Annotated in this window: 43 protein-coding genes and 2 pseudogenes (2 of these 45 only partly in view); 25 read left to right on the plus strand and 20 right to left on the minus strand. The window is 63.2% G+C overall.

All coding sequences use genetic code 11. The features are described from left to right. From guaD to uraH, 6 genes are all read right to left on the minus strand, one after another. Nucleotides 1-521, minus strand: the 5' portion of a protein-coding gene (gene guaD / locus GI374_RS03025) for a guanine deaminase (protein WP_154335509.1). Its footprint begins 754 nt before the window's first position; only the first 521 of its 1275 coding nucleotides appear in the window; the start codon lies at nucleotides 519-521; the stop codon falls past the left edge of the window. 116 nt (nucleotides 522-637) lie between these two features. Beyond that, nucleotides 638-1366 carry a xanthine dehydrogenase accessory protein XdhC gene (xdhC, locus tag GI374_RS03030; RefSeq protein ID WP_154335510.1) on the minus strand — a complete coding sequence of 243 codons (729 nt, stop codon included), beginning with the start codon at nucleotides 1364-1366 and terminating at the stop codon, nucleotides 638-640. Then, a complete protein-coding gene (gene xdhB, locus GI374_RS03035) occupies nucleotides 1363-3672 on the minus strand; it encodes a xanthine dehydrogenase molybdopterin binding subunit (protein ID WP_154335511.1) in 2310 nt (769 codons plus the stop codon). The genes xdhC and xdhB overlap by 4 nt, the downstream gene beginning before the upstream one ends. Then, nucleotides 3669-5123, minus strand: a complete 1455-nt coding sequence (gene xdhA / locus GI374_RS03040; protein ID WP_154335512.1) for a xanthine dehydrogenase small subunit — start codon at nucleotides 5121-5123, stop codon at nucleotides 3669-3671. The genes xdhB and xdhA overlap by 4 nt, the downstream gene beginning before the upstream one ends. After that, nucleotides 5120-6367 (minus strand): urate hydroxylase PuuD, encoded by a 1248-nt coding sequence (locus GI374_RS03045; RefSeq protein ID WP_154335513.1) that lies wholly within the window; start codon nucleotides 6365-6367, stop codon nucleotides 5120-5122. The genes xdhA and GI374_RS03045 overlap by 4 nt, the downstream gene beginning before the upstream one ends. Further along, a complete protein-coding gene (gene uraH, locus GI374_RS03050) occupies nucleotides 6364-6717 on the minus strand; it encodes a hydroxyisourate hydrolase (RefSeq protein ID WP_154335514.1) in 354 nt (117 codons plus the stop codon). The genes GI374_RS03045 and uraH overlap by 4 nt, the downstream gene beginning before the upstream one ends. A 189-nt stretch (nucleotides 6718-6906) precedes the next feature. Here uraH and GI374_RS03055 point away from each other — a divergent pair, with 189 nt between their 5' ends. The 13 genes from GI374_RS03055 (at nucleotide 6907) to GI374_RS03115 (ending at nucleotide 21914) form a co-directional block, all read left to right on the plus strand. After that, nucleotides 6907-7743, plus strand: a complete 837-nt coding sequence (locus GI374_RS03055; protein ID WP_154335515.1) for a hypothetical protein — start codon at nucleotides 6907-6909, stop codon at nucleotides 7741-7743. A 1099-nt stretch (nucleotides 7744-8842) separates the two neighbouring features. Further along, nucleotides 8843-10015, plus strand: a complete 1173-nt coding sequence (locus tag GI374_RS03060; RefSeq protein WP_154335516.1) for a site-specific integrase — start codon at nucleotides 8843-8845, stop codon at nucleotides 10013-10015. 3 nt (nucleotides 10016-10018) lie between these two features. Next, the gene (locus GI374_RS03065; protein ID WP_154335517.1) at nucleotides 10019-11056 is read left to right on the plus strand and encodes a hypothetical protein; all 1038 of its coding nucleotides are present in this window, start codon (nucleotides 10019-10021) and stop codon (nucleotides 11054-11056) included. A 389-nt stretch (nucleotides 11057-11445) separates the two neighbouring features. Further along, nucleotides 11446-11664: an AlpA family transcriptional regulator gene (locus tag GI374_RS03070; protein WP_154335518.1), complete on the plus strand. Its 219-nt coding sequence runs from the start codon at nucleotides 11446-11448 to the stop codon at nucleotides 11662-11664. Beyond that, entirely contained in the window at nucleotides 11657-12460 is an 804-nt protein-coding gene (locus tag GI374_RS03075) for a hypothetical protein (RefSeq protein ID WP_154335519.1), read from the plus strand. The genes GI374_RS03070 and GI374_RS03075 overlap by 8 nt, the downstream gene beginning before the upstream one ends. 217 nt (nucleotides 12461-12677) lie before the next feature. Continuing rightward, nucleotides 12678-14330: a DUF927 domain-containing protein gene (locus GI374_RS03080; RefSeq protein ID WP_154335520.1), complete on the plus strand. Its 1653-nt coding sequence runs from the start codon at nucleotides 12678-12680 to the stop codon at nucleotides 14328-14330. Between the two features lie 792 nt (nucleotides 14331-15122). Next, nucleotides 15123-17417: an AAA family ATPase gene (locus tag GI374_RS03085; RefSeq protein WP_154335608.1), complete on the plus strand. Its 2295-nt coding sequence runs from the start codon at nucleotides 15123-15125 to the stop codon at nucleotides 17415-17417. Nucleotides 17418-17563: 146 nt separating this feature from the next. After that, nucleotides 17564-18301, plus strand: coding sequence for a hypothetical protein (locus GI374_RS03090; RefSeq protein WP_154335521.1), 738 nt, complete (start codon nucleotides 17564-17566; stop codon nucleotides 18299-18301). 186 nt (nucleotides 18302-18487) lie between these two features. Further along, on the plus strand, nucleotides 18488-19441 hold the full coding sequence (locus GI374_RS03095; protein ID WP_154335522.1) for a hypothetical protein: 954 nt from the start codon (nucleotides 18488-18490) through the stop codon (nucleotides 19439-19441). Nucleotides 19442-19573: 132 nt separating this feature from the next. Continuing rightward, nucleotides 19574-20215 carry a site-specific integrase gene (locus GI374_RS03100; protein WP_229582472.1) on the plus strand — a complete coding sequence of 214 codons (642 nt, stop codon included), beginning with the start codon at nucleotides 19574-19576 and terminating at the stop codon, nucleotides 20213-20215. Nucleotides 20216-20251: 36 nt separating this feature from the next. Next, nucleotides 20252-20620 (plus strand): DUF3768 domain-containing protein, encoded by a 369-nt coding sequence (locus GI374_RS03105; protein ID WP_229582474.1) that lies wholly within the window; start codon nucleotides 20252-20254, stop codon nucleotides 20618-20620. A gap of 4 nt (nucleotides 20621-20624) precedes the next feature. After that, on the plus strand, nucleotides 20625-21374 hold the full coding sequence (locus tag GI374_RS03110) for a hypothetical protein (protein WP_154335524.1): 750 nt from the start codon (nucleotides 20625-20627) through the stop codon (nucleotides 21372-21374). Between the two features lie 3 nt (nucleotides 21375-21377). Further along, the gene (locus GI374_RS03115; protein WP_229582476.1) at nucleotides 21378-21914 is read left to right on the plus strand and encodes a metallophosphoesterase family protein; all 537 of its coding nucleotides are present in this window, start codon (nucleotides 21378-21380) and stop codon (nucleotides 21912-21914) included. A 535-nt stretch (nucleotides 21915-22449) separates the two neighbouring features. Here GI374_RS03115 and GI374_RS03120 read toward each other — a convergent pair. The 6 genes and pseudogenes from GI374_RS03120 to GI374_RS19000 form a co-directional block, all read right to left on the minus strand. After that, complete coding sequence (locus tag GI374_RS03120) at nucleotides 22450-24690, minus strand: DUF262 domain-containing protein (protein WP_154335525.1); 2241 nt, start codon at nucleotides 24688-24690, stop codon at nucleotides 22450-22452. A 587-nt stretch (nucleotides 24691-25277) separates the two neighbouring features. Beyond that, nucleotides 25278-28403: a type III restriction-modification system endonuclease gene (locus tag GI374_RS03125; protein ID WP_154335526.1), complete on the minus strand. Its 3126-nt coding sequence runs from the start codon at nucleotides 28401-28403 to the stop codon at nucleotides 25278-25280. Between the two features lie 9 nt (nucleotides 28404-28412). Beyond that, nucleotides 28413-30392 (minus strand): site-specific DNA-methyltransferase, encoded by a 1980-nt coding sequence (locus GI374_RS03130; RefSeq protein WP_154335527.1) that lies wholly within the window; start codon nucleotides 30390-30392, stop codon nucleotides 28413-28415. A 10-nt stretch (nucleotides 30393-30402) separates the two neighbouring features. Further along, nucleotides 30403-31152 carry a DUF4391 domain-containing protein gene (locus tag GI374_RS03135; protein ID WP_154335528.1) on the minus strand — a complete coding sequence of 250 codons (750 nt, stop codon included), beginning with the start codon at nucleotides 31150-31152 and terminating at the stop codon, nucleotides 30403-30405. Further along, the gene (locus tag GI374_RS03140) at nucleotides 31149-34451 is read right to left on the minus strand and encodes a helicase-related protein (RefSeq protein WP_229582478.1); all 3303 of its coding nucleotides are present in this window, start codon (nucleotides 34449-34451) and stop codon (nucleotides 31149-31151) included. Before GI374_RS03140 ends, GI374_RS03135 begins: the two co-directional genes overlap by 4 nt. 728 nt (nucleotides 34452-35179) lie before the next feature. Further along, nucleotides 35180-35404, minus strand: a pseudogene (locus GI374_RS19000) (recombinase family protein); the annotation flags it as partial. A gap of 347 nt (nucleotides 35405-35751) precedes the next feature. On the opposite strand from GI374_RS19000, the gene GI374_RS03145 reads away from it, so the two are divergent. Then, the gene (locus GI374_RS03145) at nucleotides 35752-37203 is read left to right on the plus strand and encodes a DUF6538 domain-containing protein (RefSeq protein WP_154335529.1); all 1452 of its coding nucleotides are present in this window, start codon (nucleotides 35752-35754) and stop codon (nucleotides 37201-37203) included. A gap of 636 nt (nucleotides 37204-37839) precedes the next feature. Here the strand turns inward: GI374_RS03145 and GI374_RS03150 are convergent. After that, nucleotides 37840-38767 (minus strand): annotated as a pseudogene (locus tag GI374_RS03150) (IS5 family transposase). Between the two features lie 151 nt (nucleotides 38768-38918). Beyond that, nucleotides 38919-39779 carry a DUF3320 domain-containing protein gene (locus GI374_RS03155; protein WP_195759814.1) on the minus strand — a complete coding sequence of 287 codons (861 nt, stop codon included), beginning with the start codon at nucleotides 39777-39779 and terminating at the stop codon, nucleotides 38919-38921. Between the two features lie 468 nt (nucleotides 39780-40247). On the opposite strand from GI374_RS03155, the gene GI374_RS03160 reads away from it, so the two are divergent. After that, nucleotides 40248-40547, plus strand: a complete 300-nt coding sequence (locus GI374_RS03160) for a hypothetical protein (RefSeq protein WP_154335531.1) — start codon at nucleotides 40248-40250, stop codon at nucleotides 40545-40547. Between the two features lie 221 nt (nucleotides 40548-40768). On the opposite strand, the gene GI374_RS03165 is transcribed toward GI374_RS03160, so the two are convergent. After that, entirely contained in the window at nucleotides 40769-41719 is a 951-nt protein-coding gene (locus GI374_RS03165) for a hypothetical protein (protein ID WP_154335532.1), read from the minus strand. Here GI374_RS03165 and GI374_RS03170 point away from each other — a divergent pair. From GI374_RS03170 to GI374_RS03190, 5 genes are all read left to right on the plus strand, one after another. Beyond that, nucleotides 41697-41879, plus strand: a complete 183-nt coding sequence (locus GI374_RS03170) for a hypothetical protein (protein ID WP_154335533.1) — start codon at nucleotides 41697-41699, stop codon at nucleotides 41877-41879. The two genes, GI374_RS03165 and GI374_RS03170, sit on opposite strands and share 23 nt — an antisense overlap. A 135-nt stretch (nucleotides 41880-42014) precedes the next feature. Beyond that, entirely contained in the window at nucleotides 42015-42347 is a 333-nt protein-coding gene (locus GI374_RS03175) for a hypothetical protein (protein WP_154335534.1), read from the plus strand. A 35-nt stretch (nucleotides 42348-42382) separates the two neighbouring features. Then, nucleotides 42383-42625 carry a hypothetical protein gene (locus GI374_RS03180; RefSeq protein WP_154335535.1) on the plus strand — a complete coding sequence of 81 codons (243 nt, stop codon included), beginning with the start codon at nucleotides 42383-42385 and terminating at the stop codon, nucleotides 42623-42625. A 114-nt stretch (nucleotides 42626-42739) separates the two neighbouring features. After that, entirely contained in the window at nucleotides 42740-44371 is a 1632-nt protein-coding gene (locus GI374_RS03185) for a site-specific DNA-methyltransferase (RefSeq protein WP_154335536.1), read from the plus strand. Further along, the gene (locus GI374_RS03190) at nucleotides 44371-47076 is read left to right on the plus strand and encodes a DEAD/DEAH box helicase (RefSeq protein ID WP_154335537.1); all 2706 of its coding nucleotides are present in this window, start codon (nucleotides 44371-44373) and stop codon (nucleotides 47074-47076) included. The genes GI374_RS03185 and GI374_RS03190 overlap by 1 nt, the downstream gene beginning before the upstream one ends. Before the next feature lie 522 nt (nucleotides 47077-47598). On the opposite strand, the gene GI374_RS03195 is transcribed toward GI374_RS03190, so the two are convergent. Next, nucleotides 47599-48885 carry a helicase-related protein gene (locus tag GI374_RS03195; RefSeq protein ID WP_154335538.1) on the minus strand — a complete coding sequence of 429 codons (1287 nt, stop codon included), beginning with the start codon at nucleotides 48883-48885 and terminating at the stop codon, nucleotides 47599-47601. 6 nt (nucleotides 48886-48891) lie between these two features. Here GI374_RS03195 and GI374_RS03200 point away from each other — a divergent pair, with 6 nt between their 5' ends. Next, entirely contained in the window at nucleotides 48892-49119 is a 228-nt protein-coding gene (locus tag GI374_RS03200; RefSeq protein WP_154335539.1) for a hypothetical protein, read from the plus strand. A 967-nt stretch (nucleotides 49120-50086) separates the two neighbouring features. After that, nucleotides 50087-50314, plus strand: coding sequence for an AbrB/MazE/SpoVT family DNA-binding domain-containing protein (locus GI374_RS03205; RefSeq protein ID WP_154335540.1), 228 nt, complete (start codon nucleotides 50087-50089; stop codon nucleotides 50312-50314). Between the two features lie 336 nt (nucleotides 50315-50650). On the opposite strand, the gene GI374_RS03210 is transcribed toward GI374_RS03205, so the two are convergent. From GI374_RS03210 to GI374_RS03225, 4 genes are all read right to left on the minus strand, one after another. Then, on the minus strand, nucleotides 50651-51562 hold the full coding sequence (locus tag GI374_RS03210; protein WP_154335541.1) for a helix-turn-helix transcriptional regulator: 912 nt from the start codon (nucleotides 51560-51562) through the stop codon (nucleotides 50651-50653). Between the two features lie 155 nt (nucleotides 51563-51717). Next, nucleotides 51718-53877, minus strand: a complete 2160-nt coding sequence (locus GI374_RS03215; protein WP_154335542.1) for an AAA family ATPase — start codon at nucleotides 53875-53877, stop codon at nucleotides 51718-51720. A gap of 166 nt (nucleotides 53878-54043) precedes the next feature. After that, nucleotides 54044-54985 (minus strand): GIY-YIG nuclease family protein, encoded by a 942-nt coding sequence (locus GI374_RS03220; protein ID WP_154335543.1) that lies wholly within the window; start codon nucleotides 54983-54985, stop codon nucleotides 54044-54046. A gap of 164 nt (nucleotides 54986-55149) precedes the next feature. Continuing rightward, complete coding sequence (locus tag GI374_RS03225; protein WP_154335544.1) at nucleotides 55150-55677, minus strand: hypothetical protein; 528 nt, start codon at nucleotides 55675-55677, stop codon at nucleotides 55150-55152. A 105-nt stretch (nucleotides 55678-55782) separates the two neighbouring features. Here GI374_RS03225 and GI374_RS03230 point away from each other — a divergent pair, with 105 nt between their 5' ends. The 3 genes from GI374_RS03230 to GI374_RS03240 all read left to right on the plus strand — a co-directional run. After that, the gene (locus GI374_RS03230) at nucleotides 55783-55983 is read left to right on the plus strand and encodes a hypothetical protein (RefSeq protein ID WP_154335545.1); all 201 of its coding nucleotides are present in this window, start codon (nucleotides 55783-55785) and stop codon (nucleotides 55981-55983) included. 386 nt (nucleotides 55984-56369) lie between these two features. Next, on the plus strand, nucleotides 56370-56546 hold the full coding sequence (locus tag GI374_RS03235) for a hypothetical protein (protein WP_154335546.1): 177 nt from the start codon (nucleotides 56370-56372) through the stop codon (nucleotides 56544-56546). Between the two features lie 77 nt (nucleotides 56547-56623). Further along, nucleotides 56624-57671: the 5' portion of a bifunctional enoyl-CoA hydratase/phosphate acetyltransferase gene (locus GI374_RS03240; RefSeq protein WP_154335547.1), read on the plus strand. The gene runs 380 nt beyond the window's last position; only the first 1048 of its 1428 coding nucleotides appear in the window; the start codon lies at nucleotides 56624-56626; its stop codon lies off the right edge, out of view.

Here is a 57671-nt window from a genome sequence, read left to right on the forward strand (position 1 = left end):
TCATGGGCCGACTGCGCCGTGTCCCGCACCGCCTCGGGCGCGTTGCGGTCCATCATCACCTTGCCCGCGATCAGGGCCATACCGCGGCGTTCCGCTTCACTCAGCAGCGCCTCGGCCGACACCCTGTGCGACGAGCAGTAGCAGCAGGCGGTGGTCGTCCCGGCCCGGATCAGCGCGTCGAGGAACCGCGGCGACATCGCCTTGGCATGGGCGCGATCGGCAAAGCGCGCCTCGGCCGGGAAGGTGTAGCGGTTGAGCCAGTCGAGCAGCTCGGTCCCCCAGCTCGCCACCACCTGAAGCTGCGGGAAGTGGATATGCGGGTCGATGAAGCCGGGCAGGATGATCCGGCCGCGATGGTCCGCCACCGGAACGCCGGGGCGCGCGAGGTCCGCCCATTCGCCCACGGCGGCGATACGCCCGTCCTCGACCAGCACCGCGCCGTCCTCGATGTCGAGCGGCGGGACGGTTCCGGCCAGGGGATCGGCGTCGAAACTGACGACACGGCCGCGGATGAGCTGCATGGTTGCCCCCGAAGAATGGATATTTGAGGACAGAAGAAGCCCCGGCCCGGCTTCTTCTGTCGAGAAATATCCCGGGGGAGTCCAGCCCCGGCTGGACGGGGGGAGAGCCCCCTTCTTCAAGCCGGCGTCGTGGCGCGGGTCAGCAGGGCGGCCATGATCTCGGCCGCGGCAAAGGCGGCGATCACTTCCGGGCGCTTGTCGCGGGGCGCGGCGGCGGCGATCGGGCAGACCAGCGGACCAGGGTCGAGGCCGCGCGATCGGGCGAAGCTGGCGAAGGTGGCGCGCTTGGTGCGTGAGCCGATCATTCCCGTCCAGGCGAGGTCAGGGCGGGCAAGCGCCTCGGCGGCGATGAGGAAGTCGAGCGCGTGATCGTGGGTCATGATGACCACGGCGCTGCCGGGCGCGGCCGCGCGGATTTCGGCCTCGGGCAGGGGCGTCAGCTTCTGCGGCAGGTCGGCGGCGAGGGCCAGTTCGGCGGGGCGCTGATCGACCAGCAGCGGCGCCACCGGCAGCGGCAGCAGCGCGCGGGCGAGGGCGCGGCCGACATGGCCGGCGCCGAAGATCAGCACGGCGGGCCTGGGCGGCACCGGGTCGGGGGCGGCCACGGTCTCCAGCTCGAGGCGCATTCGTCCGCCGCAGCACTGGCCGATGGCCGGGCCGAGGGGAATGGTCATGCTCCGCGCGGTCTCGCCCGAGGTCAGCATGGCGAGGGCGGCGTCGAGGGCCATGTATTCGACTGCGCCGCCGCCGATGCTGCCGGTGATGCCCTCGGCGCTGACATACATCGCGGCCCCCGCCTCGCGCGGGGTGGAGCCGAGGGCCTCGGCGATGCGGACCCGGATCATCGGCCCGCCTTCAGCCTCTCGGCTGCCATCAAGATCGCCTCGGGCGTCGCGGGCGGATCGAGCCGCGGGCAGATGCGGTAGTCCGCGACCGAGGCAACCGCCATCGACAGCGCCTCCAGCACCGAGGCTGCCAGCATCAGCGGCGGCTCGCCTACAGCCTTGCTGCGGCGGATGGTGCGCTTTGGGTTCTCGGACCATTCGGCCAGCGCAATCCGCATCTTCGGCCGATCGGAGGCGAGCGGGATCTTGTAGGTCGAGGGCGCATGCGTCCTGAGCCGTCCCTGATCGTCCCACCACAGCTCCTCGGTGGTCAGCCACCCCATGCCCTGGATGAACCCCCCCTCCACCTGCCCGAGGTCGATCGCCGGGTTCAGGCTGCGGCCCACGTCATGCAGGATGTCGGCGCGCAGGACGCGGTTCTCGCCGGTGAGCAGGTCCACCTCGACCTCCGACACCGCCGCGCCATAGGCGAAGTAGTAGAAGGGCTGGCCGCGGCCGGTCTCGCGGTTCCAGTGGATTTCGGGCGTGGCGTAGAAGCCGGTGGCCGACAGCTGCACGCGGGCGAGATAGGCGTTGTTGATGACCTCCTCGAAGGGGATCGGCTCGCCCGCGACCTCGACATGCTCGGGGATGAAGCGGACCTCGGACGGGTCGCAGCCCTTGGCGGCCGCGAGAAACGCGACCAGCCGCGCCTTGATCGTCTCGGCCGCGTCGAGCGCCGCCATGCCGTTCAGGTCGGACCCCGACGACGCCGCCGTGGCGGAGGTGTTCGGCACCTTCTCGGTCGTGGTCGCGGTCACGCGGATGCGCTCGATGCCGACCTGGAAGGCGTCGGCCACCACCTGCGCCACCTTGGTGTGCAGGCCCTGGCCCATCTCGGTGCCGCCGTGGTTCAGCTGGATCGACCCGTCGGTATAGACATGGATCAGCGCGCCGCCCTGGTTGTAATGCGTCGCGGTGAAGCTGATGCCGAACTTCACCGGCGTCAGCGCGATCCCGCGGCGGCGGTGGGTGCCGCCGGCGTTGAAGGCCAGCACTGCCTCGCGCCGGGCGCGGTAGTCCGAGGAGGCCTCAAGCTCGTCCAGCAGCCGCGGCAGGATCATGTCCTCGACCGGCTGGTGGTAGGGGGTCAGTTGGCCGTTGCGGTAGAGGTTCAGGCGGCGGATATCGGCCGGGTCGCGGCCCGTGGCATAGGCGATTTCCTCGATCACCCGTTCGGCCAGCAGGACGCCCTGCGGGCCCCCGAAGCCGCGGAAGGCGGTGTTCGAGACGGTGTGCGTCCGCATCGGATGCGAACTGACGCGCACCGCCGGGTAGTAGTAGGCGTTGTCGCTGTGGAACAGCGCCCGGTCCGTCACCGGCCCCGAGAGGTCGGCCGAGAAGCCGCAGCGCGCGGCGAAGTCGGCATCGACTGCATGGATGCGGCCGTCATCGTCGAAGCCGATGGCGTAGCGGATGTCGAAGTCGTGCCGCTTGCCGGTCGAGAGCATGTCGTCGTCGCGGTCGAGCCGCAGCTTCACGGGCCGCCCCGTCGCCCGCGCGCCGAGCGCGGCAACGGCGGCGGTCAGGTTCATCTGCGATTCCTTGCCGCCGAAGCCGCCGCCCATGCGCCGCACGGTCGCCACAACCGCGTGGGCGGGGACGCCGAGGACGTGCGCCACGATGTGCTGCACCTCGGTCGGGTGCTGGGTCGAGACGTGAAGCGCGATCTCGTCATCCTCGCCGGGGATGGCGAGGGCGATCTGGCCTTCGAGATAGAGATGCTCCTGCCCGCCGATCTTCATGCGCCCCTCGATCCGGCGCGGGGCGGCGGCGAGGGCAGCCTTGGCGTCGCCGCGGGCGAGGGTCAGGGGGGCGGTGACGTAGTCGAGGTCCTGCGCCTGCGCCTCGGCGGCGGTGGTCGCCTGCGGCAGCGGTTCGGTCTCGATCTTCGCGCGCAGCGCGGCACGGCGGGCCTGGTCGCGGGTCTCGGCGATGACCGCGAAGAGAGGCTGGCCGTGGAACATGATCTCGTGTTCCGCGAACACGGGATCGTCGTTCTTCTGCACCGGCGAGATATTGTTGGTGCCGGGGATGTCGGCGGCGGTCAGCACCGCGACCACGCCGGACGCCTCGCGCACGGGCGCGAGGTCCAGCGAGAGGATGCGCGCATGGGCCGTGCGCGAGAGGCCGAGGGCTGCGTGGAGCGTGCCTGCGGGTTCGCGGATGTCGTCCACATAGGCGGCGCGGCCGCGGACCTGGCGCTCGGCCGAGTCGTGGGCGATGGCCTGTCCGGCGGCGCCGCGCGGGGTGGCGGTGTCCCTCATTCGGCGGCCTCCCTCTGAGCTTCCGGCTGCGAGAGCCAGAAACGTCGGATCAGGTTCCCCGCGACGAGGCGGCGGTAATCGGCCGACGCGCGCCAGTCGGAGAGCGGGGTGAAGTCCTGCGCCACGGCCTGCGCGGCAGCCTCGAAGCTGGCCTCCGCGAGGGGGGCGCCCGTCAGCGCGGCCTCAACCGTAGGCGCGCGGCGCGGGATGCCGGCCATGCCACCATAGGCGATGCGGGCGGTGGCGATACGCCCGTCCTCGATCGTCAGCGCGAGGCCCATGGCGACGGCGGTGATGTCGCTGTCCGGGCGCTTGGAGATCTTCTCGGCCGCGATGCGGGTACCGGGGGCGGGCAGGGGGATGCGGATGCTCTCGACGAACTCGCCCGGCTGGCGGTCCTGCTTGCCGTAGGCGATGAAATAGCGTTCGAGGGGGACCGTGCGGCGCGCGTCGCCTTGGCGCAGCGTGACCTCCGCCCCAAGCGCGATCAGCAGCGGCGGCGAGTCACCGATGGGCGAGCCGTTGGCGATGTTGCCGCCCACCGTGCCGGCGGCGCGGACCTGCCAGCCGGCGACGCGGTGCCAGTAGGGAAGGGCTTCGGGCAGGTGCTGCGCCACCATCTGCTCGGCCTCGTCCCAGGTGACACCCGCGCCGATGATGAGCGTGTCGCCGTCCACGTCGGTCCGGCGCAACTCCGGCAGATGCGCAATGAAGAGCGCTGGCGCGATGTCGCGCAGGTGCTTCGTGACCCAGAGGCCCACGTCGGTCGCCCCCGCGACGATCGTGGCGTCGGGATGCTCCATCAGCGCCGCGGCGAGGTCGTCCACGGAGCCCGGCAGGATCGCTCGGTCATGCTCGCGCGCTACCTCGACCCGCCGGCCGTCCCGCATCGCCGCGAGCGCCCTCGCAACCTCGTCGCGCCGCCGCATCAGCGCGTCGGCCTCCTGCCCGCCCGCGGAGGCCGCGGCCTCGGCCGCATCGAGGATCGGCCCGTAGCCGGTGCAGCGGCAGAGGTTGCCCTGCAGCGCCCGCGCGACTTCCTCCCGCGAGGGGCGCGGGTTCGTCAGCCACAGCGCATAGAGCGCCATGACGATCCCCGGCGTGCAGAAGCCGCATTGCGTGCCATGCGCCTCGACCATCGCCCGTTGCACCGGATGCAGCGAGCCGGAGCCGTCCGCGCCATGAAGCGCCTCGACGGTGACGGTGTGGCAGCCGTCGCAGGCGGCGAGCGGGCGGATGCAGGCGTTCACCGGGTCGTAGCGCAGGACGCCCTCGTGGAGCCGTCCGACCAGCACGGTGCAGGCGCCGCAGTCGCCTTCGGCGCAGCCCTCCTTGGTGCCGGTGAGGCGGCGGTTCACGCGCAGGAAGTCGAGCAGCATGTCGCGCGCGCCGCATTCGGTCAGCGTGACCTCGTCGCCGTTCAGCAGGAAGCGGATGTGGTTGCGGGTCATGGGCGGGCCTCTGCCATGCGGGCGCCTGCGGCGGCGCGATACCAGGCGCGGATTGCGGCGCGTTCCTCCGGCTCCATGAAGCTCAGGTTGCCGGGGGGCATGGCGTCGGTCAGCCCGGCCTGCACGTAGATCTCACGCGCCGCCCGCGCGATCTGCGCGTCGGTATCGAAGGCCAGATGTTTCGGCGCCACGGCAATCCCCTCCCAGCCCGGCTCGGCCGTGTGGCACATGCTGCAGCGGGCGGACAGCACGTCACGGACCGCCTCGAACCCCTCGGCTTCGGCAAAGCGCGTCTCGGCCCGCGTCATGGCGCGGTCCTCCGCCGGCAGGCGCTCGGTCCCCGCCATGCTGAGCCAGACGCAGGCGACAAACAAGCCCGCCGTCACGGCCCAAGTCCACCACGGCCTGCCCCGCCGGGCGTGCATGGTGTTGAAGAAATGCCGGATCGTCACGCCCATGAGGAACACGAGCGCCGCGATCACCCAGTTCCAGCGGCTCGCGAAGGCCAGCGGGTAGTGGTTCGACAGCATCAGGAACACGACCGGCAGCGTCAGGTAGTTGTTGTGAGTCGAGCGCAGCTTGGCGATGCGGCCGTATTTCGGGTCGGGCGCGCGGCCGGCCATGAGGTCGGCCACGACGATCTTCTGGTTCGGGATGATGACCAGAAAGACGTTGGCGCTCATGATCGTGGCGGTGATCGCGCCCAGATGCAGCAGCGCCGCGCGGCCGGTGAAGACGCGGTCGTAGCCCCAGGCCAGCACCACCAGCAGCACGAACAGCAGCAGCATCAGCGCGGTCGGGTTCCCGCCCAGCCGCGAGCGGCAGAGCGCGTCGTAGACCAGCCACCCCACGGCGAGCGACCCCGCCGAGATCAGCACCGCCACCCAGACCGGCATGTCCCATTTCGCCGGGTCGATCAGGTAAAGCTCCGCCTGTGCCCAGTAGAGGACCGCGAGCATGGCAAAGCCGCTGAGCCAGGTGGAATAGCTCTCCCACTTGAACCAGGTCAGGTGCTCGGGCAGGCGCTCGGGCGCGACGAGATACTTGGTGATGTGGTAGAAGCCGCCGCCATGGACCTGCCACTCCTCGCCATGCGCGCCTTTCGGCAGCCCCGGCGCCTTCTGCAGCGCGAGGTCGAGGGCGATGAAGTAGAAGGACGAGCCGATCCAGGCGATGGCGGTGACGACATGCAGCCAGCGGATCGCGAAAGCGGCCCAGTCATGCAGGATCACGGCGTCCATCAGCTGCCCCGATAGGTCGAGTAGCCGAAGGGCGAGACCAGCAGCGGCACATGGTAGTGCGCCGCCTCGGCCATGCCGAAGCGGATCGGCACCTCGCCCAGAAAGCGCGGCTCGGTTCCGGCGATTCCCTCGGCCGCGAGCCAGTCGCCGACATGGAAGGTCAGTTCATAGGTGCCGGGGGTGAAACGCTCGGCTGGCAGGATCGGCGTATCGGTGCGCCCGTCGCCGTTCGTGACGACGCGGGCAATCGCCTCGCGCGTGCCGTCCCGCAGCCGATGAAGCGTGATCGCCATCCCCGCCGCGGGCCGTCCCCGCGCGGTGTCAAGAACATGCGTGGTCAGCCAGCCCGTCATCCAGTCCCTCCCCCTCTGCCGGCTCCGGCGCCGGTTCGTCCGCGGCGCATACTGGACCAGCAGGAGCGGGTTCGGATAGGGGGGGCGAGAGAAGATCGCGACGTCGGCGCCTGCGGATGTCAGCCTTGCCCGGCCCGGCGCGATCAGCCAAGACGCGGTCTCGATCCGGACCCGGAGGTTGGAGGCGGCATGCGTCAGGTCATCCTGCATATCGGTCTGCACAAGACCGGGACCAGTTCCCTCCAGCAGTTCCTCTGCGACAATCGCGACGCCCTGGCCGGGCAGGGCTGGTTCTACAAAGCGCCTTGGCAGGGCTGGCCCAACCAGAATCCGCTGGTCAAGGGGTTTCAGAGCCCGGATACGATCGAGGGCGGGCGCCGGGGGATAGCCATGCTGATGGAGGAGGCGGGCGACCGCAACATCCTCATCAGCTCGGAGCTGCTGGTGGAATGGCCGACCGACATCGACGCCTTCCTTGCATGCTTCGAGGGGTGCGAGTTCCACGCCTACGCCTATCTGCGCCATCCCTGCGACATCGTGATCTCGGCCTATAACGAGGTCATCAAGTCTGCCGGCTCGACCTATTCCCGACCGCTGAACGAGGCGCCCTATCCCTATGCCTCCGACCCGACGCAGCTTCTCAGGCCCTGGATCGGGCGGGTGCCGCTGACGCTCGCGCCGTTCGACCGGGCGCAATGGTCCGGCGGCGCGATGTCCAGCGACTTCCTGACCATGATCGGCATCGACCCTGCAAGCTGCCGGGAGCCCGAGCGCCGGAGCAACGAAAGCCTGCCGCAGCTGATGGTCGAGGTGCTGCGCGGCGCCAACGCACTGGGCCTCGCACCCGAGGCGCGCGAGGGGTTCGTTGCCCATCTGCAGGGCCTGGACTGGCCGCCCTCGGGCTATCCGCTGACGGCCGGGACCATGGAGGTCCTGTTCTCCAACATGCGGCGTGGCGTGGAGGTGCTGCGACCGTTTCTGCGCCAAGGCTTCGACGAGTCGTTCCTGTTCGTCCCGCGGCCATAAGGCGCCGGCCGCGCTTCCTTCGGGCCAGCCTTTAGCTCGCAGGACCGCGATATGCTGGTGCCCGCTGACCACGCAGGTGACGACGGGCGTCGAGCTGGAAACGACGCTCGACGGCCTGCCGCCACCATACATCGCTGCTGAAGACCTGCCGATAGCAGGACCGCGAGATGCGACAGCACTGAACAGGCGTAGATCGCGCCGAAGCTTTTGGCGGACCGCTGCGCGGGCAGGAGCGCGGTGGTCGTGAGCACCGGAGCCCATGGCCCTAAGGCAGCGCAGCGCATCCGGAGTGAGCTTGAGGCGCGGACCTCCGAAGATTTCGCAACGCTGCGAGTGGCGGCAGCGTGACAGGGTCTTCCGCTTGGACCCCGGCCGAGCGCGGCCGCATCCTGAGCGAGAAAAGAGCGAAGGCGGAGGGTAAGAAGCCCGACTACTGGCGGACGGCGCTTAACTTGCCCAGTGCACCGCGACGAATGACCTCACGCTCCCCGAGGTCAAAACAGCAAGGGCTGTTTTCGAAACATTCGAACGGCGTCCCGTGAGGCGTCCCGCATGACCAAGCCATTTAGGTCGGTCTGTTGTGCGGCCAGAGGAAGCGTGCGGGTTGGCGTCACGACAGAACCGAGCAAGTTGCACATTGCACGGGAACGAGGGCCGAGGGGTTCCGCTGACCACCGAGGGGATGCCACCGTGGTCAGATAGCCCCCGAGGGTTTCGCCGGGGACCGAGGGGCGCGACCGGGGACCCCCCTTGTCCGTGAGGTTCTGTCGAGTCTTTGACCTGGCCCGCGACCTGACCGGGCGAGTGGTGGCAAGGAACCGCACACCCGTTAGCACGGTGCAATTGATCTTTCTCACTGGTCTTTGGAAAACGCCCGTCCTGTCGAAGATCGTTCCCAAGGGTCCATCTTCAAGAATTAGCAGAAGGAAGGAAAGACTGGTGGAGCCAAGGTCCACGGATCGGAGGTTCGCGGTAGTCCGCGGTTGTCCTATAACCCCTTGGTATAGCTCTAAGCTAACCTCGTCGTCGTCCGCCGGCTTCCGCTTGCCTCCCCGTGCATCCACGTTACAGTGGGGGAAGGGATGGCGGATGGGAAGGTATGGTTTCCTCTAGCGCGCGCAGGCCGGAGAAGGCGCTGACGGCCGTCGCGGTCCGGACGGCCAGCAAGCCCGGCAAATATTTCGACGGCCATGGCCTCTACCTCCGCGTTGAGCCGAACGGCACCAAGTTCTGGGTGCAGCGGATCGTGATCCAAGGCAAGAGGCGGGAACTCGGGCTGGGCAGCGCCTCACTCGTGCCGCTGGCGGAGGCTAGGGAGAAGGCGCTGGGCAACCGCAAGCTGGCGCGGGAGGGCGGCGACCCTCTGGCCGCGCGTCGCGAGCGGCAGGAGGTGCTGAGCTTCGAAGCCGCGAGCCGGCGCGTGCACGAACTGCACCTGCCCACGTGGCGCAACGAGAAGCATGGACGCGACTTCATCTCGTCGCTTGAAAGCTACGCCTTCCCGCTGATCGGCAAGATGCCTGTATCGAACATCGCAGCGGCCGACGTGCTGCGCGTGCTAATGCCCATCTGGACGGCCAAACCGGAAACGGCACGGCGCGTGCGCCAGCGGATTGGCACGGTGCTGAAGTGGGCCGTGGCGCAGGGGTGGCGCCAAGACAATCCCGCCGACAGCATCACGCAGGCGCTCCCAAAGGTCGCCAAGTCACAGGTCCATCGCAAGTCTCTGCCCTATGCCGAAGTGGCCGACTGCCTGACGGCTGTGCGTCAGTCGCGCGCCATGACGTCGACGAAGCTGGCGGTTGAGTTCTTGGTGCTGACGGCGGCTCGCTCGGGGGAGGTGCGCGAGGCGGTTTGGGAGGAGGTGGACGATGAGAAGGCGCTGTGGGTGATTCCGGCCGCCCGCATGAAGGCCAAGCGGGCGCACCGCGTGCCACTGTCGCCAGAAGCCTTGACCATCCTGCGCGAGGCCCGCGCGTTTGGGGACGGGTCGTCGCTTATCTTTCCCGGCTCACGCTACGGCGTGCCCCTGTCGGACATGACCTTGTCGAAGCTGGTGAAGGAACTGGGATTCGACGCCGACGTGCACGGCTTTCGCACGTCGTTCCGGACATGGGTTCAGGAACAGACCGAATACCCGCGGGAGCTTGCGGAGGCGGCGCTGGCGCACAGCGTCGGAGATGCCGTCGAGCAGGCCTACGCTCGCTCGGACCTGCTTGATCGCCGGCGAGCAATGATGGAGGCTTGGAGCGCGTATTTGCAGACCCGGTGACAGATGGCCAAGACGACCCAGCAACGAAAACGCGAGAAGAGTTCCCCTCCATCGACCACGGGCAGCAAACGCGCCGTCCACGGAACGTCCTTTCGCAGTTTGGCCTGGGATGCCTTCGATCCAGCCGCGGTAATCAAAGTGCTCCTCAGCGAAGAGCCGACATTCCCGTTTCATCGGGAGGTTCTGTTGTATGCGCTAGGTGCTTGGGTCACCGCGCCGGGCGACGACGGCATGCGCAAGCACGCGATCCGTATGGCTGTGCGCCTGCGCGTTGCTGACGCGGAACGAGCGGTCCTAGAAAGGAGCGAAAGTGAACGTCCGAAATGCGATGCGCGCATCCGCCGAGAAGAAATCGGCCATGACTTCATCAGTCAGATATATTACGGCATTGGCGGTGCCCGCGAATTAGATGAAAGCTCTACAGAATCGTACAAGAAAAAGTTTAACAAGAGCTACATCAAGGCCAATGACACGTTCCTGCGCATGCTGCATTTGGCGCGCCATAGCTTTATAAGTAAAGGAACAGATGTCGCCCCGCCTGGCATGGATAGGTACCACAAATTTATCGAAAACGTCGATCGGCTTCACCGAAAGCCCGGCGACGCAGCCCGGAGGCGGAAGGCAGGCAAGAAGCACTATTACAAATTTCTTAAACAAGATACTATCGAACGCGAATACGGCAAGATGCCGCAGGCCACATTGGCTTACGCCGCATCTCTGACTCGAATGGACGGCGAGTTCAGCAATCGATCACTGGACGGCGCAGAAACGTTGCTCGACAGATTTCTGGAGCCGAGACTTGGTGCACCAGAGAATTTGCATCTAATCTTATCGCGCTGGTTGCGACATGCTGCATTTGTGCGAGATAACATCCTTCCGATGATCCCTCACGAGAAATTCGACCTGTCCCTTTGGAGTCTCGACAACAGCTCTTCCGCGGCGACGTTCGTTTCGCAGCTCAATAACAAATTGCTAAAGCCGTCCAAGCCAAGCGTTTCAGCGGCCGAGCTCGACATTCTACGTCGTTTTATACCCGGGTAGGCCGCCAGCTGGCCACGAAAGTGGCTCTTACACAGCCCGATTTCGCCTGACCCCCGGCCCACCAACCAGCGCCCTGTCGGCTTCTCCGACCTGCGTCGCAGCCAGGCTGGTGGAGGGGCATGTAAGTAGCGGCGGCGTCTTGCCGCGTTTCTCCGGATTCCTCCAGTCCCATAACGACCGGGCCCACCCTCTCGGATTCGTCAAATCCGAGACACTCCATCCGCCCTACATCTCCGATGATGATGCATCCCGCGAGAAGCGGATTTACTGAATCCGTTGTCTGAGCTGTTCAAGCCGCCCGGATTCAGCCATTCCATAGGCTGTCACGCCCGAAAGAGGGCGATTTCCAGAAATTGTAAAGGGTGCCGTCAGCAATTGTGAGGCACAAAATGACAAACGACTTCCGAGCCACCGACGGCGATCGCCTTCTTCGATTGAAGGAGATCATCGGTCCTGGTGGGCTGCTACCGGTCAGCCGCTCCACCTACTACGCCCTCGTCGCAGCCGGCGAGCTTCCGAAGCCGATCAAGCTGGGCGCCCGTATCAGCGCGTGGCGTCGAGCAGACATCCTCGCCTACATCGAGCGTGCGGGTGTTACCAATGACTAAGTGGCGCAAACACACCCAGGCGCAGACCGCAGCAGACGACCTCGTCAAACGGTTACGCAAAATTGGGGATCCGCAAGCGAAGCAACTGGCGAAGAACCTGTCGCGATGCCGCGAAGACGATCCATGTGGCTCGCTGGCGTGTCGTCTTTGTCGGGAACAAGTGCAAGGGGAGTTCATCGAGGCGGCCTTCCGTCTCTGGGGAGAGGAGTCGTTTGTCACGGCACTGACGATCATTTCCCGGAACGGGATCGTGGAAGAAGGCCATCTCGACGGATTCGATTTGAACGCCCTCGTCCGTCGCGATCGGGTTCGTCTTAAACGGTTGCTGCCCGAGGGGACGGAGGCGCTGGGTTTCGTGGACGTCTCGCTCAACACTTTCGACAACGCCAATCCGCACTGGTGCTTCCACTGGCACATTTGTGTCCGCGGGGAGCTCGGGAAGGCTGAGTTGAGACGACTTCGTAGTTCGTACCGCCATGACGAGAGCGCGGGGATCTATCGCGCAGTTCGCGCCGAAGTGATCGGGACCGACGAACTTCGGTCTGTCGCTGGTTACTGCGTCAAGGGCGATTTCAAGCGCAGGTCGGGTTTCCTGGCGACGCCTCGGTCGGGGCGAAATCCCTATCGTGACCATCGCGAGCAGAGCTTGTCAAAGCGTGAGGCGGTCGAGTTGGCTTTGGCCATGGGGAACTACGAGGTCTTGGCGCCACTGATGGCAATCAGCCTAAAACGCAAGCGCGTCAATTGGCCACTGGCCATCAGGCTTCAGCATATCGGCGCCCGGGTTTCGGGGTGATGTGACAACACGATCGGTGACCGGGCTTGTGTTCAGGTTCGGTCACCAAAACCTCGATCCTTGCCGTCTAGAGGCCATGTAGACGCCTCATGACTGCTTGAATCGGGAAATCGAAAGCAAACTGCAGCCCGCTAAGTCAGTGACAGTCGACGACACGCACTGTGCGTCAAATCCGGTGAGGCGGGTGAGGCACCCAATCACAAAGGAACTCTAAACGATGACGACCAAAGTCACCACATCCCTCGGCGCGTGGACGTTCGGGAAATACGTCACCCTGAGCGCGCCCAAGGCTTATCTGGGCATCTGGTACCTTACGAATGGTAGGGCGACAGAGGAGCCCCTCGTCTTGAAGCTGGCCGACGCTCAAAATGCGAAGCTGGTGATGGACGCCCTGCTGAACGCCGGCGCCGACATCCACCCCGAGCGCGACGCCGACGAGCTTAAACGCCGCCTGAAGTCGGATGCCCTGTGCTCCGGAACGTTCTCGACCAGGCTGGGAGTTGTGGGAGACAACTTCCTCACTGTCCGCTCGGTGACCCGGAATCCCAGCCGCGACCTAATTGTCGGGGACACCGTCCTCAGCCAAGCTCGTGAGTTCTTCGGGCGCAAGGGGAAGCTCGAGCGGTGGCAGAAGAGGGTGGCGACGCCGGCCGCCAAGTCGACCGTCTGCGCCTTCGCCATCATGCAGGCCCTGGCGGCTGTCATCCTCGGCCGGGTTCTGGACGCCGGAGACGAGGGGTTCCTGATCAACCTCGCGGGCCCGTCGTCGGTGGGTAAGACGACGGCGCTGATGGCCGCAAAAAGCGTGTCTGGCCCAGGGAGTAAGCTGTCCAGCTGGGACGACTCCAAGCGCAGCCTCCCGGAACAGGCGGCCGCGCTGTCGGATACACTGATGGCCATCGACGACCTGGACAAGATCAGCAACGAACCGGGCTTCGCCCGAAAGTTCACCGGCATCACCCACGCCCTGACCTCCGGTTCGTCACGCAAGTATGCCGCGATGGTGAAGGACCGGCTGCCGGACCTCACCTGGAACTTCTGCGGCATGACGGGCGCGTGCACCACGGTCGAGGAGCTGTCGGCGGAGCGTGGGCACCGCCGGGAGCCGCACGAGCGCGTCCGCTGCCTGGACATCCGCATCCCCCGCGCAGCGGACGGCGGTATCTGGGACCGGCGCGCCCCGGGCGATCTGCCCGAATCCCTGACGGACCGGCTGAAGGTGGCTACCACCCAAGTCTACGGCTCGCCGTTGCACGCGTGGCTAAAATACTTGGCCGACCATCCGGAGGCAATCGAGCGCGCGAAGGCAATGGTGGCGGCCTGGATCGCCGACCGCGGCGGCGCAAGCGACAAGGACGGCATCAGCCACCGGGTCGCGAAAAAGTTCGGCCTTGTCCATGCTGCCGGGATGCTCGGGGTCGAGGCCGGCATCCTGCCGTGGGAGAAGGAGTTCGTAACCGAGGTGGTGCGCGACGTCCATTCCAATGCACTGTCAACCCTCTTCCCCGATGAGGCGGCCGTGCGCGGCGGTCTGTCGCGGCTCCTGGCTGAGGCACGCAGCAAGGCCTTGCTGCCGAAGGCCTACAACGTGATGCCCTCCTTCAAGACGGGGCGTGCAGCGGAGTTCTTTGCCCGCGGCGATGCCGCGCACATCTACATCGGGATGCAACGACTGAAGACCTGCTTCGCGACCGAGGGGGCGGCGAAGCTCGGCTTGACGCACCTCAAGAAGGGGAGTGTGCTCCTCCCTGGGGAAGGTGGGAAGAGCACGCGGCAGGTCCGGGTGAAGGTGGCGGGGGTGGTGCGCAAGGTCAGGTATCTGGCACTGGACCTCAACCGACTTCGGGAGCTTGTCGACGAGACCACCTGACCAACCACGACCCAAGGGGGCCGAAGGAGCTTCACCGGCCCCCTTCTTCTCGGCCCCCGCCGTGGCCTTGGGGGGCACGTGGAACCCGCTCTTGAGGGGTTCCCTCCCCCCGCCCAGCGGACCCCTATCGGCGGCCCAGGGCCGCTGGAACGGCACCCCGCGTGTCTGTGAAGGTCGGACCTGGCGTCTTCCAGCCCCTGCGACCTCTTCCAGCGGCTCGGTATCAGATGCGTGGTGCACGTCCATGCGTGGCGACGGCAGCAGCCTCGACCCCGCACCTGGCCGTCGGAACCGGGCTCGCCGCAGCCCTACCGCGACTGGTGACATATTCAGAGTTTTGACACATGTGCGCGCGCCAACGGCCGCGGCATCATCTTGGGCGCGGTGCGGAAGGTGGCTATCGGCCCTTACCGGCCAGTCGAGCCTCCCGGCACAGGCATACGAAGCGGTCACTCGATCCGGCTGCAGCGATAGGCACGTGAGCCCACCTCCATCAGTCGGGCGGGGCGCAGGGCAAGGCTTGGTGCAGGCACGAGGGGCGGGGAAGCCGTCGTTCGCTGCTCTGATGAAATAGCCACATAGTGTGGGCGGAAGCGGACACGAGGATTGCGTGCTGTCTCTGTCTGAAATCACCGGTGATTGAACCGTGGCGCCGCGCCAAGTTCGGCTTGAAAGGCTGGTGAGCATAGCCGACAATCCAATGTCGCGGCGGCCCGCCGGGCACGGATTACCACGTTGGACCTCTCGGGAGCTCGACGCTCCTGCACAATGCCGAAGGACATTATTGAGAAAATGGCGATCGAGCGTATTTCGTTGCTTCGGAATGTTGGGCAATTTGACAACGTATCGTCGGGCGCGCAGGTGCCGCTGACCCCTTTTGCGGTGATCTACGCGGAGAACGGTCGCGGCAAGACGACGCTCTCTGCCATCCTCAAATCTCTCGGATCTGGCGATCCATCCCTGATCCAGAACCGAAAGCGCCTAAAGGCCCAACACCACCCCCACGTGATCGTTCAGCTGTCGGGCGCGCCGACAATCTTCAAGGATGGCGCCTGGTCCGTGACGCAGCCCGAGATCCATGTCTTCGATGACGCATTTGTGGCGGAGAACGTGTGTTCCGGGATCGAAGTCGAGACCAGTCACCGCCAGAACCTGCACGAGTTGATCCTCGGCGCCAGGGGCGTGGCGCTGAGCAAAGCACTTCAGGGCCACGTCGAGCGGATCGAGCAGCACAACAAGGACATGCGCGCAAAACAGGATGCGATCCCGGCGGCGGCCCGCGGCCCGTTTAGCGTAGACGCCTTCTGCGGCCTCAGTCCGAACAAGGACATCGACAAGGAGATCGAGGAAGCCGAGCGCCGGCTGGCGGCGGCCAAGGCCGCAGATGCCATCCATCAGCGCGCAGCGTTTCAGACCCTCAACCTGCCAGGCTTCGACCGCGATCGAATTCGCGACGTGCTGGCTCGGAGCCTTCCGGACCTGGAGGGCGCAGCGGCAGCCCTCGTGAGGGACCATCTGCGGAAGCTCGGCCGGGATGGAGAGAGCTGGGTCGCCGAGGGGATGCCTCGGCTAGAGGCGGCCTCAGCGGGGCTTGATCACAAGGCGTGCCCATTTTGCGCCCAAGACCTCGCGGGTTCCACCCTGATCCCGCACTACCAAGCCTACTTCAGCGATGCCTACAGCCAGTTGAAGGACGATATTCGAACCCTCGGCCAAGGGATCGCCGCAGACCATAGCGGTGAGGTGATGGCCGGATTCGAGCGATCCGTTCGGGACGCCTCGGAGATCCGAGATTTCTGGAAGGCCTTCACCCCGATTCCGGACATCCGCGTCGACACCGCCGCGGTCGTCTGGGCATGGACTGCCGCCCGGGAGAGCGTTCTCGAAATCCTCCGGGCCAAGGCAGCGTCGCCGCTGGAGCCCATGCAGCTGCCCGACCAGGCTGTCGAGGCAGTCGCCGCTTTCGATGAACAGCGGAGGTCAGTCGCCGAGGCGTTCGACAACTTCCTAGCCTGCAATGAGGCGATCAAGACGGTGAAGGAGCAAGCGGCCTCGGCGGACGTATCGGCTCTGGAAAGCGACCTCGTGCGCCTGAAGTCGATCAAGGCTCGCCTTGAGCCCGACGTGGCGGCGAAGTGCAACGACTACCTGAAAGAGAAGGCCGAGAAGGCAAAGACGGAAGCGGCCAGGACGAAGGCCAGGGAGGCCCTCGACAAATACCGCGAGACGATTTTTCCTGCTTATGAGGTCGCCATCAATGCCTATCTCGCAAAATTCAACGCGGGGTTCAGGCTGGGATCAGTGACCTCGGTCAACAACCGGGGTGGCTCCGCCGCAAACTACCACGTCGTGATCAACAACGAGAACGTGTCGCTGACGGCTGACGCTGGCCCATCGTTCCGAACGACGCTGAGCGCGGGCGACCGAAACACGCTCGCCCTGGCCTTCTTCTTCTCGTCGCTGGAGCAGGCGGGCAACCTTGCCGACAAGATCCTCGTGATCGATGACCCAATGACCAGCCTGGATGAACACCGATCGCTCACGACAATGGAGGTCATGCGGGAACTGTATGACCAGGTCCGGCAGATCATCGTGCTGTCCCACTCGAAGCCCTTCCTTTGCGACCTGTGGGCGTCGGCTGACAAGAATGGCCGGTCCTCGGCGCGGATCGCACGCTCGAACACGGGCTCAACGATCATGGCATGGGACGTCTCGGCCGACGCCGTGACCGAGCATGACCGCCGGCACAAGCTCGTCCGGGACTACCTGCAGGCCGCCGATCATACCAAGGAGCGAGAGGTCGCCGCCGCCCTCCGGCACATCCTCGAGAGCTACATGCGGGTTGCGTGTCCCACGCACTGCCCGCCGGAGCGCCTTCTAGGGAACCTCCTGATCGAGTGCGAGAAGAAGGTCGGAGGACAGGACGAGATACTGTCCTCCGTGAACGTGAAGGAACTGAAACAGCTGTTGGGGTACGCGAACCGGTTCCATCACGACACGAACCCGGCCTGGCAGACCGTGTTGATCAACGACGCCGAGCTCGTGGGCTATGCCGAGCGCACGCTGAAATTCTGCTCGAGAAACTGACCATCCTACTGCGCGAATAACCGATGAACGAAGCTGCATCTGTACCCCTTGCTAACGCGCAAGGGGTAGCATTTTGTCGGCTTATCTGGCATCTATGATCAGATTGACGCGTGACACATTCCGTAACCAGACTTGGGCCGTGAGATTTGAGCGAGATTAACTTCAATCCTGAGCAAGAAGATCGACTGATGGTCTTTGTCGGAAGGGACAAGGTCAGGGACTGCATCAACGGAATTATCTCGAAGCGCGAAAGACTGCGAGAATTCAGCCACGCTGGACGTGAGGTTTCTACCAGAGATAACCTAGAAGTAGAGTTTAGCGCACTGCTCCGCGAAATCGTGGACCTTGTTGGCGACTTGCAAAGCGCCATGAAGCAAGATGATCTTGATTTGCGGACATGGCAAAAAAACTTTACAACCGTTCATGATGATCGCTGGTCCTTGGGAGCAGAAGAAATTCGCGGACCGCTCATACCCTTCCTGCGGGGAAGCCTTGAGCCAATTCTACGTTTCGTCGTGGCTCCCGATCTACCCGAAAACGTTGTCGCCCTCTTCCTGACCATCCCTGGCCTCAAGGAATTACTTAAGAGGGAAACCCACGGACACTGGGGGTATCACTATCACTACCTTGACGCAAAGGAGCGCCGGTCAGACACGCTTCTGACCTTTGCCCGACAGCTCAAAACGCTACCTGACGGCCAGAATGTTAAGGTCGTCACTTGGGAAAGGCATGGTGAGACGAGCCTCTTCGCAGCGCGGGCTGCGACTTGGGGTGCCAACAAAAGAGCAAGCGTCTACAGGGCCTGTGTTGGTGATAGTTCCAAACGAAACCTGAACGACTTCAAGAGGCCAGCCAAAGATTCCCAAGCGCTTTGGCCCGTCTGACATTGCCAAGATCATCCAATAGCCAGAGACGGCCCCGAGCCGACTGTCAGGAACTGGAACTCTATAACGCAACAATTCCCAAAACAGTCGTCTATGGGAGACGCTAAAAGTTCTTGATACGAACGACGCTATCTGGTCTCAGTGAACACTGGTGACGCTGATTATTTATCAGGGCGAGAACTAGTCATGGACGATACAGTGCGACTTCCGAGGACTAAGCAGCCACGTCAGGACATACCCTTCATATTTGATAGCTATCGAACTCTGGTTGCTGAACTCGGCGCTATCGACGGGCTTGCAGCGGCGCTTACGATCTCTGCCCGATATCTTTCGGAAACAACATCCAAGAGCGACGACCCTGCTGAGTTCGGACTCAGTCTGGCTCGTAATTACAGAGTCCCAACGCGTTTTCTGGACCTGAAAGGGTTGCCATCTCACTTGGCGAGGCTTCTGCTCGTCGGCACTTCTCGCCACTTTGAGGATTTCTTGGAGCGATTTCGGCGAGAACAGCTTGCGCTAGGCCGCCAGTGGCGTGGCCGCCAAGATGGTGAGTCCGAACTCAAGTACACTTTGGCATCCATCGCTGGTGGATTTGAGCTGAACAGAAAGAAGATCGGTAGCGAGCGATACGACCTGCTCGAATACTACCGGTTGCTTCGCAATTACGCCGCGCATTCCGGTGTCGAGACGAAGCGTTTGCTTGCCGAACACAATAAAGTCGTCGTATATAGCGGTCTCGTAAGACACGAGTATAGCCTAGATGCTCCGCAACGGTTCGATGCAGCCACTTTTGACGATCACCTTCTTTACACGCGGATCGTCAAATACGTCGCGACTGACCTTTGCCGCCTGTCGCCCCCGGATAGTGCAGACGAGCTCAAGGCCGTTCTCGCGAACCGGGATAGCTTCGCTGCATCACCTGCGCGCGCCGTGCTGATCCGTCGCGGAAATGACCTTATTCTTATGCATGCGCTACGTACGTTCCTTTTTACACACTATCGTTTCAAGCTCGCTCAACACCCGCAGCTTGAAAACGATCTGGTTCGGTGGCTAAACGACCTACCAAAACGCAAAGAACGCCGTCGCGCCGGTCTGCCAAACCTTGAAGCGGCATTGAGCATTTATCGACATGCACAGTAAATCACGCAGCCGTCTCGGCCAGAGCTGCCATTCGTGACGAGCGCAGCGAACGGCAACTCTCCGCCCTTTGCCGCAGTTGGCGCGCATTCACCAGACTTCCAGCGGTACACGCTTGACATTGTACTGAAATTGTTGTATTATTACATTGCGTACAATGTCGTGGCGCCTTTTCCTCTCAGCAACGGTAACTCCATGTCCCGGCACCCCGCCAAGGTGCTGGCCCCGGCTGACCTTCGCCGGCTGCTGGCGCATGTCGAATCCTCAAGACATCCCGAGCGCAACAGCGTCATGCTGCTGCTCAGCTTCAAGTCCGGCCTCCGCGCCTGCGAAATCGCCGGCCTGACGTGGCCCATGCTGCTCGACCACCGCGGACGCGTGAGCTGCAGCGTCAACGTCGCACCCGGCATCGCCAAGATGGGCCGTGGCCGCCGCATTCCCCTGCATCCCCAGCTGCGCGACGCCCTGCAGCTGCACCATCGCGCCGATAGGCACCCCAAGGACGGTCCAGTGGTCCGTTCCGAGCGCGGCGGCCCCATGACGGCGCGCAGCGTCGTCAACTGGTTCAAGCGCGTCTACATCGAACTCGGGCTCGACGGCTGCACGTCGCATTCCGGCCGGCGGACCTTCATCACCAGATCAGCGCGGCTGCTGGCGAGAACCGGTGGCTCGCTGCGCGACGTCCAGGAGCTCGCAGGGCACCGCGCACTGAGTACGACCGAACGCTACATCGAAGGCGATCGCGACATCCAGCGCCGGCTCGTCTCTCTCCTCTGACCCCCTTCCCCCTCCGCAACCCAAAGGAACGTTGTGATGACTCACGGCGAACAGCCTCGCATGGCTGACGACAATGAACTCGCCCGCCGCGACCGCATTCGAGACCTCAACGACAGCTTCCGCCGCAACCTGAACGGCGGGCGGCTGGTGATCACGTCGGGAATCGTGGCCCTCGGCGGAAGCGCCATTCGCGAACTGCTGAGGCAGCTCACGGTGTTCGATGACTTCACCGAGGACAACGATCCTTACGGGGAGCATGACTTCGGCAGCCTGAGCGTCGCCGGCGAGCGCGTCTTCTGGAAGATCGACGCCTACGCCGTCGAAATGCTGCACGGCTCCCCCGACGCCGCCGACCCGACGGTGACGACGCGCGTGCTAACGCTCATGCTGGCCAGCGAGTATTGACGCCATGTCGTCGACAATACTGAGGGGCGCCCGGGTGTGCCAACCATGGCTGCAGGGCGAGCTGGACGCGCTCTGCGGCCCCTATGCCGCCATCAACGCCCTGCGCGTGGTTCTTTTTCCCGGCGCCATTCTGAATGGCCGCGACAGCCGGCGACTGCTGGCGGCGGGACTGACATGCCTCAGCCACGACACGCGGCTCGAGAGGGCGTGCGTGGCCGGTATCTCAAGCACGAAGCTCTATCGGTTGACGCGGCACCTGGCCGAGCGCGCCGAACGCCTGGGCAGGTGCAAGCTCGTGGTGCGGCGACCGCCGAACAAGCAATGGACGCGCGCGAAGCTGCTGACGACGATCGACGAGGCCCATGGCGACGGTGCGGCAGTCATTGTCGGGCTCGGCAACAGGTACGACCACTTCACGGTGATTGTTGGCGTCTGGGGCGCTCGGTACCTGCTGTTCGACAGCGGGCGGATGCAGTGGATCACCCGCGAGAGTATCGGCACCGACAAGTCGAAGCGCCGATTTCGACTGGCGCCCAGCGACGTCATCATCGTCAAAGGGGGAGCCGACAGCTCGGCGTCACCGGCCCCTTATGACGGCAATTGGCCGCCCTGGGCCGAGGATGAGCCGGTCGAGCTCGAAACCGAAGGCGACCCGATAACAACACCTCCTGACTGGCTGCCGGCCGTCACCCGGCAGCCACCGGAAGCTCGGAGGGACAACCGCCGCACCGAGCACCCTTCCAGCGAAGGATAGCTGATGGCGCATTTCTTCACAGCCGACACCCATTTCGGCGACGACGGCATTCGCCGCTTCTTCTCGCGGCCGTTCGCCACCACGACGGAGATGGACGCAGCATTGCTCGCCGGCACCACGATGATCGGCGCCGATGATGATCTGTGGCACCTGGGCGACTTCGCCTGCAGCGAGACTGCCGCGGACCGCGCTCAGGCCTCGGCGATGTTCGGCGTGCTCCCCGGCCGCAAGCACCTCGTGCGCGGCAACCACGACGATGATTGGGTCGCACGCGCGCTGCCTTGGGTCTCGGTTCACGATCTGGTGGAGGTCGAGGCCGGCGGCTGCCGCTTCGTGCTATGCCATTACCCGCTGCTGACATGGAACGGCGCGCACGAGGGTGCCGTCCACCTCTTCGGCCATGTGCACACGGACTGGCGCGGCGCTGCGGGCCAGGTCAACGTCGGCGTCGATCAATGGAGCTTCAAGGCCGTCACGGCGGCGGAGGCGGAGCTGGAGGCGCTGATGCTGCCGATGTTGTCCCTGCCGTGGCGGCGATGATCCCGGCGAGAGCGCTGCCGCCGAGCCTGCACCAAGTCTGCTCGGCGCACCTCAGCGTCGAGCAAAGCGAAGGGTTACAAGGCACCAATGCTGTCACCACCCACAGCTCGGTAGTGTGATACCGATCGTAAGCACCAAAGCGCCGGCAAATAGGTCCATCTTAGGTGACGGGATCGGCGGCTGGATAGAGCCCGTTGCGGGAGCGGGACCGTCGCGGACGAGGTGCCTATCGCGCCGACGTTGTCCAGTACGGATCGCGACACACCATACGACAGCGGCGGAAGAATGAATTCCGCCCGCGTGCCTTGGCGATTCGAAAACTGGCGCCTCGCCACCGGACGCTTGCCGCGATCTTCTAACTGTAAGAACAGCGTCGTGGCTCCTCTCGACATTTTGTAGGGGGCGGCATCAGCAACTTACTCACATATTAAGGACGAGGCATTAAGGAACGGATGTTCGGATAGGGAACCGCGGTTGATCTTTTGTAGATCCCTTCCGCAATTTCGGCTAAATGGGACAGGACCAGCTCAGCCAACTATTCGTTATCCAAGCCCAGAATTTGGCTAAACCAGATTATAGCCGCTTCGCCCTCCTTTCTAACCACCTCGCTCACAGCGCGGCTGTGTCGAATCCCATTGCGAAGCTCCGCCAGCTGATCAAACTTCGTGACAAGCCCCTCTTTACTCGAGAATTGCCTTTCGAACATGCGCCAGCTGGCCTTGCTGGTCATCGCTTCCTGTAGCTCACGCAGGTCAAAGTATTCAAGTTTGGCAGACAAAGACCTGTAGTTATCGAGGTCGAGAGTCGCGTTTTTCTTTGCCGCACGCGCAATCCGCTCATCAACCTTCTGAATTACATGGGGTGGAGCGGCCCTGTAATCGCCATTTAGCACTGCATCGACACACCTTCGAAGGGCAATCTCCACACGTTCCGTCGCAAGATCAAGACGACGGAGCTGCGGTGACAAATCCAGCCTCTCCTTAATCAGTAGGTTCTCGATTGCATCTTGGAGTGTACGCTGCCGCTCGCTGATGAACGCTTCGAAATCATCCGGACCGAACGGATCGCGGAGCAGAATGTCAAAGGCAATGGGTGAAATGAAATGCGTCTCAAAGATTGAGCGAACACTGTTTTCACCGCTGGCCTTGATCAGTTCCGGCAGGTACTCATTCGGCAGGCGCGCACGAATGACTTTTCGATTCGTATTCTGCGTCAGCGGAGTCCGGTTCAGGATTGAGCCATGGAGGCCGGGCGGAAGGTTCGCTTTCCCCCAAGAGTCAGGCACAATGTGATGGTCATCCAAGTCGCCAAACTGAGGAACATCCCCCGTCATCCAGTCACGCGCGCCCTGAAGCACAAGAAGGTTGAATATTCCGTTGTAGACGGACGTTCCCCGCTTGACCTCTTTGCGCAAGTCTAACGTGCGGAACCTCCGTGCAAACTCCGTAATCAAAGGAGGTTCTGCGAGGTCCTCATCGAACCATGCCTTGACGTCGATAAAGTCTCGGGCGCTCATCGACTCTACAGAGCCAGAGTAGCGATTTATGAACACAGAAGCCCAGTACCAGTGGCGCAGCTTCCTGCGCGCATCGAGCTGCCGAGTAGGGGGAAGCTGTTTTGCATGGGCCCGTAGCGCTGCGAAAACTGGAAGAATCGACACGTAGGGCAAGAAAGCAGAGCTAACCGCCCCGTACTCCTGCGGATGCTTGAGCACTTTGACGGCACTCTCAAGAGCACCGACCGCCGCGTCCCAACGGGACTTGAAGTCTTCGGTGTCCGAAACAAGGATTTCCTTCCTGCGCGTGCCGTCCGGATCGCGAACAGGCTTTTCTTGGCCCGGCAACATAAAATAGAGGTATTTCGGAGAGCAATAACTTTGCCTCAAGATGCTCATCACTTGGAGGATGTACACGTTCATCTTCTCAGCGTCGAAGGCGTCGAGACGGGGCCTGGCTTCGCGCCACATCAGCTTAAGCTGAAGTCCCTTGGGCTTGAGAAGCGCATTCACAAGGTCGAACACGTCCAGGCGAACGCCGCGACTATTTATCTGCGTAAAGATGTCACAAACTTTATCTACGGCAAGGTCCCTATCGAGCTCGTTGAATGATATTTGATACTGCCCGGTAATCCCTTGCAGGTGCTCGCCGAAATCCTTCGCATTCCCCACGTGGACGTAAGCCGCCTCAGCGGCATCTGTGTCGCCCAGAGCTTCGGCTTCCGCGGCCTTGGACTTCCAATAGGCTTCGTAGCCTTGGATCCAGTTTGGAAGCTCCCATCCGGTAGCCCCGATGATCGAAAGAGGGAAAACGTGAGACTCGAACTGGGCTGCCTGATCGGCAAGCACTTTGGACCAGCGCTTTGTCAAGCGATCGTACCCAAAGGCTTCGTCGTGTTCCTCGGCCATAAACTTGTCAATATGAACAAAATAAATGAAGCGACTGCTTCTATTCTGAAGCGGTTTATCTGGAGCAAGAAACGCATAGTATATCGCCGTCAGCCGCTGCTGGCCGTCCAACACGATGTATTCCGGCCTTCCGCTTCCGCTGTAGCCATAAATGGGCTCACAAGAGAGCGCAGCGAAGTTTTCGGGTTTGCCTTTCCAGAGCAGAAGGCTTCCGATGTAGTAGTCTAGAAATATGGACCTCATTAGGTCCCTGATGTCCCAGGGCTTCCACTCGAATTCGCGCTGGAAATCGGGGATTACATAGCGGCCATCACGAAGATAATTGATCAATGTGTTCAGGCTGAGGTGGTCAGGTTTCTGTGCGTCCTTCATGTATTCCCTCTTTCGTCCAGCGGCCGCTAGGCTTGTCTTCGACTTGAGCTCTTTCTTAATCGCAGCTCTTGTTTATACTAAGTGTCAATGTTGGTGTCGGCCTGCGGTGGGCACAAGTCAAGCAGGTTGGTCGGGCAACGACGAAACTGCCGCCACCCCGACGGAGCCGTTGGTCGCCGCGAAGTGTCCATGTTCTGACTCATGACAGATTGCCACTTTTGCCACGAGTCTGCCTAGTTGGGGCCGGCCGCGGCATTTCATCGCTGAACCATGGTTTCGGATCCCGTCCCCTCCGCCACTTGCCGCGGCGAAAGCGTTCACCTGATCCGCCGTGGCCGAATTTCTCGCTTGTTTTCGAAGGTTATGCAGGTGGGGCTGAGCACTGCCGCCGTCGCGAGGAGAGACGAAAGCGGTCTCTCGTGGCCGATATTCTCCGGACCTCATGACTGCGCCGATTTGGCGAATTGCCGGCAACTCCTTGAGTGATCCAGAGGTCCCCTAGGCTGCAGCTACGCCATTCGACGGCGGTGGCGTTCGGCGGCATGGAACGGAAGTCGAACCTCCCGAGCTTGTTCTGTGGGGCTTCACTAGCTTGAGCCGCGTGCCAGGGGCGTGGTCACGGCACGGCCGACCAAGTCCATCAGCTTCCCGTAGTCAGTCACAACCTCGTATTTCACACGATCCGCGTTGATGCGCCTGCTGATCTCGTCAAAAAATTTATGGGCGCATTTGATCTTCGTCCTCTCGATTTCGCGCAACTTCATGCTGGACATCGTGCCTTTCGTTTCGGCGACGAAGTAGATGTGCCGTACACTACCAGTATTGAAAGCTATCGCCCAATCGGGGTTGTAGTCCCCGACCGGGGTCGGGATCAGGAACCCGCGTGGGAGTTTGGCGTAGACGACCACCTCGCTGCTCGTATCCAGCTCCTTCACGAAATCTCTTTCGACATCGGAATCGGTGATCGCATAGTCGTAGATGTGGTTCTTGAGCTTCGCCGTAGCACGGGAAAAATCCTGGCCGGTCTGGTTCGCTGTAAGAATGTCGATGTCATACCGCTCATCCACTTCGTCATAGGCGAGGCGCTCGATCACCATGGCTGCCTTTTGCTCGGCGATGATCCGCGACGCCTCGGAGATAAAGTGCTCGGGGTTTTTCGTGAACTGTTCGAAAACCGCCGGCGTGACTTGGCCCAAGATGCTTGCCGCCGTTTCGCGCGTCAGTTGGGCGTTCTCGGCCACCTTGCCCAGGAGGTCGTACTTCACCCGGGAATGGAGCGAGTCACCATGTTCGGTCTTCGTGTTGGTGACCGTGAAGCCATCGCCGCTACGAAGCTGGCCGTCGGTCAAACCATCACTCTGCACGCCGACCTGAACCGTGTACAGCAAGGGGGTGACCCGCAGCTGGCTATCAAGCGCACTGACGCACTTGCGGATCAGCTCCGCTGAGTCGAACTCCACCCGGTAGACCGCCTGGCGATTGATCCGCGCCCAAAGCTCCTGAAACTCCTTTTTCTCGAAGTTCGCATTCAGGGGATTGGTCTTGGGCTTTCGGCCATCGTCGATCTTGGGCAGCTGCGCATCGCTGAAAACGCTGTCGATAAGCTGAAACACCTGCTCCGCGTGGGGCTTTAGTTCCTCCGGCAGGTCAGCCAGTTTCCCGGTCGCCTTGGCCTTGTGGTACGCATCTGCGATTTGGTCCGCATCGTCGGTGTAGTCGTTCTTCACTAGATAGCGATAGATCTGCTTGGCCATTGCGGCAGTCACCTCGACCGGGCCATGCTCGGTCGTCAGTGTCTTGCCCGTGAAATAGTCCTCGGTTGCCTGTCGCGGACGCGACGAGAGGGTCTCCGCGATCTCCTTCTGCAGCCCGGCGACGAAGTCCTTGTAGCTTTCGCTCGCCACCACGGTCAGGACGTTGATGTCGTGCACGATTGCCGGATGATCCATACGGTCACCGTGCTGGTCGACACTCAGCCGCAAACCGCGCCCCACCTCCTGGCGGCGGGAAATGGCGTTGTCGCTGTGCTTCAACATGCACATGACGAAGACGTTCGGGTTGTCCCAACCCTCGCGCAGCGCCGAGTGTGAGAAGATGAACCGGGTAGGTTCGGCTAAGGAAAGCAAGCGTTCCTTATCCTTCAGAATCAGGTCGTAAGCGTCCACGTCGTCGGAATCGACCGAACGCGCGCCAACGGCCGGGTCCTTGAGGCGGTTCGTCTTCTTGTCGATCGAGAAATAGCCGTTGTGGGTCTTGGCCGGGTCGATCCCGGCAAGGTGCTTGCGGTATGCCTCGTTATCGATCGCGAGTTCCGACAGGTATTCGTCCCTCAGCAACACATACTCGTCCTCGAAGGTGCGGGCGTAGTCGCCCTTTTCGTCGGGTTGGCTGTAATCGCGATATTTCGCCACTTCGTCAATGAAAAACAGTGACAGGACCTTGATCCCCTGCGTGAAAAGCTGCTTTTCCTTGTCCAGGTGCGCCTTGATTGTCTCGCGGATCTGGATGCGGCGGATGTCGCGTTCAGTCAGGTCGCGTGTAGCCTTGCCGGCTTCAAGCACTGAGCCATTTGTGAATTCGACGTGGTCGGTTCGTGCATCAATGTCCGCAATCACAAAGCCGTTCTTGTATTGATCCAAACCGCCGGACAAGTCGAAGAGGTTATCACCCTTTTCAAGACGCCGAAGCTGGCGCTTGATCTCGCCCGATTTCAGCTTCACCTCCAGCTCGATCCGGGCTACGGGGGCCTTCTTCGAGATGTCGATGCCTTCAAGGTAGAGGTAGGCGTTGGTGCCAGCCAGGCCACGGGTCTGTATGCCGCGCACCGCGATCTTCTTGACCAGCTTCTGGTTAAAGGCGTCCAGGGCGTCCAGTCTGTGCACACGATTGTGCTGGGTGCGGTGGGTCGCTGAATAGCGCAGAATGAACAGCGGCTTGAACTTCGGCAGCGCCTCCATCGTAGCCGCACCTTCCATCTTCTGCGGCTCGTCGAGGATCAGGATTGGCCGATTCGAGGCGATCACGTCGATAGGCTTGCGCGACTGGAAGTCGTCCAGCTCCTCGTAGATGCGACGGTTGTCGGCCCCGCGCGCGTTGAACGCCTGGATGTTGATCACCATCACGTTGATCCCAGCGTCGGACGAAAAGCTCTCCAGCTCGTGCAGGCGCTTGGAATTGTAGATGAAGAACCGCGCCTTCTTGCCGTAGCTTTCGGTGAAATGGTCGGCCGTGATCTGCAGCGACTTGTATACCCCTTCGCGAATGGCGATCGAAGGCACCATGATGATGAACTTCGACCAGCCGTACCGCTTGTTCATCTCGAAAATCGACTTGATGTAGCAGTAGGTCTTGCCCGTGCCGGTCTCCATCTCGACGTCGAGGTGAACGCGGGTCGCGGCCAGCGCGTCGCGCTTGTAGGTGGCCGCGACGGGCACGCGCTCGCCCCGAGCGTTGAACGTCGTGAAGTCTGTCAGCGACTCCGAGACGGGCAGGTTCTGCCGTCGCTGGACCTTCTGGATGTTCTCCAGGATCTGCACGTCGGTCAGGGCGAGGTCGGCGTTCTTGAAGCCTTCCTCGAAGGCGCTGGCTTGCGCCTTGCGGCCGGGGTCAATGCGGTAGGTCAGTCCAGAGGTCATGGGCTGGCCGGCGAAGCAGTCGACCACATCGTTGACGGCATTGGTCTGATAGGGCTGGACCTTGAACTTCAGCTTCATGGCGCGCCCTCAGATCGATTTGACGTCGGTGGTGGGCGAGAGCTGGCGGAAGATCTGTTCGACGTTGATCTTCACCGCGTCCGAGACGAAGCCATTGTCGCGGAAGACCACGCGCAGGGGCTCGTGGCCGGCCAGCTCCTTCACCAGATCCTCGGTGATGCCGCTCTCGAAGCAGGCAACGAGGGCGTTGTCGTCGACGAAGAACACGGTCTTGCCCTGCACCGTCTCGCGGCGGATGGGCAGCGTCAGGTCCACGCCCCAATCGACCAGCACCTGGAACAGCAGGTCCTCGGCCGTGCGGCCTTCCTTCACGTTGTCGACCATGTCGAGCAGATCGGACTGCTTCAGCTCGTCGGGGCGGTAGTAGACGTCCTTCATGTTCGACGTGTCCACCTTGAGCACCCGGAAGCCGACATCGCCCTGCCACTTGCCATCCAGCAGCTCTTTTCCGGCACGACGAATGCGTTCCTTAGAAAGAGATGGAATTGTTGGTTTGAGGCCATGCTTTTTGCAGAAAAGAAATCCGGCCTGCTGGTTTCGATCGGACTCGTCGAGATCCTCGTCGATCTGCACCATTATGAATCGACAGGAGGCGCCATGTTTCTTATTGAACGCCATGACGCCGTGTGCGGCGGAGCCGGAGCCCGCAAAAAAGTCCATCACAATATCATCGTTGGACACCTGCGATATTTCACAAAGGTACTCTATAAGGGACGATGGCTTGGCGAATGAAAATGGAATACCGAGCCTCTTAAGCTCATGAGAGCTTCCCTGATTGATGTGATCTTCAATCAAACTATTTGGCTTGGCTGATGACTTTGCAATAACGTCATTCAGATACGTCTTCGTATATACATTCCACAGCACGCTATTGCCGCCTGCGTCAATGAGGTTCGAAGACCTAACTCGCTTCACAACGATTTCTTCGCGGCGAGTGTTATACGATTCCGCACTCCATCGCCAAACCTTGTCCTCACCCGTCTGCGGGACAATCTTGGCTCCGTCTTTCCGCGCCGTTGGAAACACATTGCCGGGGGGTATCAGCAGGGTGCCGTCAGGCGCTTCAATGAAGTATCTCTGATTTGCACACCCTCTCATCGGATCAAGGCTTGTCATGTATAGACGAACAAGCTGGTAGCGCTCACCTTTTCGAGGTCCGGCTTCCTCAATCTGATCGTACGCGCTCAAGTTGATGCCACCAAAAAAGACGGGGCACGAAGATTTGTCCCGCGCATAGGTCAATATGTAATCAAAATTTGGGGACCAGTAATCACCTTGGTTGTTCGCTTTCTTTGAAACGCGGCAGGCACACCCTAAGAAGCAATCCACTCCAAACACTTCATCACATAGTTTTTTAAGGTTGGCCTGTTCATCATCTCCAATCGAGATAAAGATCACCCCGTCTTCCCGTAAAAGATTGCGTGCGAGCTTGAGTCTGCCATACATCATGGAAAGCCAGTCCGAATGAAATCGGCCATTGGCGTCTGTATTTGCGATCAGGCGATCTCCGGTGTCGTCAATTTGACTAGAGCGCTTCAAGTATTCGCTTGCGCCTTCAAAAAAGTAGTCGTCGTAGATAAAGTCACTGCCCGTGTTATAGGGTGGGTCGATGTATATCATGCGCACTGCTCCCAGATAAGTTTCTTGGAGCAATTTTAGGGCCTCAAGGTTGTCGCCTTCCACGAAAAGATTTCTGGTCTCTTCAAAATGATGACTTTCGTTCAAAGCCGGGCGGAGAGTTTTCGCAAGAGGTTGTGCCGCCGAAACTGCGGCTTCACGTTTGCCGGGCCAGTCAAGTCGAAAACGCTCTTGCGGCCCATCCACGACCAAGTCGCTCAACTCCTGACGCAGCTGGTCGAAGTCCACCGCCAGACGCACCGCCCCCGTTGCCTCGTCCCGTGCCTCGGTCACGCAGCCTGGGAACAGCTCGCGGAGCTTCGCGATGTTGTCCTGGCTCAGGTCGGGGCTGTGCATCTTCAGCTTGTCCATGCTCGTCCTCTCAATCTCTCGTCACGGCGGCGCCGGCGTGTCCCGCCGTCAGCCGCTCCAATTCCTGCTTGGCCGCGCGCAGATCGGCATTGATCGCCACGCGCTTGTTGAATTGCTTCTCGCGCCCCAGCCGCGCCTTGATCCGCTCGACCTCACGCGTCTGCGCCTTGATCGCCTCGGCCTGCGCGATACGCTCTTCCAGCGACACGGGACGCTCCGCTTCGGCATTGGTGCAGGGCGTCTGCAGTGCCTCGCCCATGCCGGGGACCAACCGGGCCGTCTGTCCCGCGACCAGTGGCTCGAGCAGCCGCTCGTACAGCGCGCCCATGTTCAACGCCACCGGAAGCGGCGCGCGGGCAGTGCCCTCGGGCAGCCAGTCCCCCTGAAAATAGTCGCCCACCACCCAGCGGGCGCTGTCGGCCTCACTCGGCCGCTTGTAGGCCGCGGCCAGCCTGACGCGGCCGCCATGGGCCACCTCGAAGATCAGCGGAAAGGGGATGGCCTTGTCGATGGCGCGCAGCACGTCGCGGTCGAGCGTCGCGGTGCGCGCGGCGATGCGGAAGACCTGTATCTCGGCCACCTGCTTCGTCGCCGCCAGATTGACCGTCTCGGGCGCCAGCTTGTGCGACCAGACGATCTGGTCCACCTCGCGCACGAAGAGGTCCTTCAACGCCGTGTTCGCCCCGGCATGTTCGTAGATCTTGTTCTTGGGGATCACGCGCCCGAAGGCGGCGGCGCGGGGCCAATCGTAGAGGGTCATGCGCTGCCCCCTTCGATGACCAGAAAGGCGATCAACTCGAAATCGTCCAGCCCCTTGATGGTATGGGTGAGCGCTGTCGTCCGCCCGCCGCTGAACAAGCTGTCGATGTCCTTCTCTTCCTTCACCTCGATCATCGAGCGGATCGCGCTGGAGAGCAGGTCGGAGTAGCGGCCCATCTTGCGCCCGTCCTCGGTGCGCTCGTTGAAGATGCGGCAAACGTCGTGGATCGGCTCGATCCGCCCCTTGCAGCTGGATCGGATCAGGTCGAGCAGCCGCTTGACCTCGGTATGGTCGGCGACGATCCGGCCGTCATCGTCGATGTAGACCAGGTAGAAGGGGTGCAGCCGGTTCTGCTGGTTGACGTTCACGCTGTCGTGGATGTTCTTCAGCGCGAAGATGACGCCTGGCTGAAGCCCCAGCTCCGGCTGCGCGGGGACGACGGCGTGCATGCCAAAGGGCACGTTGTCGAGCTCGCCATGCTGCTTGACGTAATTGAGCAGGTCCATCCGGAAATCGTTCAGCCCGAGATCGGTGATCGAGATGCCGGCCTTTGCGTCGTCCAGCTCGATCACCTCCTCCTGCATCCGCCGCAGTTGTTCCTTGCGGTAGGCGATGTCGTTCGACTTGGCGGTGAGGACGTTGTCGTCGCCTGTCGCCGTGACGTCTGCGATCACCATCCGGTTCTCGACGCGTTCCTTGAGGTTGATGTACTCGTCGAGCGAGATATCGGGCCAGTAGTTGACCAGCTGGATCTGGCTGTTAGGGGATCCGATACGGTCGATCCGGCCGAACCTCTGGATGATGCGCACCGGGTTCCAGTGGATATCGTAGTTGATCAGGAAGTCGCAGTCCTGAAGGTTCTGGCCCTCGGAGATGCAGTCGGTGCCAATGAGGATGTCCAACTCGCCCGGCTCGTTCGGCAGGACGATGGACTTCTCCTTCGACCGCGGGGAAAACAGCGTCAGGACGCTCTGGAAATCGTAGGACTTCTTGAGCGTGGTCTTGGGCGCGTCCGACCCGGTGACCTTGCCGACATGAAGCCCGAGCTGCTGTGCGAAAGGTGCCAGGTTGTCGAATAGGTAGCTGGCGGTGTCCGCGAAGGCAGTGAACACCAGCACTTTGCGGTTTCCGGGGTTCAGCGGCTCGTCGACCTTCTGCCGGATGAGGGCGAGCAGATGTTGAAGCTTGGCATCATCGGCCGGCTTCACCTTGTCCATCGAGGCGATCAGGTCCTCGATAAGCACGAGGTCCGCAGCTAGGTCGTGCTTCCAGGACGGTAGGTCCATGTCGGCGAGACTGATCTGGACCTTCTTGCCTACCGTAAATTCGTCGAGCCCAGAGAGGTCATCGTCCTCCGGGTCGAAGTCGCTCACTTCGGCAAGGTAGTCACTGACGCTTTCGCCGCGTCCTGTTTCCTCAAAGTCGTCGATTGCGTCGAGGGTGCGCGAGATATTGGCGCCGAGAGACCGAAGCGTGAGACGGAACGCGGCGACCGAGCTCTCCAGGCGTTTCAGCAGGTTGGTCGTCATGAGCGCCTGAAGGCTGCGCTCTCGATCGGCCTGCCTGAGCTTGCCGCGTCCGCCCTCGACCTGCGTGTCGTAGATTTCCTCGTACTTCCGCACACGGCTGGGCAGGATGTAGCTGATCGGGGCGTAGACCGCGAGGTTCAGCACCGAGAGCTGCGTGAAGATGTCGTTGAACCCCATCACGTCCGACCGTTCGGTGATCGGGCGATGGTAGGAGAGCGGCTTAAGCCTCTGGGGGAATTCACCAATGTCCTTCGTGTCGTAGAATGTCTCGATGTGCTTTCGTGACCGGGCGATGGTCACGGCGTCAAGGAGCTCGAAGAAGTCGAAGTCGAGCGTCTTCAGGATCGACGCAGCGGTTCTCCCCTCCGGAGGTAGAGACGCCCATTCATTGAAAGCTTTTTGCGCCCGGCGGAAAATCTCTTCGATGCTGGTATGGGCCCTCAGATTTTTGCTGAGCGCCTCGGACTGCCCTTCGTAAGCAAGCGCAAGCTGATTACGAAGGTCAGTGAACCGGTTGTTGACCGGAGTCGCAGAGAGCATCAGAACCTTAGTCTTCACGCCGGCGCGGATGACCTTGTTCATAAGCTTCTGGTAACGGGTCTCGCGGTCTTTGTAGACGTCGTTGTTGCGGAAATTGTGGGACTCGTCGATAACGACGAGGTCGTAATTTCCCCAGTTTATCCGGTTTAAGGGGATGCCAAAGGACTCACCCGACGTCCGTGACAGGTCCGTGTGGCAGAGGACATCATAATTTAACCGGTCCTTGGCGAAAATATTGGTGGTCAGGTTCGCATTGTAGTTCCGCCAGTTATCCGCGAGCTTCTTGGGGCAAAGAACGAGAACCGAGCGGTTCCGCAACTCATAATATTTGACCACCGCCAAGGCGGTGAATGTTTTGCCGAGACCGACCGAGTCCGCGAGAATGCACCCATTGTAGGTCTCGAGCTTATTGATGATGCCCGTGGCGGCGTCCTTCTGGTAGTTGAAGAGTTTGTTCCAGACCACGCTCTCCTGGTAGCCTGTCAGGTCGTTCGGCAAGACGTCTTCATCGACCTCGTCGAGGAAGTCGTGGAAAATATTGTGGAGCATCATAAAATAGATGCGCTCCGGGGAATTCTCCTGATAGACAGACTCAATGTACTCACAAATGGTGGCGGTGACGTCCCTCACCTTGTCCGGGTCCGACCAGATCTGATCGAATAGCTGCAAATACATCTTGGCATGCGCCGGATCATCGAAGCGGGTTACGAAGTTGGAAACCGCATCGCCCTTTTGGTAGCCAAGCTCCACGGCCGTGAAGCCGCTGATTGGCATGTAGGCCACTTCGCCTTCAGACCCTGTAACATGCATGAATTGCTGCATTGGGGCCTTTGTCGTATTCGAACGAAACCTGGCCTTCTTGCGGATCCAATCAGCACACTCGCGGGCGACGGCGCGTTGAGTGAGCTTGTTGCGCAGCTGGATCTCGAACTCGGTGCCGTAGAGACCACTTTCCCGTCGTGCCTTAGGAATGAAGAACTCCCTCCGTTCCTTCCGGAGGCGATCCGTCACGTCGGTCGGCACAAAGGTCGGGGCCGTGAAAATGAACTCAAGATTCTCGATCTTCCCGAGCTCGGATCTCAATGCTTCAAAAGCGTAGATGGAAAAGCAGGAGGCCGCAACCTTCAAGCGGCCTCCGCGGCACATGGTGAGCTTCAGGTCATCGCCGAGGAGATAAGACGTATTGTCGATGATTTTCATGAAATGAGCGTCGATCGCGGTCTGACGCATCTTTAGGTCGCCCTGCGAGTTTGCTCAGCGATCGGTTCTGCCGCGCCTCGGTTCTTCCCCTTTGCAGTTCACTCTCGTGGGCTGTGGTCCCGACAGACTAAGAACACGTTGAAGTCGTGCCACGCAAGCCGAGCCGCACTCAAGACCGGCTGCGTGTGCTATGAAGACCCAGCGTCACTTCCGACCCCTGCTAGCCCTCTAGGATCGCCGTTTCGATGTCGGGCGGGTACACGTGTCACGTACGACGGCGCGATCCCCTCGCGCTCAGCCAGTTCGGCAATGGTGGTGAACTGGCCCGTTTCGACCGGACACTTGGGCATAGCCATGGAGGCTTGGGCATATGCCTGAGCACGTGCATATGTCTGGGATCGAGATCATCACGGACGGCGGCCGCCGTCGCCGCGTGGAGCGCGGCCGAGAAGCTGGGATGTGCACCGCAGCACGCCTCCATCGCGACGGTACAGGGTGAAAGCGTGTCCGTCAGATCGCGAGGGTCGCCTGCCGGACGCGCAGGGGCAGGACAATCTGCCCCTGCGCGTCCAGTCCAACGAGGCTGTTCAGGTTCTTGTCGAGGTCAATTCCGAGGGTCACGATGGTCATCGGTTCGCTCCTTCCTCTCAACACACACCGGCACCATAGCTCGGCGCCGGCGGGAGGGGCGGGCCATCCCATAAAACCGACCTTGCTTGCCAGGTCGCCGCTCAGGGACGATTTCCGGTGAAGGTCGTGGCCGGCACGCGTCCTACGGGGCACGACCCAGCACCATGCTTCAGAACCGTTTGACTAACGTAGTAGCGGTACAGCCGCCCGCCTTGCGCGTGTGCGTTAGTGAAAACGCGGCGCCGTCCAGTCCGAACAGGGGGGCATTCAGCAGCGCGGGCGTGTCGGCGCGAGTGCGCGCGGCTCGTTTGCGAGGGCCCTCCTGCAGGATTTGAGTGGACCTTGTCCCACGTCACGCAGATGAGGGGAGCGGTACTCGTTGTTATTAGATGGGGGCAGGCGTGGGGGAAGGGCGGCCAAGCGTACTGGCTACCCTCTGACCACAAACAATAAATCGAAGCCGTTTGGTGGAGCCAAGGAGAGCCAAGTGAAGCCAGGGAGATCTGATGAACTCACGGTAGAGCGCTGATATCAAGGAGATAATACTGGGTTTTGACTCAACCATGATCATCGCTACTGTAGCGTCTGGTGTAGCAAAGTATGTAGCAAAATTTGAGGAGCGTCACCCTGGGTGTCGGCAGGTCTGGCCGCAGTCTAGCTGCGCCCCGAAGAACGGCAGGAAGCGCAATGGTGGGCAACGATGGCAGGCATCATCCTGAGAGGCACGACGTGGCACTTCCGATGGGTTGTCCCTGAGGAATTTCGTGCCATCGTCAACAAGAAAGAGATCCACAGAAGCCTCAAGACCGACAGTCGGTCAGAGGCCGAGGCCCGGGCGCGAGACTACGAGCGCGAGTTGCGGGCCCGCTACGAAGCGGTTCTGGCCGGAAAGGCTTCGTTGACAGATGGGATGGAGGCCTTCAGCGCCGCTGTCCGTATCGCACGGGGACTAGGAATCCCTTATCGGTCGGCGAAAGAACTGGCGGAAGGCAGGATCGAAGACATTCTCACCCGCGTCGAAACCGCGCAGGCAATCTCGTCGGACGCTTCAGATCCGGGCACCGTCGCAGCCGTGCTAGGCGGCATAGAGAAACCCCTCTTGCGGCTGTCGCAACTGGCCGATCATGTCGATGGTCTGGCCAAAGACGAGAATCGATTTAAGAACGAAACGCAGCTGCGGAAATGGCGCAACGGTAACAAGCGGACACTGACCCAGGCAATCGAAGCTATCGGGAGCGATCTTCTGGTTCAGGACTTTAACGCCGAGCATGCGATGAAGCATCTCTTGTGGCTGGAGAAACGGGTGGCGCGCAAGGAGATCAGCGCCGAGACGGTCAAGAAGGAGCTGACCTATGCCGCCAGTTGCATCAAACGATATTATCGTGCTGCCGGCGTTGCCCACCCTCCCCGCCCCTATGCTGGCCTGTCCGTCTCGAAAGGGGTGGCAAAGATCTCCCATAAACCGAAAGACCAGAAGCGCAAGCGCGAGCTCTCCGTCGACTGGATCCTCCAGACACTTCTGGCACCCGGAACTCTGGATGGTCTGAATCCCGAGGCCCGCGACATTCTGCTCATCTGTGTCGAAACCGGGTGCCGACAATCCGAAATCTATAACACCCCCCTTGCCGATATCCATGTTGAGGCACCGCATCCGTATTTCGAGCTACGGCCGACTGAAGGTGCGCGCGAGTTGAAGAACAGCGCCTCGGAGCGATCGGTGCCCTTGGTCGGGATTGCGCTCTCTGCCATGAAGAGGGTGGTGAAACGCGGAGGCTTCAAGGCCTATAACGGCAAGGACTCTTGGAGTGCCGCGGTAAATAAATACCTGCGCGAACGCGGCGCGATGCCTGACGGGCATACCATCGGCGGCCTGCGACATGCGTGGGAGGGGCGGATGCGCCGAGCCGGCATCGCGATCGACGATAGGGGCGTCATGATGGGCCACAGCGTCGCTCTGATCCGGGATCGTGAAGAATATGGGGACATCACTCTAGCCGAACGGCATAGTTTTGCGCAGCGGGTTGCGTTAGACATTGCAGATCCGGTGGCGCATCTGGATGATAGGGTAATTACCGCGCCCCGGAAGCGACAAAAGGCGGCGAAGGAAATGCCATGTGAAGGCGGCGCGCCCGATCGAGAGCGGTCTCTTTAGCATGGATGGCCGCGAGTTCGGCCTCCAAACGTTCAAACAACGGCAGGTAGGCCTCGCCGTGCTGCGCAACGCAGCTGGCGACATATTGCAGCGCGCACTCGAGACGCTCGGTGGGTTTTCTCACCGTGCCCTTGTGCGACGCGCTTGTTTGCCAACTTTCCGCCTGTTCCGGATGCTCGGAAGCGGCGGGCCACCCCGGCGCGACCCGGCCGCCGGCCAATGTGCCCGGTCCGCTCCTCCCTGCTGTCTGATCCAATATCTGCCGTGCCACGAAGCAAGCCTTCCCAGTCCGCGCGAAGGGGCTCTCCGGCGGTCGATGTCGATGTCGCGATGCCTTCCGGAACCTGTCCCGGTGCTGTCCTGACCAGTATAGACGCTCGCGAGGCGCTGTGGTCCGCCCAGACTTTCGAGAATGAGGATTCCATGCCCGAACATGAGGATAACCTCCGATTGTGGCCCCGGAGAGGCTATCTCGGGGATGTCTGCGTCCTTGGATGTGGTTTGATGCCGCTCCGATAGCTGCTCTGGGCCATGCTGGCGTGGGAGTTGGCCATGCAGTTTGCGAAAAAGAATATGGCAAACGGCATCGTTGCAGAATGGCGGCTTGATGCGTGACTTCCCCTTCCCCCCTCAGGTTCAGGCCACGCGGACGATCTCGGCGGTGCCGAGGGCATTGAAGTGTTATGAAGGCGACGCAGATGTGGATTTCGGCGGTTTGGCGGTTCAGGTCTCTTGCGGCGATGCGCTCGCCGAATGCATTGAGGAGCGCATCCTGACCTCGGCTCATCTGCGGGCGTGGTATCCTGTCCATCGTTTCCAGAACGCGCCGCCGTAGTGCCGCGTGGCGCGCAGGGTTTCGTTGCGGGCCCGCGCGGCTGCGCAGTCCTCTTTCAACGGTCGGCCGTTCTTGCGGATCGGGATGATTGCTGTGCCACTGCGTGCGATGATGGCCCTGTGGCAGCGTCGGGTGTCGTAGGCGCCGTCTGCGATCACGGTGCCGATCTCCTCATCTTCGGGGATCTGGTCCAGCAGCTCCGGCAGGACGGGGTTGTCGCCTTCCCAGCTGGGTGTGAACTCGACTGCGCGAATGTCGGAGGTGGCCGTGTCCATGGCCAGGTGGACCTTGCGCCATTGGCGGCGGCTCTGAGCACCATGCTTGCGCCTGCCATTCGCCGTCGCCGAGAAACTTGATCTTTGTGCTGTCCACCATCAGGTTCAGCGGCCCGGCAGCGCGGAGATTCGGGATCTGCACCTCCACGGTCTTCTGCCTGCGGCAAAGGGTCGAATAGTCCGGAACGGGCCAGGCCAGGCCGGCCCGCTGCAGGAGGCTGGAGACCATCCCGGCAGTCTGCCTGAGCGGAAGCTTGAACAGAACCTTGGTCGACAGGCAGAACTGGATCGCCTCATTCGAGAAAACTGGCGGGCGCCCCCGGCGAGCCTGATGCGGCGAGTGCCAGGCCATCTCCTTGTCCAGCCAGATCAGCAGCGACCCACGCTTCCGGAGCGCATCGTTGTAGGCGGACCCGTCCGTCGTGCGCTAGCCGGCGGGCCTGCGCTTGCTCATGCTGCCCCTCTAACCACATGGTGTGAATCCTTCACGGCGAGAGTTCTGCAACAACGCCATGGCAAACTGAAAATTCGGGTCTGCCATTATCCGGTAAGACTTCTCGTTGCGGTGTCGGCGCACACCCGGTGACCGGACCTCCTGGTCGAGATCAATTCGGGTTGGCGCGCCACCAGGCGAGGCATTCTTCGAGATACTCGCGAATAGCGGGGGTAAGGCGACCGATACCGGCGAGCCGGGCACATTCCCGAAGTGGGTTCGCCGCATGGGCCAGCGCCACGGCGTGCTGGTCGAGGAGGTCGGCGAGCTCATGTCGCGAGATCTCGCGGATGTCGCGCTCCGGCCTGACGCGATACGGGACACGACTGGTGTAGGCACCTGGCTCCCACACGAAAGCGGTGCCGTCCTCCTCGTGGATCTCGGCGGCACCGAGGCACGCATCGATGCGCGCCGCGATCAGCCCGCCCGCCCGGTGCCAGCCATGGAGCCGAGCGACCTTCCGTCGCAGGAGGTCGAGGGGAAGCGGCGCATCTGTCCGGATGATGTCCGCGATGATCGAGTTGAGCCTGATCGAATAGCCGTCGGAGAAGAAGGCCTTCTGAAACCCCGCCAGTTCCGCCAGGTCCCCGCCCGGTTCAGCGCGGTGCGGTGCCGGCCGACTGTTTTTGGGAGGACCGGCACGGCTGTTGGACCGGGCATCGAACTGGGAATTTCCGTTGGCGGCTGCCTCCAGCACGGCGCTGCCGTCCAGCACCGGCATCGGCACACGCGTAACCTGCAGGGCGTCGCCGCTGTGTCGGGCCGCGACATAAAGGTCGATCAGCAGGCGCAGATCAGCACGGTGTTCCGGTCGGACATCGACCTCCATGCGGACGAGGCCCGCGTGTCTCTTGCGCTCCCGAGAGCGCTGGTTCGCCTCCCGCCGCCGAGTCTTCGCGGCCAACCCATATCGGGCGAGGCTCTCCTTCTCCTGCCGGGAAAGGCTGTTCAAGATCAGGTCGTCATCGTCCAATTCGAAATCCCTCGTGCCACTCCTCCTGACATCAGCAGCGGACGCCCGCATCGCCAGCCTTGATCCGGCGATATCCACAGTCTCGCGCCGGCTGCACGCCATGTCGGCCCGGTCGTAGCTCGTCCGGGCTGCACAACGAGCAGCACGGGCAGGGTGGAGGTGAGACCTGTGGGGGTTGCTGGATATGCCGCGTGCTGGTCAGCGTCCCGGACACCGGAAGGCTTGACGGAGTGACTTCGGAAGATGTTCCGGGGCATCTCCGGTGGCCTGTGACAGCAAGTCTCCGCGACTGGTCACCAGAAAACGCCTGCGGCCGAGACGGGGTCGCTCTCGCTGGTTTGGTTTTTTCATCGGGGCGTCGGAGCCTGTGAGGGCCGCGGCAATGCAGCCCCGGTGTAGCGTGTGAAGCAGATGGCCCGGCCGCGGATGACCCCAGACGAGAAGCGCCAGCGATGGGCGGTCCTGAACGTGACCGACGCCGAGCGGCGCGCCATCGAGAATGCTGCCGCGGCAGCGCACCAGTCCGTCAACCGGTTCATCCTCGCCCGCACGCTTTCCGGTTCTTCGGTCGTGCGGGCCGATTGGCAGCAGAACGTCGCCAGGCTCGGCATCGCGGTCCGGCTTCTCGAGGAGATCGCTACCGAGGTCAGGACGCAGGCGGGTCCGCTCTATGCGCTGCGCATTGCCCTCGAGCTGCGCCGCGTCGAGGCGGCGCTGATGGAACCGACCCTGTCCTCGGCGGCCGACGCGGTCAGTTCGGAATGCTGATATCGTTCTCGCAGCATACCGGCGCCGGGGAGGGGGCGCAGGCCGGTCGAGCCCTGACGGACTACATGGACGCGCCCGCAGTCGTGAAGAGTTCGCCGGCCGGCCGGCGCCTTCTCGTGCGTCGCGACCCTATTCCCGAGATCCTGCTGGGGCGCGCTGACCTGCTGCGCGCGTCGATCCGCAGTCTCGGCTTCGTTCACCGCTACAGCTCGGCGGTCATGTCATTCGCCCGCGTCGACATCGACGTGGCTGCGTTCAATGCCGGTGATCCCGAACTCCGCGGACAGGTCGATGTCGCGCTCCGTCTCTTCTTCATGGTGGCGTTTGCCGGGATCGCCGAACACTGCCGGCCGCCGGCCTATGTCACGACGCACACCCATACCGGTCGGCTCGAGCTGAACGTTGCGGTGTCTCGCGGCATCCTGACGCCGCAAGGCGCCCTCCGCAGCATCAACCCCCATCCGCCGCGGCGCGGCAGCGCCGAGCTCTGGGCGGCGCTGCAGGACGCTCTGAATCATCGCTTCAGCTGGGCGGATCCTGGTGATCCGGCACGGGCTCGCCAGCTGATCCTGCCGGACTGGGAGCTGAAGCATGCGGCCGAGGCGAACCGCGCCGGATGCCTGCCCAGCCTCGACATCCGGCAGGTTTATCATGATCGGATCCGGCGGGTGATCGGCGACAGGCGCATCGGCAGCCGCGAAGCTCTGCTCGAAATCCTTGCCGAGAAGCGTTCCGAACTCGGGTTCTCGGTTGCCCGGACCTCGACGCGCGCGATCACGGTTGCCGCGCCGGGCTTCGGTCGGGAGCATCATGTCCGCCTCGAGGGACCGCTCTATGGCGCCACCCCCCGTCTGACCTTCTCCGAGCCGGGCGGGCAGGGCATGGAGCGGCTGAGGGTCGAACGACTCGAGCAGATGCGCACCGCGCTGCCGCGGCTGCAACGCGCATGGGAGCGCCGCGCCCTGGAGAACCAGGCCCGCTTCGATTTCCGGGATGACACCGCGCTCACCTGTGACGTCGTGAAGCTGCTCGGCGCCGGGCCGGCCCGGCCGGCTCTCATTCCGCTGCGGCACCATCGCCTTGCCGCCATCGCGGCGACACCTCGCGCTGAAAGGAGCCCGACCCATGAAACCGATGAGATTGTCTCCGATGGACCAGCTGCTGCTCGACACGGTCCACCGCATCGAGGCCGAGTGGCGGGCCCGCGAGGTCAGGCTCCTGAAAGAGATTGGCAGCTTGCGCCGGGGGATGGCAGCGCGGGACGAAGCGATCGCAAACTTGACCGCCTTGCTCGACGAGTGGCTGGACCCGTCGGAGCTGCCGCGGTCCTGAGAACCCTGACGATACGCTTGACGTCCCTGCGCGAGCAACTGGCCGAGGCCCTGCATGACCTGTGGTTCGGGCTGGTCCTCGATCTGCCGCAGAGGCCAACACCCCCCGCGTCATCAATGACGGAAGGAAATCGGAATGACCGACACGAACCTGCGGGAGATCAACCAGTCTCTCCGCTCCTTGATCACGGCCTTTCAGTCCCTGGAAGAAATGCTCAGGGCAGGGACGGACGGCGCGCAGGACCGCAGGGAGGCGTTCCTGCAGATCCTGGGCGGGCTGGCGAACCGGATCGAGCGCGCCGTCGACCTGCTGGAGCGCCAGACAGCGGGAGAGGAGCGGCTGGCCAGGTGCGAGAAGATGCTCGGGATCATCATGGCCCGGCAACTCCACGACCGGGAGCGCGAAGCCCTGCTCCACGACGTGGTCGAGAACCTGATCTCCCGTCTCGACGAACCGCTGGGCGACTGACTCTGATCGACATCATTCGCGAGGTTGCCGCAGCGGTGGATGCGGTCGCGCCCGACGCCCGGTTCAGGGTCAGGAGACAGGGTCGTGGCGCCGAGGTGAGCGTCAACGGCATTCGCCTGCAGCTCCGCGACGGCCAGCTGATGGTTCTCGGCGATGGCGGGCAGCCGGTTATCGCCGCGGCGCTCAAGGAGAGCCTGTCCGTGCGGCTCCGCCTCAGCACTGGCGAGCCGCGCCCCATGGAAGCGGGAACCTCGTTGACGGATGGGTTCGAACCGTGAGGGCGGACTCGGCCATGCTCCTCGTTGCCTGACAACGCCAGGCATTGTTCGGGCTGGTGGTTCCCTTCCCCTGAATGGCTCGGCTACACCCGGTGCAGGACGACGGGGGACGAGATGCCGATACTGCACTGGCTGACGCGGGAGGCGGATCTGCGGACGGCCGCGCAGGTGCCGTTCCGGCTGCTGACCGAGGAGCCCGCGCTATCCCACGGCGCGCAGGCTTCCGGCGGCGAGGACGGGCTGCTGGTGCAGGGCGACAATCTGGAGGCGCTGAAGGCGCTGCTGCCGTTCTATGCGGGGCGGGTGAAATGCATCTATATCGACCCGCCCTATAACACCCGCTCGGCCTTCGAGCATTACGACGACAATCTGGAACACGCGCAATGGCTGGGGATGATCGTGCCCCGGTTGATGCTGCTGCGCGAGTTCCTGTCCGAGGACGGCAGCATCTGGGTGCATCTTGACGATAACGAGGCGCACTACCTTAAATCAATTCTAGACGAAACGCTCGGCCGAAGGAATTTCGTGGCCAACATCATCTGGCAGAAGTCCTATGCCGTCAGAAGCAATGCAGAATTTGTCTCCACATCAACGGAACACATCCTGTGGTATTGCAAGGATCGAGCACGGTTCAGCCCCAACAACGTGCCTCGCAAGCAAGAACAAACCGATCGGTTCAGTAACCCTGATGATGACCCACGCGGACCTTGGCAGTCAATAACCTTTACCATCAGTTTGCTTTCAGGTGCGCGGGGACGACAGTTTGCGAAAACAGGAAAATCAGAGAACCTGTATCCGATAATCACTCCGTCCGGTAATAAGGTCTTGCCGCCTCCGGGCCGTTGCTGGGCGCGGAGCGAGGGCAACTACATGGCTCTTCGCAACGATGACCGTTTATGGTTTGGGCCAGCAGGAGACCGCGCTCCACGCCTGAAAATGTTTCTCGCGGAAGCGGACGAGGGAGTCATACCGGTGACCCTCTGGGCCGGTGGCGACGAATACGGATATAATCAAGACGGCGCCCGCGAACTTGCAGCATTGGGGATCAATTTTCCAACCCCCAAACCCGAACGCCTGATCCGGCGCATCCTCCATATCGCCACCAATCCCGGCGACCTTGTGCTCGACAGCTTCCTCGGCTCGGGGACCACGGCCGCCGTCGCCCACAAGATGGGCCGGCGCTGGATCGGGGTCGAGATGGGCGACCACGCCCGCACCCATTGCGCCACCCGGCTGCGGAAGGTGATCGAGGGCGAACAGGGCGGCATCAGCAAGGACGTGGGCTGGCAGGGCGGCGGCGGCTTCCGCTTCGTGACGCTCGGGCCGCGCGTCTATGACGAGAACGGCGTGATCGCGCCCGAGGTGCGCTTTGCCGACCTCGCCCGGCATGTCTGGTTCTCGGAAACCCGCCGCCCGCTGGACGGGGTGCCCGACAAGCCCCTGTTGGGCATCGTCAGCCCTCCGCCCCGCGCCGAGGTGCCGGAGGATGAGGGCGAGGCGCCCCCGCCCCCTGCCGACCGCGCGGTGGCGCTGCTGTTCAACGGCATCCTCAAGGACCGCAGCCCGCAGGGTGGCAACGTGCTGACCCGCGCCACGCTGGCCCTGATCCGCGAGGCCCTGCCGCAGGGCTTCACCGGCACGCTGACCGTCTATGCCACCGCCTGCCGCCTGTCGCCCGCGACGCTGAAGCGCGAGCGGGTGCAGTTCCGCCAGACCCCCTATGACCTGAACGCGGGGGGTCTGTGATGGAGCTGAAACGCTATCAGCAGGCGACGCTGGACGCGCTCGACCGTTTCCTGACCCGCGCCCCGGCAACTGGCCCGGCCGAGGCCTTCGCCCACGAGGTCGCGCATCAGGAACGCGCGGCGGTCCCCGCGGGCGAGCCTCTGCCGGCCCGTAAGCCCTATCAACCGCTGACCGGGCTGCCGGAGGTGCCTTACGTCTGCCTGCGCCTGCCCACCGGCGGCGGCAAGACGCTGCTGGCGGCGGAATCGGTGCGGCTGTGGTCCCAGGTCGCGGCCCGGCCGCATCCTCTGGTGCTGTGGTTCGTGTCCTCGACCGCGATCAAGGACCAGACGCTTGACGCGCTGAGTGACCGCACCCACGCCTATCGCCGCCGTCTGGACGCGGCGTTCAACGGGCGGGTGCGGGTGTTCGACATCGAAGCCTTCGACATGCTGACCCCGGCGGATCTGGCGCAGAACGCCTGCGTGATCGTCTCCACCATCCAGGCGTTCCGTGTCGGCAATACCTCGGGCCGCCGCGTCTATGCCCATCACGAGGCGCTGGAGCCGTTCTTTTCCGCCCTGCCGGCCGAAGGGATGGAGCGGGTGTCGCGGGAAGAAGCGGCCGAAAGCCCGCTGCTGACCGAAGGCACGGTGAAGTTCAGCCTTGCCAACCTGCTCTATCACCACCGCCCGCTGATGTTGGTTGACGAGGCGCATAACGCCGTCACGGGCCTGTCGCGCGAGGTGCAGGCCCGCGTGCGGCCGGCAGCGGTGATCGAGTTCACCGCGACGCCCAGGGACCGCAACAACATCCTGTTCAGCGTGACCGCGACGGCGCTGAAGGACGAGCAGATGATCAAGCTGCCGATCCGCCTGCGCCCGCATGGCGACTGGCGCGCGGCCGTCGATGGCGCGCTGCGGACGCGCGCGATGCTGGAAGAAAAGGCGAGGCGCGACAAGGACCACATCCGCCCGGTGGTGCTGTATCAGGCGCAGCCGAAAGGCCGAGAGCCGACGGTGGAACAGATCCGCGACTATCTGGTCGGGCGGTTGGTCCCGCCCGGCTGGATCAAGATCGCCACCGGCGACCGGCGCGAGCTGGACGGCGTGAACCTGCGCGATCCTTCGGAGCCCACGCGCCACGTCATCACCGTGCAGGCGCTGCGCGAGGGCTGGGACTGTCCCTCAGCTTATGTGCTGTGCGCGACGCAGAAGCTGCGAAGCTCCACCGCGGTCGAGCAGCTTCTGGGCCGCGTATTGCGGATGCCCTATGCAGAACGCCGTAAGGACCCGGCGCTGAACATGGCCTACGCGCATGTGTCCGAACCCGAGTTCAACGAGACCGCGCAGGCACTGACAGACAAGCTAATCGGCATGGGCTTCACCGACGAAGAGGTCCGCGGTTCGGTCCAGCCGGACGGTCTGGCCGCCGATCAGGGGATGCTGTTCGACCCGACACCGGTCCGCCCGCAGCCGGTCTGGCAGGTGCCGCTGGCGGACTCTGAGGAGATCCGCGCGGTGCTGACGGAGATGGCCGAGGACGGCGTCGAATGGACGCCCGCCCCCGACCGCAGCCTGACCGCGGGGATCAAGGGCGAGGTGGCCCCCGCGGTGGCCGAACGCCTGATCGCCATGACCTCGGAACCTGACCGCCCGACGCTGCGCGCAGCGCTGGAAAAGCACCGCGAGAAGGTCGAGCAGCGCCGCTCGCCCGCCGAACGCGGCGCGGTGATCGACGTGCCGCTGCTGTTCGCCTTGGTGGATGGCGAATTGGTCCCCGCCGACACAGATAGCCTGATGGAGCTCTCGGACTGGTCGCTGAGCGAAGCCTCCGCCTGCCTGGGCGAGGACGACCTGAACTTCCAGCGCCATGACGAGGTGCTGGAGATCGACCTCGACGGCGAAAGGCTGGTCTATTCCCGCACGACCATGACGCAGCCCGCATTGCAGGGCTTCGGCACGGTCGATGACGACAGCCTGGCCGCGACGCTGGTGCAATGGCTGGAACGCGCCTGCCGCGCGCCGGATCTGCCGCAGGACCACCTGCGCGCTTGGATCAGCGCCGCCGTGGCGCATCTGCGCAGCCGCCGCGGAATGGCGGCCCAGACGCTGGCGGACTGGCAAGACGCCCTGTCCGCGAAATTGCGCCAGCGCATTGCCGAACAGCGCGATGCGGACCGCAGTGCGATCCGGCAGGCAGCACTGTTCGATGAAGGCGCTGCGCCGACGATATCGCCGCACGGCACGATCCGCTTCGACGCCTCGACCTACCGCGATGTCGCGCTGACGCCGCTTAACCGGCTGCGCTTCCAGAAGCACCTGCTGGGCAACGATGCAGTCCCGGCCTTCGATGGCGACGAGACGGGCGAGGAGTTCGCCTGCGCTCAGGCGCTCGACGCGCTGGAGCAGGTCGAGGTCTGGCTGCGCAACATCCCCCGCCATCGGGACAGCTTCTCGCTGCCGCTGCTGAAGGACAGGTTCTACCCCGACTTCGTGGCGAAGCTGACCGATGGGCGCCTGTTCGTCGTCGAATACAAGGGCGCGGACCGGGCTACCAACGAGGACACCCGCAACAAGACTCAGATCGGCGCCTGCTGGGCACTGGCGTCGGGGCATGTCTATGCCACAATCGAGAAGGTGAAGCACGGTTTAGGCATGGCCGAGCAGATGCGGACGGCACTCAGGCTGGGCTCTAGGGAAACCATACTGAGCCGCGAGGGCTGAATCCTGTGCTGCGATGATGTCTTTCTGCGACACCTCCTATCGCCGTTCGGTGAACTTTCTTGCTGCCGATAGTGAGACAAGACTATCTACTCGGGGCTGGGAGTTCTTCTGCTCATCATGGGGAGAGGGCCTCCTGTGAACGCCTGCGTTGGGCGGAAAGCGGACCGACGGAATGCAGCGTAGCCGCCAGCGCGGACACGGGACGCAGTCATTGGTGCGCCGCGCAGTGACTGGCGGCGGGGAGCGCCTGGGCAGGACGCAGCCGTGTTCAGCCCTTCAGCAACTTACGCTGAAGCCAGCTTATTGCCGTTGACCGACCCGTGACTTCTGTGGAGCCGCACCGAAAGCGACGTTCTTCCAGTTGCCTGTGGTCCTGAGAGGAGCCACAAACCGATATCCGTGACTACATTTCGGCTTACCAACGGCGAACATCCATTCGTATCAGCTTCGACCAAGTTCGGCGACTACCCGAACGGCGAGATAGGTCAAACGCTAAACCCGCTCTGATATCTGAATAAATTTTCAGAGGGTAGCTTGGATTTCCTTAATAAGATCTGTCTCGAATCGGCTGAGCCGCAGGCGACTAGTGTCCAGGCGGCGCAGCGCCGCAAGAACGGCGTCAAGATCGTTGCTGGCAGGAAGAATTTGCTCCAGCCGCGCCACGAGTTGCAAAGGAAGACCATATTCGTCGAGCGCGGCTAATGCTGGGGGCAGCATCAAATTCTCGACCCTGACTGCGAAGGGCGCGTAGGATCCTGCGGGAAGGCCAAGACGACCGAAAACCTCAGCTTGGATCCTCTCCAGTGCGGTGAGCGCGCGTGGGAAGTGGAACGATGCCCAATTGCGCAAGAAATCAAGCACGTTTTCCACCCGATCGCTCGGATCCGCAGGCGCCCGCGGACCCAGCGCTTGAGCCTGCGCCCTGATGAGCCCAGACGCCCCGAGCTGCCGCAGTTGCGTCAGCAGCAACGCGAGCTGGCGGCCATTGCGAACTACATCCCTCCCCGCGCTAGCGAGAAGAGTGTCGAACAGCAGATCGCAAACTTTATAGATTTGATCGTTAGACGGCTCCCCACGCCATGACAGTGCTGGATGCAACTCGCGCGCGTGAAGGCGGATGTGGCGGGCCAAGTCGATCTGCTGCTGCGGGTCTACGTGGGCATTGGCGCGGATCGTCTCAATGCTGAGATCCGGCTGCCGCTTCAGCTTATTGACGCGGCGTAGTCCTTCCCCACCGAGGTCTGCCTCGTCGAGTTGCACGAGAAGGCCGTCGGTTGCCGCGTCCGTCTGACTGAACGCAGGAAAGTCTACGTCGGGAAGATCGGCCTCAGGTGGCGCGTGGAAGAGGTGGACGGTGCCGACGAAGTGTCGGAACATCCTGCCTGATCGCCCTTGGATGTTGCGGTAGGTAAAATAGTCGAACGGCTTCTTCGATATCTTGTTATCGTAGATAACGACATGCTTGGCAGCAGTGTTGACGCCTTCAATCAGGGTCGACGTGCACACGGGAAATCTCAGCGCACCACTGTTGAAGAGACGAACCTGTAACTGCGCGAGTGCACGAGGTAGCCGGCCATGATGAACACCGATGCCATTCGCCAGCGCGCGGGCGACGATCCAGTCCGGATGGAAATTGCGGCCCACCCAGTCCACCACGTCGGCTAAGGCCGGCTCCGCGGGTGTGACCTGCCGATCGACCATCACCTGTGCTACGCGACGCACGCTGCCCGGCGACTGACAATAGATGAGAGTTGAGCCGTCGAGTTCCTTCGTCAGGCGCACGAGCGCCTCGCGGGTTCCGCCAGTCACCTTACCGTGTTAGTCAGCGCGGCGAGCGTTGCAGCCGACGGACGCATCGCGGTCGAACCAGCGGGTGCCGACGCAGCGCTGCTGCTAGTCGAGCGCGGCGCCATGACGGCCCGCGAGCGCGCGGCGCAGGGCATTCCGCTCGCCGCAGGAATGGCGGCGCGGCTGGGGGAGCCAGCCGGCAGGCTCGACGTCACGATCCTTGCCGCGCTCGGCTATGCCCGATGGATCAGGTAAGTGTTGACGGGGCCAAGAGCTTGGCCGGAGATCAAGCGGAGGAACCGCAACAGCCTGCCAGGCTCACGCGTAGGCTCCAGAGCCAGGCGATCGAGGTAGTCGTTGAGAGCAGCGCCCTCGTCGGCCTCGACGAGAGCCTCTCCGGTTCGGCAGCCCAGGGCCGCATGGGCATCGATCGATACCATGCGAGAGCGTGAACATCGCCTCCAACCCAAGCCCGCACCCGGTCCAGGATCGCGATCGCCGCACGCTCGCGGCGCGTCGTCGTGGCAGCTCGGCGCCGCTGGGTCTGATTGATCGCTACCTTGGCCCCGGCGACCCGCTCAGCCATCTTGGCCCTGATCAGCTTCCGTGCCCGGGCGCGTTGATCGGGGTCAAGATTGCGGGAAGGGTCGATGAAATACGTGGTGCAGTCACGGCCCAGGGCATCCGAGCGCAGAGCGCGTCGGCCGGAGGCGTTTCGCCGATGAACATACAGCGTCTCTGCGCTTCTGCGGATCATCGTGATCTCCGAGAGGTGCAGACAAAGTGTCCCAAGGCGGGATCGGCCTCAAGCACCGAGTGCCAGAAAATCAGTGTCTTCGGCGCAGCCAAGATTCGGAGCCAAGGACTGAAACGGGAGCACGGCCGAGCCGGCATTCTGGCCGGCTTCAGGGCCGGTCCAGGGCCGCCAGGTGCACGATGACCGGGAGGCAGCTGCGACTCGATCCTTGAGGCTTGATCGAGTTAGGTGTATTTCGGTCACCGGGCGCGGAGACTTGCTGCCTCAGGACTCCGGAGTAACCACGGAAGTGACTGCGGGCACCGCTTCCGGCAGGCTCATCCTGGAAGCCCGAAAGCAAGTTCATTAGGCTAGGACGAGCCTCGGGATGCGCCTCTGGGTGGCCAGCGCATTGTCTGGTCAGCTTGGGGTAGGGCGCAATGATATACATATAGAGCCAAGGATACGCTGATCGGAGATTATGCCATGCAAGTGTCGAAATGGGGAAACTCGCTCGCGGTGAGGCTGCCTTCAGAACTGGTGCGGACGTTAGGATTCAAGGAGGGCGACAAGATCGAACTTGTGGCGGCGGAGAGGGGCCTTGCGGTCCGACGCGAACCTTCCGCGGAAGAGGTGCTGGAGCGTCTGCGCAGCCTCCGGGGGCGCCTGCCTGCTTCGCAGAGATTGACCCGAAACGACGCCAATGCCCGTTGATTTCCTCGATACGAACGTCATTCTCTACCTGCTGGACGAGGGACCCAAGGCTGACCGGACCGCAACTGTGCTCGCCTCGGGAGGGCGGATCGGGGGCTCCTTTAACCCCTTATTCGATTGGGAATGAGGCACGACCTGGCCGACAGCTTCGTCCGCCGCCGGCATCACGGAGCCTGTCTCGCTGGAAGTGCCTGAACGGCCGGTTCGGGGTAGGTGCGATGCAGCGCTTGCGACGTCATAAACGACAGCTCAGGGCCGAAAGCGGCAGGATCAACGATGTGTTGGAGCATTGCCGAGAACGTGGCGGCGCCGGGTGCGCCGTGCCGATACTCCATGTCAGGCAGCGCGTAACCACGAGTTCGAGGCGCTGGCCTCGAGACTCGTGAATCGGCACGCTCCCGCGTGGCCACGCCTGATCCAGGCGGCGACGAGCTGAAATCCCGATTGCGGCCATTCCCGTGGTGTTTCGAACTGCAGCAGCTCGGCGATCCCGAAGCCGGCCTTGTGGATCGTCCGCAGCCGGGCCTTTGTGGTGAGATTGGGAAGGGGCGCCACGAACACGATATTGTCCGCGCAGTTCATCGCCTTCACCATGAAATCGGCCAGCCGTGACCACGGCGGATTGGTGACGATCCAGTCGGCCTGGCCTTGCCAGGCCAGGAAATCGCTCCCATCCGTGATCTCGCACCAGTCTTTGGCGAGGTGACTGGGAAAATGATCGTAGAAGGCCCCATTGCCTCTCGCAGGGTCCAGGATCAGTCCGTGCATCTGCGGCGCGAAGTGGTCGCAGATGGCGCGCGCCAAGGCAGGGGGAGTCATGACGCGATCGCGCTCCGGGGCATTGGAGGCGGGGATCAGGCGGCGCTTCGAACTGATCGGGGCGATTGGGGCAGGCATTCCGAGGAGTTGCGTATAGCCCAGAAGCGAAGCCAGTTCCCCGCGCATGCGCTTCTCGATGCCAATGATGACAGGCCGGCTCAAGAGCAGCCGGGCGGAAACCTGAGCCTGCGTCAGCCTGCGTCGCCGACGTAACTCGGCTAGGACGGCACCGGCATGCGTGCTCGTTGGCGGATACCACGCCCAGGTGCAGGCCAGAGGTGGAAGCACCTGGGCGAGACTGGAGATGGTGCCTTTTCCGTTCATGATCTGCCGCAGGGTCGGCCGCGAGAGTCCACTTTTCTCGGCGAGAAATGATTTGTTGAAGCCATGAAACCGCATGCGATCCTCGATTAGTCGTTCAAGCGGCATGCAGGGCTCATGGAAAGGGATGCTTACATTCGTGGCAAGCTACAGTGACATGCGTCCGGGTGGTAATGCAACCCAGGGCGGTGTGTGTTGAGGCACATACACGGGACGGCAGGCGAACGGGTTCGCCCTGTCGACCCCGGTTGCCGAACTCGGCATCATTCCCGCGGACTGGCGCTCTCGCCAGGGTCCACCTGCCGCGTCCATGCTTCGAGTTCTTCGCCTTCAAGCGATCCGGCCGCGGTCAGCGCCGCGGCCATCGCCTCGAGCAGCGCGCGATTGCGTTGCAAGACCACGAGGGCCCGTTCCTCGGCCTGCTCGATCCGCGCCCGAACCCGCGCGCGGCGTTCCGTGCTCTCAAGATAGCCGTCCAGGTTCCGACCCAGCCACAGCGGGCCCTCAGCGCCCAGTCCCTGGCGCATGTCGATCGACGCGGCAATGCGGGTTGCCTCGGCGATATCCGAGTTCGAAGGCCCGCCTGAACCTGCGGATATGTTGCCACAGACAAGCCGCTCCGCCGCCCGACCTGCCATGCAGCGGTCGAGGTCTGCTTCGATCTCCCGGAGAAGTCCGCTCCGGGGACGGGGTTCCGACAACGTCTCCCCTCCTGCGGGCCCGAGGACCACCCGCATGACGCGGCTGACGCCCAGCGCGGTCGCGACAATCGCGTGCCCGCATTCGTGGATCGCAGTTCGGTGATAGATCGAGGCATCAGCCTCGTGCCGGTTCCCAAGCGCTTCCAGAACGTCGTCGGGTCGGACCGGCCGCCGCTCTGCTCGGGCCGCAGCACGCGCCCCACGCAATCCGCCGTCGATCGCGGCGGCGGTGTGTCCCGAGGCCGCACGCGCCAGGCGAGCGAGATCACTATCGGAGATCTGCCCCGGATAACCGTCGCGCATCATCCGCGCGATCGCGGCGCGGCCCGGAAGCGGCACTTCGACGATGGCATCCATCCGGCCAGGACGCAGCAGTGCAGGATCGATCGTTTCGGGGGCGTTGCATGTGCCGACGACGAGCACACCTTCCATTTGCGACAGGCGGTCGAACTCTTCCAAGACTGCGTTGATCACTTGGCGCCGGTATGATTCGTTGTGCTGATCGTGGCTGGTGCGGCTGCCCACAGAATCGATCTCGTCGATCACGAGGACGGCTGGCGCCGAATCCTGCGCTTCCCTGAAGGTGGACCTCATAGCCGAGAGCATTCGGCCCAAATGCCCTGCCGCTTGCCACTGAGCGAAGCCCCCTCGCACGAGCGCGATACCGGCGCTGTTGGCGATCGCGGCGGCAAGAAAGCTCTTGCCTGTTCCCGGCGGGCCAAAGAGCAGCATCGACCGCTGGAGCTCCGACCACGCGACCTCACCCGCTTTCCACGCGAGAAGGTCGGCGACCATACGCCGTGCCATTCTCTCGGCCTCCCCCAGCCCCTCGATGTCGTCGAGCGTGGGGCGCCGATCCTGCTTCCGATCGGTCAATTCGTCGGCCGAGACCATGGCGCGGAGGCGCTCGACCACCGCTTCCGTCGAGGCTTCGCGCAGCGCCAGAAGGAGTGCCGGCGCACTCAACTTTCCCAGATCCGCATCATCCGGAAGGCGCCGGAGGAACTCGTCGCCGTCGCCAGGCAGATCGTCGCCGTTGCGCGTGATGCCGAGCAAGAATTGGAGGATTTCCCGGTTCACCAGCGGCACAGTGATCGCCGCGGGCAAAGCGGAGCGGAGTTCGACGGCGATGTCCTCCGGATCGGTGACCAGCAGCAGCACCGGGCTGGCGCGACCCAGCAACGCCGTGAGCTGGCTTTCCGTGCTACTGCGATAGTAACGCTCGGTCGCGGTCCGGAGCGCGAACAGGTTCAGCCCGTCGCCCGGGGCGTGAGGCCGCAGGGGATTTTGCGACGTGGTGGCAACCCCCTCTGGCAGCAGCCCGTCGACCAGCAGTTCGCGCACCAACTCCTGCGGAATATCGCCGTGATCGAGAACCGTGACCGCGTGCGGCTGAACCATCGCATCCAGCCTTGTGGCGCTACCGAGACCTGCGCAGAGCCGAAGCAGGACGAGCACCCGGTCGATTGGCATCGGCGGGGCCGGTCGAACGGAATCGTTTGCGGCCCGGACGGCATCGTCCTGTTGGGCGGTGCCGGGGCCGCGCTCGTCGCCGGACACGGCTGCGGGGGACGTTCGCAAGGGTGCAAGCTGCCTCGGCTGGATCCACTCAGCCTCCTCAAGCCAGTCAGGCGTGTCGGGGGGCTCAGCGCTGTCATCCGCTGCCATGCGGATCCGAGCGAGGGCTTCTGTGGCAAGATCGGTCCAACGCGGCGTGGTCATCTGGCGGCCTCACGGATTGGATGGGGGGACCACCAGCAAGGTGCCGGTGGCTGAGTGTTCGACGGTGGCTGAGGGGAAAGGGGGACGTGCCTGGCCTCCGCCGTTCCGGAGAACCTCCGGGACGCGAGGAACCAAGGCCGCCGCGCCCCCGTCTCAGGCTGTCCGTTCAGGCGCCGTCATCATCGGAGTCCTCTTCGATGCCGTCGAGCAGCTGCTGAATCTCGGCTTCGAGCCACTCGGCGTAGACCTCCGTCACGACCGTGAGCGCGCCTGCGAAGTCCTTCGCGTCAATGACAGCGTCGGGGAAGCGGCGACGCAGCCTGGCATGGAGACGCTTCTCGGTGCGGATCGCGTCATGACCGCTGGGCATCGCAACGACGCGCAGGACATGGCAGGCGAGATCGCGATCGCCGAGCAGCTGATGCTGCAAGCGGGATTGAGGGTTCCTGGAGAAGCCGAGCTTGAGGACCCGCATTCCGTTGGGCAGGAGCACACGGAAAAGGTAGATGAAACTGGGCGCTGCAGTCCACGTGACCCCGCATCCGGCACAGTCGAAGCGCTGGCTTCTGACATTGCCGCGGGCGATGCGTTGCTGGTGGCCGCATGCGTGCCTGTATTGGCGGTAGTTCGTGTCACCCTTCGGATCGGGGCCCACGAGTTCCCACCCAACGGCCTGGGCCTCGGCTGCCTCCACGGCTTCCTGACACGTCGCGCAGCGCAGTCCCGTCTCGCCTGCGGCGACACGCGTGATCAGCCCAATTTGGCGCCGCGCGTCATGCCCGCAGGGGAGCCGATACCACGCATAAGCGGTGCTGCCCGGATCTCGGCGCAGGAAGGTGAGACCGGCCGATGCCGCCTCCTGCCGCCAGGCTGCTTCGATGCAGTGCGCGCAGCGGGGCCGATGCTGCATCAGCACGAATAGCCGGGTGCGCGAGAGCTCGCCGCACCGGCGGCAGGTGAGGGCGAGGGCGTAGCGATCGGCGACACGCGCGGTGATGTCGAAGCCACGCCGGTCAGCCGCTTCGCGCCAGCGATCGTGGATCGGCATGTCGATGACCGGCAGGGCCTCGCCGGCAATGATGATGCTGTTGTCATGAGAGTGGTGCATGGGGGTGCCTCCCTGAATGGGTGAAAGCTTCAGGCAGGTGCGACCGTTCTGGCGGCGGCCACCTGACCGTCAATTCGGATTTGCGGGTGCGGAGAGCTTCGACTGACTTCGAACGACCCGGCTCTCCAGGAGAGAGCAGGGCCGCCTGAGCCAGACATCGGGGCTCAGCTCAGCGCCGGCAGCAGTTCGTCCCGCCGGCAGCGATCACCCGGATCATCCTCGGGAGAGGACCCGCGGTAGAGATCCAGCCCCGCGAGTTCGTCGACAAGCGCAAGGCCAGCGACCAGCATGTTGTCGACCCGACGAGCCGCCGTGCTGCTGCCAGCACACCGGAACAGGGCGGCGTTCGAAGAGGTCAGCCGGTGCAGGCGATCGAAGTCGCGGCGATTGTCGGAGCCCATCATGCCGTCGACGAGAAGGGCAAGCCGTCGCATCGGAACATCTTCGGGCCGCTTCACGCCGGCGCCGTGGACGCTCCGCAGAGCGTCGACGACTTCGTCCTGCGCAGACTCTGCGTCGTGCCGCCAGCGCGAATAAGCGGGATCCCAGTAGTCCACATCGGACAGGTCGCTCTCGGCGCTGACGAAGTTCGCGAGCGCGGTCAGCAAGGTGGAGAAGCAGGACGCGAGCGGGGTCGTGAAGCTGGCCACTTCAGCGGCCTGCAGAGGCATGTTAGGCATGTCGTTAGCCATCGTGATCTCCCAAGGATCGTGGTGGTCAGAGCCGGAGCGAGGGTTGCCGCCCTTGCTTCGGCTCGCCCATGCTGTTACCGTGTAGGCATGAAGTCAACCCCTCAGATGAGGAATTTCGTGCCGATGCAAAAAAAGATGGGCCGCCCGGTGGCGGATACGGAGCCGGTGACGATCAGGATGTCTCGTGAGATGATCCGGGAGATCGATGATTATCGCAGGACACTCGAGGATCTCCCCACACGCCCCGAGGTCATTCGCCGCGTGATGGCAGATTTCCTGAAAGGCGTCAGGCGGGATGAGGGCTGACGCGGCGCGGTTTGAGAACGTTCTGCTGGCGGGATCATTACGCATGGCGGTCTCCCGCGGGCCCGCAGGCCGTCATAGCGTTCGACGTTGGCCTTCGGCTCATCGGGCAGGATCAGCGCTTCCAGTGTGTCGATGTTCGGACCGCGGTCATCTTGCTGTCAATCAGTCTGTGCAGCATGATTCAGAACATGGGTCTTTCTCGGGACGCCTTCGGCCGGAACCATTCACAGCAACCAGCAGAGCCTGTTCATCATGCTCAGGACCAGCGCCAGGATACTGACCATCTGCGATCGCCACGGGACGTCGCAGCATCGGGTCCTGCAACGGTGGGGAGGCGAGGGGCAGTTCCGCGAAGGGCGCACCGTTCCTGAGGGCACCCGGCGAGCGTGATCTATTTGCCGTTCCTGCAGCCGGACTTTTCGACTACTGCACTCTCTGCCGGTGGCTGGCTGTTCTGCACCGCGGTCCCGAGCCTGGTCCTGCGGGAACGCGAGTTGAGCAAGGTCGCAACGCGGCGCGAAGGCGGCGGCTGGATGAAAACACGGCTTCGCAACGAAGGTTGACTATCGCGGGCTGCCGCGCGTGAACGGCGCTGCAACCGATCGCGGGGCTGTCCGAGCGCCGCGCCGAGGAGGTTCCGATGCCTGAGACAGAAGCCTCGCCGATGGGCGAGATCGCCGTTCTTCAGAACAAGACATTCGACGAGATCTCGCTCGGCGACACCGCCTCGGTCGAGCGGACACTGAGCGCAGCGGACATCCGGGTTATCGCCGTCCTGACCGGCTTTGCCGACCGTGATTCGGTCGATGCGGACAGTGCCGCCGTCAAGCATCTCGACGGGATGATCGCTCACGGCATGTGGGGCAGCGCCCTGATCGCGATGGTGCTGGGCACCCGCCTGCCTGGCCCGGGCGCCACCTATCTTGGCGAGAGCCTCGCGTTCCTCGGGGCGATCCGTCCGGGTGACACCATCACCACGCGGGTCGAGATCGTCGAGCGCGATGCCGCGAGCCGGCGAGTCCGCGCAGATTGCCGCTGCACGAACCAGCAGGGTGATGTGGTGCTGGAGGGCTGGGTGGACCTGATCGCCCCGGCCGATCGCGTCACCTGGGCGCGCGCGTCCTTGCCGGAGATAAAACTGACGGTCGCGAACCACGGCACGGCAAGGCTGCTCGAGCATGTGAGATCCATGGGCGCCGTCCGAGCCGCCATCGTCCATCCCTGCGACGCCATCAGCCTCTCGTCAGTGTTCGACGCGCGGGATGCGGGCCTGATCGATCCGGTGCTGGTGGCACCGCGGGCGCGGCTCGAAGCGTTCGCGGACGAGGCTGGGCTCGACCTCGACGGCCTGCGTGTGGAGGACGTGCAGCACAGCCACGCGGCCGCAGAGCGGGCGGTGGAACTCGCCGCGGCTGGCGAAGTCGAGGTGCTGGTGAAGGGCAGCCTGCATACGGACGAACTGATGGGTGCGGTGATCGCCGCGAGAGGTGGACTGCGGACCAAGCGGCGCGTCACGCACTGCTTCGTCATGCAGACCTCGGCCTACCCGCGCCCGTTCATCATCACCGATGCGGCCGTGAACATCGCGCCGACCCTGAGCGAGAAGGCCGACATCGTCAGGAACGCCATAGATCTGGCGCACGTGCTGGGTATCCAGACGCCGCGGGTGGCGATCCTCGCGGCGGTCG

Source organism: Paracoccus sp. S-4012 (genome assembly GCF_009674885.1).
GTDB lineage: Bacteria > Pseudomonadota > Alphaproteobacteria > Rhodobacterales > Rhodobacteraceae > Paracoccus.

Excerpts from the sequence above, each read along its gene's own strand:
- xdhC (WP_154335510.1), bottom strand. The coding sequence starts at position 1,366 with ATGATCCGGGTCCGCATCGCCGAGGCCCTCGGCTCCACCCCGCGCGAG.
- xdhB (WP_154335511.1), bottom strand. The coding sequence starts at position 3,672 with ATGAGGGACACCGCCACCCCGCGCGGCGCCGCCGGACAGGCCATCGCC.
- xdhA (WP_154335512.1), bottom strand. The coding sequence starts at position 5,123 with ATGACCCGCAACCACATCCGCTTCCTGCTGAACGGCGACGAGGTCACG.
- uraH (WP_154335514.1), bottom strand. The coding sequence starts at position 6,717 with ATGACGGGCTGGCTGACCACGCATGTTCTTGACACCGCGCGGGGACGG.
- GI374_RS03055 (WP_154335515.1), top strand. The coding sequence starts at position 6,907 with ATGCGTCAGGTCATCCTGCATATCGGTCTGCACAAGACCGGGACCAGT.
- GI374_RS03060 (WP_154335516.1), top strand. The coding sequence starts at position 8,843 with ATGGTTTCCTCTAGCGCGCGCAGGCCGGAGAAGGCGCTGACGGCCGTC.
- GI374_RS03065 (WP_154335517.1), top strand. The coding sequence starts at position 10,019 with ATGGCCAAGACGACCCAGCAACGAAAACGCGAGAAGAGTTCCCCTCCA.
- GI374_RS03070 (WP_154335518.1), top strand. The coding sequence starts at position 11,446 with ATGACAAACGACTTCCGAGCCACCGACGGCGATCGCCTTCTTCGATTG.
- GI374_RS03075 (WP_154335519.1), top strand. The coding sequence starts at position 11,657 with ATGACTAAGTGGCGCAAACACACCCAGGCGCAGACCGCAGCAGACGAC.
- GI374_RS03080 (WP_154335520.1), top strand. The coding sequence starts at position 12,678 with ATGACGACCAAAGTCACCACATCCCTCGGCGCGTGGACGTTCGGGAAA.
- GI374_RS03085 (WP_154335608.1), top strand. The coding sequence starts at position 15,123 with ATGGCGATCGAGCGTATTTCGTTGCTTCGGAATGTTGGGCAATTTGAC.
- GI374_RS03095 (WP_154335522.1), top strand. The coding sequence starts at position 18,488 with ATGGACGATACAGTGCGACTTCCGAGGACTAAGCAGCCACGTCAGGAC.
- GI374_RS03105 (WP_229582474.1), top strand. The coding sequence starts at position 20,252 with ATGACTCACGGCGAACAGCCTCGCATGGCTGACGACAATGAACTCGCC.
- GI374_RS03110 (WP_154335524.1), top strand. The coding sequence starts at position 20,625 with ATGTCGTCGACAATACTGAGGGGCGCCCGGGTGTGCCAACCATGGCTG.
- GI374_RS03115 (WP_229582476.1), top strand. The coding sequence starts at position 21,378 with ATGGCGCATTTCTTCACAGCCGACACCCATTTCGGCGACGACGGCATT.
- GI374_RS03120 (WP_154335525.1), bottom strand. The coding sequence starts at position 24,690 with ATGAAGGACGCACAGAAACCTGACCACCTCAGCCTGAACACATTGATC.
- GI374_RS03125 (WP_154335526.1), bottom strand. The coding sequence starts at position 28,403 with ATGAAGCTGAAGTTCAAGGTCCAGCCCTATCAGACCAATGCCGTCAAC.
- GI374_RS03130 (WP_154335527.1), bottom strand. The coding sequence starts at position 30,392 with ATGGACAAGCTGAAGATGCACAGCCCCGACCTGAGCCAGGACAACATC.
- GI374_RS03135 (WP_154335528.1), bottom strand. The coding sequence starts at position 31,152 with ATGACCCTCTACGATTGGCCCCGCGCCGCCGCCTTCGGGCGCGTGATC.
- GI374_RS03140 (WP_229582478.1), bottom strand. The coding sequence starts at position 34,451 with ATGCGTCAGACCGCGATCGACGCTCATTTCATGAAAATCATCGACAAT.
- GI374_RS03145 (WP_154335529.1), top strand. The coding sequence starts at position 35,752 with ATGGCAGGCATCATCCTGAGAGGCACGACGTGGCACTTCCGATGGGTT.
- GI374_RS03170 (WP_154335533.1), top strand. The coding sequence starts at position 41,697 with ATGGACCAGCTGCTGCTCGACACGGTCCACCGCATCGAGGCCGAGTGG.
- GI374_RS03175 (WP_154335534.1), top strand. The coding sequence starts at position 42,015 with ATGACCGACACGAACCTGCGGGAGATCAACCAGTCTCTCCGCTCCTTG.
- GI374_RS03185 (WP_154335536.1), top strand. The coding sequence starts at position 42,740 with ATGCCGATACTGCACTGGCTGACGCGGGAGGCGGATCTGCGGACGGCC.
- GI374_RS03190 (WP_154335537.1), top strand. The coding sequence starts at position 44,371 with ATGGAGCTGAAACGCTATCAGCAGGCGACGCTGGACGCGCTCGACCGT.
- GI374_RS03205 (WP_154335540.1), top strand. The coding sequence starts at position 50,087 with ATGCAAGTGTCGAAATGGGGAAACTCGCTCGCGGTGAGGCTGCCTTCA.
- GI374_RS03210 (WP_154335541.1), bottom strand. The coding sequence starts at position 51,562 with ATGCCGCTTGAACGACTAATCGAGGATCGCATGCGGTTTCATGGCTTC.
- GI374_RS03215 (WP_154335542.1), bottom strand. The coding sequence starts at position 53,877 with ATGACCACGCCGCGTTGGACCGATCTTGCCACAGAAGCCCTCGCTCGG.
- GI374_RS03220 (WP_154335543.1), bottom strand. The coding sequence starts at position 54,985 with ATGCACCACTCTCATGACAACAGCATCATCATTGCCGGCGAGGCCCTG.
- GI374_RS03225 (WP_154335544.1), bottom strand. The coding sequence starts at position 55,677 with ATGGCTAACGACATGCCTAACATGCCTCTGCAGGCCGCTGAAGTGGCC.
- GI374_RS03230 (WP_154335545.1), top strand. The coding sequence starts at position 55,783 with ATGAGGAATTTCGTGCCGATGCAAAAAAAGATGGGCCGCCCGGTGGCG.